At 58.2% G+C, this 57,671-nt stretch carries 47 protein-coding genes and 3 pseudogenes; 22 read left to right on the top strand and 28 right to left on the bottom strand.

What is annotated here, in order from left to right; translation table 11 throughout:
* Positions 1-104 precede the first annotated feature (104 nt).
* Complete coding sequence (locus ACR2TX_RS23185; RefSeq protein WP_434130777.1) at positions 105-812, top strand: zf-HC2 domain-containing protein; 708 nt, start codon at positions 105-107, stop codon at positions 810-812.
* The gene (locus ACR2TX_RS23180) at positions 809-2,116 is read left to right on the top strand and encodes a S8 family peptidase (RefSeq protein WP_434130776.1); all 1,308 of its coding nucleotides are present in this window, start codon (positions 809-811) and stop codon (positions 2,114-2,116) included. The genes ACR2TX_RS23185 and ACR2TX_RS23180 overlap by 4 nt, the downstream gene beginning before the upstream one ends.
* A gap of 71 nt (positions 2,117-2,187) precedes the next feature.
* On the opposite strand, the gene ACR2TX_RS23175 is transcribed toward ACR2TX_RS23180, so the two are convergent.
* Entirely contained in the window at positions 2,188-2,817 is a 630-nt protein-coding gene (locus tag ACR2TX_RS23175) for an RNA polymerase sigma factor (protein WP_086134541.1), read from the bottom strand.
* Between the two features lie 693 nt (positions 2,818-3,510).
* The gene (locus ACR2TX_RS23170; RefSeq protein WP_086134540.1) at positions 3,511-4,560 is read right to left on the bottom strand and encodes a hypothetical protein; all 1,050 of its coding nucleotides are present in this window, start codon (positions 4,558-4,560) and stop codon (positions 3,511-3,513) included.
* A 392-nt stretch (positions 4,561-4,952) separates the two neighbouring features.
* Here ACR2TX_RS23170 and ACR2TX_RS23165 point away from each other — a divergent pair.
* Positions 4,953-5,298: pseudogene (locus tag ACR2TX_RS23165) on the top strand (hypothetical protein); the annotation flags it as partial.
* A gap of 421 nt (positions 5,299-5,719) precedes the next feature.
* Here ACR2TX_RS23165 and ACR2TX_RS23160 read toward each other — a convergent pair.
* Positions 5,720-6,619, bottom strand: a complete 900-nt coding sequence (locus tag ACR2TX_RS23160) for a LysR family transcriptional regulator (RefSeq protein WP_434130775.1) — start codon at positions 6,617-6,619, stop codon at positions 5,720-5,722.
* A gap of 136 nt (positions 6,620-6,755) precedes the next feature.
* On the opposite strand from ACR2TX_RS23160, the gene ACR2TX_RS23155 reads away from it, so the two are divergent.
* The 4 genes from ACR2TX_RS23155 (at position 6,756) to ACR2TX_RS23140 (ending at position 9,857) form a co-directional block, all read left to right on the top strand.
* Positions 6,756-7,301, top strand: coding sequence for a carboxymuconolactone decarboxylase family protein (locus ACR2TX_RS23155; RefSeq protein ID WP_086134538.1), 546 nt, complete (start codon positions 6,756-6,758; stop codon positions 7,299-7,301).
* 148 nt (positions 7,302-7,449) lie between these two features.
* Positions 7,450-8,733, top strand: a complete 1,284-nt coding sequence (locus ACR2TX_RS23150) for a pyridoxamine 5'-phosphate oxidase family protein (protein ID WP_156880436.1) — start codon at positions 7,450-7,452, stop codon at positions 8,731-8,733.
* Positions 8,734-8,746: 13 nt separating this feature from the next.
* Entirely contained in the window at positions 8,747-9,352 is a 606-nt protein-coding gene (locus ACR2TX_RS23145; RefSeq protein ID WP_086134536.1) for a glutathione S-transferase N-terminal domain-containing protein, read from the top strand.
* 31 nt (positions 9,353-9,383) lie between these two features.
* Positions 9,384-9,857: a DUF1348 family protein gene (locus tag ACR2TX_RS23140; RefSeq protein WP_086134535.1), complete on the top strand. Its 474-nt coding sequence runs from the start codon at positions 9,384-9,386 to the stop codon at positions 9,855-9,857.
* 669 nt (positions 9,858-10,526) lie between these two features.
* Here the strand turns inward: ACR2TX_RS23140 and ACR2TX_RS23135 are convergent.
* Positions 10,527-10,997, bottom strand: coding sequence for a hypothetical protein (locus ACR2TX_RS23135; RefSeq protein ID WP_434130604.1), 471 nt, complete (start codon positions 10,995-10,997; stop codon positions 10,527-10,529).
* A gap of 947 nt (positions 10,998-11,944) precedes the next feature.
* Here ACR2TX_RS23135 and ACR2TX_RS23130 point away from each other — a divergent pair.
* The 7 genes and pseudogenes from ACR2TX_RS23130 (at position 11,945) to ACR2TX_RS23100 (ending at position 21,163) form a co-directional block, all read left to right on the top strand.
* On the top strand, positions 11,945-13,702 hold the full coding sequence (locus ACR2TX_RS23130; RefSeq protein ID WP_434130774.1) for a hypothetical protein: 1,758 nt from the start codon (positions 11,945-11,947) through the stop codon (positions 13,700-13,702).
* Positions 13,703-13,732: 30 nt separating this feature from the next.
* On the top strand, positions 13,733-15,142 hold the full coding sequence (locus ACR2TX_RS23125; RefSeq protein ID WP_434130773.1) for an APC family permease: 1,410 nt from the start codon (positions 13,733-13,735) through the stop codon (positions 15,140-15,142).
* Between the two features lie 522 nt (positions 15,143-15,664).
* The gene (locus ACR2TX_RS23120) at positions 15,665-16,546 is read left to right on the top strand and encodes a PEP-CTERM sorting domain-containing protein (RefSeq protein ID WP_434130772.1); all 882 of its coding nucleotides are present in this window, start codon (positions 15,665-15,667) and stop codon (positions 16,544-16,546) included.
* Between the two features lie 82 nt (positions 16,547-16,628).
* Positions 16,629-17,243 (top strand): annotated as a pseudogene (locus tag ACR2TX_RS23115) (phage tail protein).
* A gap of 6 nt (positions 17,244-17,249) precedes the next feature.
* Positions 17,250-18,260, top strand: coding sequence for a tetratricopeptide repeat protein (locus ACR2TX_RS23110; protein WP_086133409.1), 1,011 nt, complete (start codon positions 17,250-17,252; stop codon positions 18,258-18,260).
* A 1,047-nt stretch (positions 18,261-19,307) separates the two neighbouring features.
* Complete coding sequence (locus ACR2TX_RS23105; protein WP_156880446.1) at positions 19,308-19,901, top strand: TetR/AcrR family transcriptional regulator; 594 nt, start codon at positions 19,308-19,310, stop codon at positions 19,899-19,901.
* A gap of 71 nt (positions 19,902-19,972) precedes the next feature.
* On the top strand, positions 19,973-21,163 hold the full coding sequence (locus tag ACR2TX_RS23100; protein ID WP_434130771.1) for a YncE family protein: 1,191 nt from the start codon (positions 19,973-19,975) through the stop codon (positions 21,161-21,163).
* Positions 21,164-21,423: 260 nt separating this feature from the next.
* Here the strand turns inward: ACR2TX_RS23100 and ACR2TX_RS23095 are convergent, their stop codons facing one another.
* On the bottom strand, positions 21,424-22,149 hold the full coding sequence (locus ACR2TX_RS23095) for a S1 family peptidase (protein ID WP_156880448.1): 726 nt from the start codon (positions 22,147-22,149) through the stop codon (positions 21,424-21,426).
* Between the two features lie 899 nt (positions 22,150-23,048).
* Between ACR2TX_RS23095 and ACR2TX_RS23090 the strand changes: the two genes are divergently transcribed.
* From ACR2TX_RS23090 to ACR2TX_RS23065, 6 genes are all read left to right on the top strand, one after another.
* Entirely contained in the window at positions 23,049-23,291 is a 243-nt protein-coding gene (locus ACR2TX_RS23090; protein ID WP_143735077.1) for a hypothetical protein, read from the top strand.
* 135 nt (positions 23,292-23,426) lie between these two features.
* Complete coding sequence (locus ACR2TX_RS23085) at positions 23,427-23,624, top strand: hypothetical protein (RefSeq protein ID WP_434130770.1); 198 nt, start codon at positions 23,427-23,429, stop codon at positions 23,622-23,624.
* An 11-nt stretch (positions 23,625-23,635) separates the two neighbouring features.
* The gene (locus tag ACR2TX_RS23080) at positions 23,636-24,508 is read left to right on the top strand and encodes an EcsC family protein (protein ID WP_077728908.1); all 873 of its coding nucleotides are present in this window, start codon (positions 23,636-23,638) and stop codon (positions 24,506-24,508) included.
* A 632-nt stretch (positions 24,509-25,140) separates the two neighbouring features.
* Positions 25,141-25,758, top strand: coding sequence for an ATP-binding cassette domain-containing protein (locus ACR2TX_RS23075; RefSeq protein WP_210023880.1), 618 nt, complete (start codon positions 25,141-25,143; stop codon positions 25,756-25,758).
* Positions 25,759-25,769: 11 nt separating this feature from the next.
* Positions 25,770-27,008: a hypothetical protein gene (locus ACR2TX_RS23070; protein WP_210023881.1), complete on the top strand. Its 1,239-nt coding sequence runs from the start codon at positions 25,770-25,772 to the stop codon at positions 27,006-27,008.
* A 776-nt stretch (positions 27,009-27,784) separates the two neighbouring features.
* Positions 27,785-28,318, top strand: coding sequence for a hypothetical protein (locus ACR2TX_RS23065; RefSeq protein ID WP_077728911.1), 534 nt, complete (start codon positions 27,785-27,787; stop codon positions 28,316-28,318).
* Between the two features lie 908 nt (positions 28,319-29,226).
* Here ACR2TX_RS23065 and ACR2TX_RS23060 read toward each other — a convergent pair.
* Positions 29,227-30,039: a hypothetical protein gene (locus tag ACR2TX_RS23060; protein ID WP_133719237.1), complete on the bottom strand. Its 813-nt coding sequence runs from the start codon at positions 30,037-30,039 to the stop codon at positions 29,227-29,229.
* Positions 30,040-30,488: 449 nt separating this feature from the next.
* Between ACR2TX_RS23060 and ACR2TX_RS23055 the strand changes: the two genes are divergently transcribed.
* Positions 30,489-31,469: a fascin domain-containing protein gene (locus ACR2TX_RS23055; RefSeq protein WP_210023882.1), complete on the top strand. Its 981-nt coding sequence runs from the start codon at positions 30,489-30,491 to the stop codon at positions 31,467-31,469.
* A 777-nt stretch (positions 31,470-32,246) separates the two neighbouring features.
* Here the strand turns inward: ACR2TX_RS23055 and ACR2TX_RS23050 are convergent.
* A pseudogene (locus tag ACR2TX_RS23050) lies at positions 32,247-32,807 on the bottom strand (isochorismatase family protein); the annotation flags it as partial.
* Here ACR2TX_RS23050 and ACR2TX_RS23045 point away from each other — a divergent pair.
* Positions 32,807-32,929 (top strand): ferritin family protein, encoded by a 123-nt coding sequence (locus tag ACR2TX_RS23045; protein WP_276205341.1) that lies wholly within the window; start codon positions 32,807-32,809, stop codon positions 32,927-32,929. The pseudogene ACR2TX_RS23050 and the gene ACR2TX_RS23045 overlap by 1 nt on opposite strands.
* Before the next feature lie 132 nt (positions 32,930-33,061).
* Here the strand turns inward: ACR2TX_RS23045 and epsL are convergent, their stop codons facing one another.
* The 21 genes from epsL to zapD all read right to left on the bottom strand — a co-directional run bounded on the left by epsL (position 33,062) and on the right by zapD (position 57,608).
* On the bottom strand, positions 33,062-34,276 hold the full coding sequence (epsL, locus tag ACR2TX_RS23040) for an XrtB/PEP-CTERM-associated polysaccharide biosynthesis outer membrane protein EpsL (RefSeq protein ID WP_434130769.1): 1,215 nt from the start codon (positions 34,274-34,276) through the stop codon (positions 33,062-33,064).
* A 148-nt stretch (positions 34,277-34,424) separates the two neighbouring features.
* Entirely contained in the window at positions 34,425-35,630 is a 1,206-nt protein-coding gene (locus ACR2TX_RS23035) for a glycosyltransferase (protein ID WP_086134089.1), read from the bottom strand.
* Between the two features lie 10 nt (positions 35,631-35,640).
* Positions 35,641-37,650, bottom strand: a complete 2,010-nt coding sequence (locus ACR2TX_RS23030; RefSeq protein ID WP_434130768.1) for a heparinase II/III domain-containing protein — start codon at positions 37,648-37,650, stop codon at positions 35,641-35,643.
* A 16-nt stretch (positions 37,651-37,666) separates the two neighbouring features.
* The gene (locus ACR2TX_RS23025) at positions 37,667-39,049 is read right to left on the bottom strand and encodes a polysaccharide pyruvyl transferase family protein (RefSeq protein WP_347257487.1); all 1,383 of its coding nucleotides are present in this window, start codon (positions 39,047-39,049) and stop codon (positions 37,667-37,669) included.
* Entirely contained in the window at positions 39,046-40,509 is a 1,464-nt protein-coding gene (locus ACR2TX_RS23020; protein ID WP_347257486.1) for a lipopolysaccharide biosynthesis protein, read from the bottom strand. The genes ACR2TX_RS23025 and ACR2TX_RS23020 overlap by 4 nt, the downstream gene beginning before the upstream one ends.
* Before the next feature lie 9 nt (positions 40,510-40,518).
* Complete coding sequence (locus ACR2TX_RS23015; RefSeq protein WP_434130767.1) at positions 40,519-41,775, bottom strand: glycosyltransferase; 1,257 nt, start codon at positions 41,773-41,775, stop codon at positions 40,519-40,521.
* A complete protein-coding gene (locus ACR2TX_RS23010) occupies positions 41,772-42,914 on the bottom strand; it encodes an esterase-like activity of phytase family protein (RefSeq protein WP_168175422.1) in 1,143 nt (380 codons plus the stop codon). Before ACR2TX_RS23010 ends, ACR2TX_RS23015 begins: the two co-directional genes overlap by 4 nt.
* A gap of 8 nt (positions 42,915-42,922) precedes the next feature.
* Complete coding sequence (locus tag ACR2TX_RS23005) at positions 42,923-43,825, bottom strand: glycosyltransferase family 2 protein (protein WP_434130766.1); 903 nt, start codon at positions 43,823-43,825, stop codon at positions 42,923-42,925.
* Positions 43,822-45,051: a glycosyltransferase family 4 protein gene (locus tag ACR2TX_RS23000; protein ID WP_077730535.1), complete on the bottom strand. Its 1,230-nt coding sequence runs from the start codon at positions 45,049-45,051 to the stop codon at positions 43,822-43,824. Before ACR2TX_RS23000 ends, ACR2TX_RS23005 begins: the two co-directional genes overlap by 4 nt.
* A gap of 62 nt (positions 45,052-45,113) precedes the next feature.
* The gene (locus ACR2TX_RS22995) at positions 45,114-45,584 is read right to left on the bottom strand and encodes an acyltransferase (RefSeq protein WP_077730536.1); all 471 of its coding nucleotides are present in this window, start codon (positions 45,582-45,584) and stop codon (positions 45,114-45,116) included.
* A 59-nt stretch (positions 45,585-45,643) separates the two neighbouring features.
* Positions 45,644-46,837: an O-antigen ligase family protein gene (locus tag ACR2TX_RS22990; RefSeq protein WP_156879757.1), complete on the bottom strand. Its 1,194-nt coding sequence runs from the start codon at positions 46,835-46,837 to the stop codon at positions 45,644-45,646.
* Between the two features lie 41 nt (positions 46,838-46,878).
* The gene (epsG, locus tag ACR2TX_RS22985; protein ID WP_156879758.1) at positions 46,879-47,754 is read right to left on the bottom strand and encodes a chain length determinant protein tyrosine kinase EpsG; all 876 of its coding nucleotides are present in this window, start codon (positions 47,752-47,754) and stop codon (positions 46,879-46,881) included.
* A 114-nt stretch (positions 47,755-47,868) separates the two neighbouring features.
* A complete protein-coding gene (gene epsF, locus ACR2TX_RS22980) occupies positions 47,869-49,275 on the bottom strand; it encodes a chain length determinant protein EpsF (RefSeq protein WP_156879759.1) in 1,407 nt (468 codons plus the stop codon).
* A 67-nt stretch (positions 49,276-49,342) separates the two neighbouring features.
* Positions 49,343-50,140, bottom strand: a complete 798-nt coding sequence (epsE, locus tag ACR2TX_RS22975; protein ID WP_077730539.1) for a polysaccharide export protein EpsE — start codon at positions 50,138-50,140, stop codon at positions 49,343-49,345.
* Between the two features lie 84 nt (positions 50,141-50,224).
* The gene (locus ACR2TX_RS22970; protein WP_156879760.1) at positions 50,225-51,604 is read right to left on the bottom strand and encodes an undecaprenyl-phosphate glucose phosphotransferase; all 1,380 of its coding nucleotides are present in this window, start codon (positions 51,602-51,604) and stop codon (positions 50,225-50,227) included.
* Between the two features lie 50 nt (positions 51,605-51,654).
* Positions 51,655-52,191, bottom strand: coding sequence for a hypothetical protein (locus tag ACR2TX_RS22965; protein ID WP_143735168.1), 537 nt, complete (start codon positions 52,189-52,191; stop codon positions 51,655-51,657).
* Between the two features lie 111 nt (positions 52,192-52,302).
* A complete protein-coding gene (locus ACR2TX_RS22960) occupies positions 52,303-53,238 on the bottom strand; it encodes an EpsD family peptidyl-prolyl cis-trans isomerase (protein WP_434130765.1) in 936 nt (311 codons plus the stop codon).
* 1,019 nt (positions 53,239-54,257) lie between these two features.
* A complete protein-coding gene (gene aspS / locus ACR2TX_RS22955) occupies positions 54,258-56,051 on the bottom strand; it encodes an aspartate--tRNA ligase (protein WP_434130764.1) in 1,794 nt (597 codons plus the stop codon).
* A gap of 66 nt (positions 56,052-56,117) precedes the next feature.
* Positions 56,118-56,405, bottom strand: coding sequence for an FmdB family zinc ribbon protein (locus tag ACR2TX_RS22950; RefSeq protein WP_077730544.1), 288 nt, complete (start codon positions 56,403-56,405; stop codon positions 56,118-56,120).
* 165 nt (positions 56,406-56,570) lie between these two features.
* A complete protein-coding gene (locus ACR2TX_RS22945) occupies positions 56,571-56,804 on the bottom strand; it encodes a DNA gyrase inhibitor YacG (RefSeq protein ID WP_077730545.1) in 234 nt (77 codons plus the stop codon).
* Positions 56,805-56,813: 9 nt separating this feature from the next.
* Complete coding sequence (gene zapD / locus ACR2TX_RS22940; RefSeq protein WP_347257479.1) at positions 56,814-57,608, bottom strand: cell division protein ZapD; 795 nt, start codon at positions 57,606-57,608, stop codon at positions 56,814-56,816.
* Positions 57,609-57,671 lie beyond the last annotated feature (63 nt).

The raw sequence follows: 57,671 nt of genomic DNA, 5'->3' as shown, positions 1-57,671 counted from the left end.
CGTTCGAGAAGCGCTGAACGTATGTCTCACATTTGCAAATAGCTCGAGCTCTTCTTGGATGATGGGATGCCTAAGTTGGATGCTCTTATTGTTGGAGAAGCGCGATGAATCTGAGTAAGCCATGCCCGCCGGACCGTGAGCACGATGATGTGTTTTCACTGTTGCCCTGGCATATAACCGGAACCCTACAGAGCGAAGAGCAGGCGCGGGTGGAGGCGCATTTGAGCCGTTGCCTGATTTGCCGACGTGAACGGGTGAAGCTTTACGCGCTTTCGGAGCGAATCTCTCACACGCCTTGTCCGAATCTGGATCCGCAGGCCGGATACTCTCGCCTGCTCGCCACCATTCGGCAGCGTGAACGATCCGAATCGGCGGCGTTGCACTTCGATCGATTTGGCCAACTTCGAACCTGGCTCCGGCATTTTCCGGTCATCATAAGCAAGCCACTGACCCGCGTGGCTCTGGCGGTGGTGCTTTTGCTGCTGATCGTCCCCTTGAGCTGGCGCCAGTGGGATCAACTAACGGAGCCCCGGTTTCGAACTTTGGCCGACCCCGCTTCGACCGCAGCCTCGAATCAGGGGGATCTGCGCCTGGTGGTCGAACCGAGTCTTGGCGCCGAAAATGTTGATGCGCTCTTGAAAGCAGTCGACGGGAGCCGAGTCGACATGCCCGGTTCGGCGGACGTTTATACGGTCCGACTGGCCAACGGCAGAGACAAGCATGCGAGGATCGAAGCGGCCTTGGCCTACCTTCGGCGCCAACCGGGTGTATTGCTGGCAGAGCCGACAACCGGGCCTTCTTCGGTGCCATGACGTTCAGCTTGATCGCTTTAGTCTTGGCGCTCCTGTTGCAACTGACCGGATGCGTGACGGACCGTGATTTTCCAAGCATCGGTCCTGAGGCCGATTCATCGATTGAAGAGCGGCGCATCCTGGTGACTTTCACCGATTCGAGCATCGGACGCAAGGTGCCGGACAATATTCTGGATCGTTATCGCGCACATGGCCGTTACATGAGTTCTGCCTGGAGCACCCGCGTCGCGGTAGATTTGGCGGAGCAGTACGGGCTGAAGCTGATGGCGGAATGGCCGGTTACCGTTTTGAGAGTAGTGTGCGTGGTGTACGAAATTCCTGTCGGTCAAATCCCTGCCGATACGATCAAGTCCATCGCGCAGGATCGCCGGGTCGAATCCGTACAGATCATGCGGACCTTCCGGGCTTTAGTAAATAATGCGTCGGCTTCCTTCGGCAGTGATCCTTATTTTCGACTGCAAAAGAACTTACAGCGCATGCACATCGAGGAAGCCCATCGTCTGGCGACTGGACGGGGCGTTCGCATCGCGCTGGTCGATACCGGTGTGGATGATACCCATCCCGACCTCAGGGGCCAAATCGCTGTCTCTAAAAATCTGGCATCATCGAATCACGATAAACCGACCGATGATATCCACGGGACGGCTGTCGCCGGCATAGTCGCCGCTCACCGTGGAAATGGGATTGGCATTGCCGGAGTTGCGCCCGATGCCAAAATCTACGCGCTCAAGGCGTGTTGGCCGGAGCGCTTCGGTTCCGTCGCTGCAGTGTGCAACAGCTTTACGCTCTTGGCGGCGCTCAATGAAGCCGTGCGTCTTGGCACCCATATCATCAATCTGAGCCTGACCGGGCCTGATGATCCGCTGGTCGGACGGCTTCTTCGGGCGGCGATCGATCAGGGTATCCTCGTGGTCGGCGCGGACGCCCGTGAAAACGGATCGATCGCGGGCTTTCCCGCCAATCAGACCGGAGTCATTGCGGTCCGAGCCGCCCAGGTGGATCGCAAGCCGGAAGCGGCCGCCAACGATGGGATCCATGCCCCCGGTACCGATATTCTTACGACACTGCCGCACGGGAGGTACGACTTCGTGTCCGGTAGTTCCTTCGCCGCTCCCCATGTCACGGGCCTGTTGGCCCTGATGCGGCAACTCAAGCCCAGCTTGACCTCGCCTGAGGCTATAGAACTCCTACACGCGTCGGCGGCGACCTCCGCACAAGCTCCGAATCCATTGGACCGGATCGTCGATGCTTGCCTTGCACTCGCGCGATTGCTCGGTATCCCTGATTGCGGAAAGCCTTCGTAGCCGATCTTCACGTTCCCGAACCGCCGCTTCATGACTAGGTGGAGAGCTTTCTATCGCGCGAGCAGCCGGCGTCATGACATATCCTCTTCGGAAGGATCCATGAGCTCCGGTGTCAGCTCGTTAAATAAGGTCTGAAGCCTCTTGCGTGCATGAAACATCCGTGTTTTCACCGTATTTTCCGGACAGTCGAGGATGGCTGCGATCTCCTGATAACGAAGTCCATGGCCAAAGGTCAACTCGATAACGGCGCGTTGCTCCTGCGGGAGCGAGTCCAAAGCAACGGAGAGCAGATCCTCGCCTTCCACCTGCCGTGCCGGTGACGCTCTGTTATCCGCCAATTCCTCTCCGAACTCGTCAATAGGCACGGCATGGGCGGATCTGGCCTGCTTCGCCGAGGCCTTAAGCGCCTTTCGATAAGCAATACCGAAAATCCAAGTTGATACCTTACATGTGTAATCAAAGGTCTCGGGCTTTTCCCACACGACTAGCATCGTTTCATTGATCACATCCTCCACCATATCCGGCTGTCGCGTCGCCTGAAAAATAAACCGGGACAAGCGATGGTAGAAGGCCGAATACAACATCTCGAAAGCACTCACATCGCGCGCCTGGATACCGGTCATCAGTTCCCGATCCCGATGTTCATCGATGCATGAGGCGGTTTGTCTATCAGGCAGGATTAGCGTGGGATCGACGGTCATAGGCAATGAATCGGTACCATGGTTGGTTTTTCCGAAGCAGGAATAATCCGAGTCTAATCTGTAGATTTCGGGAAATTCCGAAAAGGTTCATCGCCGTCAGGATTTTTTGCCGCGGGATGTCGCGGCAGTCTGAAAAGGGGGCCCCTGCCCGATAAGGAGCCGGTCGCCCCCGATTTCTGGGTGACAACTCACTACCCTTACTTAGGCGGACAACCGCCTCATAGAAAAGATTCGGGCGCTGATACTACAGCAGACTCTTTAGCGGGCTAGAGCATTTTCATACCGACTGTACGGGCACTCACGAGTAGGTCGGGAATCCTTTCCCGACGCCACGTCTCGGCCGCGCATCTTCGTCGGAAGGGTCGCGACTAAAGCGACCGTTTGCGATTGGGAAAGGATTGCCGACCTACGAATGCTTGAATCCATTCACCCGAGCCGAAGGCGCCAACGACTCCTGCCAAGCCGGTTTTGCCGTACGAGCGAGATGAAAACGCTCTACGTACATTCAGGGAAGTCTTGCGGCATAGGCAACCTGCAGGACAACCCCGCCAATCAAGCCAATCAGTCGAGATTCCGCAAATATTTGCGGAATGTACTTAGTAGTAGCTCCTTCGAACATTTGAGGGACGTCGCTCCACGCGACGCCCCTCCCGATCGGCGAGTGTGCGATTGGGTTGGCACACTCGTGGGTTACTAGAGCTGGCCGATATTTGTATACAGCCAATGGTCGGTGCCTCTAACGCCGCACAATACCTGAGTGCTACCAACCAAAGTGCAACTGGGGTCGCCGTAAATATTCAAAAATGTTGTACGTTGATACCCGGTCCAGTTACTGCCGTTAAAGGTGTTGACGAACAGATTACTATCCGTGCCCTTAACAGCGCAGAGCGCCCTTGGGGTTGCTGACAGCACGTTGTAAGGCGTGCAACTTGGACTCGAAGTCAGAATGCCTCCGAGGTTTTCAAACGCGCTCCACGCGGAGCTATCGAAGCGAGTGACGTAAAGGGCGCTGTTCGTGGCTCTGACCCCACAGATAAACTGGTTCTCATCGACAAAAGTACAGCTTGGATCGGCTGTGATGGAGCCATCGGCGCTTAGGATCGTTTCCGTGCCCCAGCTCGTGCCATCAAAGCGTAATACCCGGAGCTCGCCCGTCGTGGTAACCGCACCACAGAGGGCTCCGCCTATAAAATCGTCGGTGCAAGTCGGATTGAATATGTGCGCTCCACCGAGGCTTACAAACCCGGTCCAATTGGTGCCATCGAAGCGATTCGCCATAAGGGTACCGTCCGCGTCGATGATGGCGCAAATAGCCTGATTCGTCCCAAAAATCCCCGTACAAACCGGGTTGGAAATGCTGACACCGCCTAACTGTTGGAAACCGCTCCACGAGGCACCGTTATAGCGATTGACGAAAACGGTGCTATCCGTGCCGATCGTGGCGCATAACGCCTGATTATTGCCCACATACGTGCAACTGGGTTTTCCTATGATTATCCCGTCCAGTTCCGTAAATCCGCTCCAGCTGCTGCCATTAAAGATGTTGACGATCAGCGTTCCTGCGCTGCTCACCGTTCCACAGATAGCCTTGCCATCTAACATCAAGCTGCAACTGGGATCTGAAACCACGACTCCACCCTGATTCTGGAATCCGCTCCATTGCGCTTGCACGGCTGTCGGTGGGCAAAGCAGTGAGAATGTGATCGCTGTCGCGCTGATCAATGTTCTGATTGAATTTGTCATGTCAAAACTCCTTTTCGATGTCGGGGGAGCTCCAGATATTAACCAGGCCCGTAAATACCCTCCTGGTAATTCGGGCCGCCGCCCAGGCCGGTACACGCCCGGCCTGGGCTCACGCGGCTTGTCGCCGCGCCGGGGCATCCCTGCCCCGGATTAACCCGGCCTATATTTATAGGCCGGGTTAATAAGTTCTCTCCTTTGGGGCCAAATACGCCGGGAGCGAATCTGGCCTAGCGGAACTCACCCGGGGATGTCGGACAGGAAAGCCCGATGACATTGGGTGAGGGTCTTTTAGCTGAGACAGTTACCCACATCATTTAATCCGAACACGGAGATGTTCGAGTAATCACACTTGATCGCGTGTTCAAGCGTGTATTCACAAACCAGCATTCCCTTCGCCGCACCTATCGACTCGGCAATATGCACGGACGTGGAAAGGTGGGTTCAGTCGATGACGGGCCCGGACCACGCGCGATATGGAACCCATTCGATGTGGCGAACCAAGGCAACCTTGGTGTATCGGCGCACCGGGAATCTTCGGGCGGTGCGATTATTGCTTGGCCACAGCGACCGGAATGCACGGTTCGTTATCTCGGAATCGAAGTGGACGATGCCTTGGAAATTTCCGAACAAAACGGAAGTCTGATCGGACTCGATGACGTTTGCCTGAACGGTCGCTTAGGTCGGGCGTTCGGGCACTTTGTGGAGTACGAACGACCCAACTCAGCCGCCGGCCCCTGAAATATCATCTGGGGGCTTGCTGATTTCTTAGGAGTAGTCCCTTCGCGCTGCTCGAAAAGACAGAGTTTGGCCGATCGATTCGAAAACGACGAATGGGTACTATTCGGCCATACCGGCCATCCAACATTCTCGACACCAGTCATTCCTGAACGGCAGCTTCCTCGAAAATCGAGCGAGTTGTTCGTGCCCACTTCTGCAGATAGGCCAGACAGCCGATCGCGAGCTTTAGTAGCTGAGTCACCGGCAAACGATCGGGAGGGCTGAGCGATGACCCTGGCTGCCGGCGGCAAGGCCCATCTCGCGATAGTGTCGCTGGAGGTGAAGGCGGATAAATGTGCAGCGAGGCAATGGATGGAACTCAACGACTCAGCTCAGCCAGCGCCCGGCGCCGCGGCAGAAGCACCCGGCAGGCGCCAATCGATCAATTCAGTGACAACTCCGTCCGCAAACGCTCTGCCGTCATATCGACGAACGAACGGACTTTCGCCGACGAATGGCGACCTTCGCGGTGCAGGATATGGACCGGAACCGGTGGGCTTTCGAATTCGCTGAGAACGATTTTCAGCTTGCCAGTCTGTAGCGGCTCGGCAATTTGGTAGGACAGCAAGCGGGTAATCCCTAAGCCGGCCATCGCCGCACTGGCCGCCGAGTCGTTGTCGCTGACGCTCAAGATCGGTTGTAACTTGAGCGTCCGCGGCAGCCCGTCGCGCAGGAAGCGCATTTCATTATTCGGATTTAGGCCGCGCGCCAGGATGATTTGGTGCTTGAGCAAATCGTCCGGCGTGTGCGGAACGCCGTGCGTTGCCAGGTAGTCCGGCGATGCACACAGTACCTGTCTTACCGAGCCGACTCGCAGTGCCCGGTACGATGAATCGGGCAATTCGGCAATCCGGATCGCCACGTCCACGCCTTCCTCCAGCATGTTGACAACCCGGTCGACGAACAGCGCATTGACTTCCACCGCCGGATAGCGGCGCAAATACTCGACGATGCCCGGCATCACATACAAGCGGCCGAACAAAACCGAGGCGGTAACGGTCAGTTGGCCGCGCGGTTCGGCGTTGATGCCCAGCGCCGCGTTGTCGGCTTCATCGGCCAAGGCGATGATAAGTTTGGCGTCCTCGTAGTATTTCTGGCCGGCCTCGGTCATCCGCACGTAGCGGGTGGTGCGGTTCAGCAATTTAACGCCTAATCGCTCTTCCAATGCCGCCACCGCACGCGTCACGGCCGGTGGCGACATGTGAAGCTTGCGGGCACCGCCGGCAAAACTTTCCGCTTCGACCACCGCGACATACACGGTCATTAAATGGAGACGATCCATTAATAATTCCAGTAATCGAAAGATTTAATTGATATTTTTGATGATTCTTTAATTTGGCGCAACAAGACAGACTATACCCGCCTGCCGAATTTCACGCGGGCGTATGACAAACCCTTTCATTATCTGGAGAACCAACATGAGCCGTATCACCACCGTCAGCAACGAAAGCGCCAACACCGAACAACGTAGCCTGTTGGATGCGATCCAAAGCCAGTTGGGCATGGTGCCTAATTTCCTGCGGGTGTTCGCAAACTCGCCGGACGCCCTAAAAGCCTTCCTTGGCCTGCATCACATCGCCAACCACGGTTCACTGGACGCCGCCACACGCGAGCGCATCGCGCTGGCGCTGGCGCAGCAGAACGAATGCGAATACTGCCTGTCCGCGCACACTGCCATTGGCCGCAAAGCCGGTTTGAACGGGGCGGAAATCGAAGCCAACCGGGCCGGTTCCAGTCAGGATGCAAAGGCGGCAGTGGCGGTTCGATTCGCCCGCGCCCTGGCCGAGCACAAGGGCGAGGTCACCAACGCGGAACTGCAGGCCATGCGCGACGCCGGATTTAGCGAGGCGGACATCGTCGAGGTGATCACCCATGTTGGCATGAACGTGCTGACCAATATCCTGGGTAAAGCCAGTCGGGTTGAAATCGACTTCCCGAAAGTGGCCTTAAAACAGGCGGCCTAGTATTGACCCGGGCCAAGTGCAAGGACGGACTTGTGCCCGGACTCTTGCGCTAAATGGAATAAAGTCTTGCAGATTACGGCTATTCAATACAGTTGGCGGCTGTGTCACGGTAAACGCCAATGTTTCCAACCCAATCAGGAGCAAGCTCATGGCCCGCGCTTTTGCCAAAATCAGTTTCACACCCGACGTGCAGGCAGTACAAACCGAAATGGGCAGCCGCACGGCCTATCGGGCGGCCGAGCCCGGCGAGGCCGAAGAGGTTGTACTGGGCGGCGCCGAGCAAACCTTTATTGCCGAGCGCGACAGCTTTTATCAAGCCACGGTGAGCCAAACCGGCTGGCCCTATGTGCAGCATCGCGGCGGGCCGGTGGGATTCTTGAAAGTGTTGGATGACCGTACCCTTGGTTACGCCGATTTCAGCGGCAACCGCCAATACATTTCGGTAGGCAATTTACGCGGCGACGACCGGGTTAGTTTGTTGCTGATGGACTATCCGCAGCGGCGGCGCTTGAAAATCTGGGGTCGGGCACGAGCGGTGGACGAACGCACCGAGCCGGCATTGCTGGCGAAACTGGAATCGCCCGACTTTCGCGCCCCCGTCGAGCGCGGCATCGTTATCCGGGTCGAAGCCTTCGACTGGAATTGCCCCAAGTACATCACACCACGCTACAGCCAACGCGAAGTCGAAGCGCTGATCGAACAAGCCCGCCGCCAACCCGTAGCGGTGGATAAACCAGTCCCTCGCTCATTGGGCACTGGCGCATTGCCCTTGACCATTACCGGGATTCGGCAACTGACGCCGCGCATTCGCGCCTATGAATTGCGCCATGCCGATGGCGAGCCCCTGCCTGGCTATCGGGCCGGGGCGCATATCCGCGTGCCGATTGAGCTGACCAACGGCGACATCACCAGCCGCGCTTATTCGCTGACCGACGCGCCGGACGATCCGGACTGCTACCGCATCGCCGTGCTAAGAGTGGACGCAGGAGAAGGCGGCTCGTCGGCATTGCACGCCGGCTGGCAACTGGGAACCCGCCTCAACCTCGATCCGCCGGACAACTATTTTCCACTGCACGACGACGACCGCCCGGCATTGTTGATCGCCGGCGGCATCGGTATCACCCCGTTAAAAGCGATGGCCGAGGCATTGGCCGCACGGGGTGCGGATTTTCAACTGCATTACACCGGCCGTGCGCCGCAGGAAATCGCCTTTGTCAAAGACTTGCGACGGCAGTTTCCCAATCGATGCCGGTTTTATTTCAGCCAGGTGCAAAACCCGACTCGGCTGGACGTGTCGGCCCTGCTCGCTAACGTCTCGGCCGATGCCGTCATTTACGTCTGCGGCCCAACCCGCCTGATCGACGCCGTGCGCCAAACCGCCCGCCAACTCGGCATCGCCGAACAGCGAGTGCAATTCGAAAGTTTCACTTAGCCAGGAGAGCATCATGATGACCCTGTATGACGTGCCGCTATCGGGCAATTGCCACAAGGTTCGATTGTTGTTGAGTTTTCTGTCGCTACCGTACCGAACCCAGGCGGTCAATCTAGTCGGCGGCGAACAACGCAGCCCGGATTATTTGCAACTCAATCCGTTCGGCCAAGTGCCGGTATTAGATGACGACGGCTTGACCATCCGTGACAGCCAAGCCATTTTGGTCTATTTGGCCAAACGCTACGGCGGCGAACAATGGTGGTCGGACGATGCCTTCCGCTTGGCGCAAATCGCCGCTTGGCTATTGACCGCCGCCAATGAAATCTTCCACGGGCCGGCCATGCTGCGCGTACACCACAAATTCGGCCGCGCCATCGATACGGCAAAAGCCCAGCAAACTGCCGAAAAAGTACTGGGTATTATCGACCGCCACCTGGAAAGCCGCGATTGGCTAGCCAGCGACACAGTATCCATCGCCGACGTTGCCGCCTATCCCTACGTGGCGCTGGCGCCGGAAGGCGGCATCGACATCGGCGCTTACCCGAAGATCGTCGCCTGGTTTCAGCGCCTTCGAGCCTTGCCCGGTTATGTTCCGATGCCGGGAATGTGGCAGGCTTAACTCACTCACCCTTCAGTGACGGAGAATAATCATGTCCGAGGAAATCAAACCGCCCGTTCCGCCATTTACCGCTGAAACCGCGGCGCAGAAAGTTCGCATGGCCGAAGACGCCTGGAACTCGCGCGATCCGGACCGCGTCGCACTGGTCTATACCGAAGACACACTCTGGCGCAACCGCGTCGAATTTCCGCGCGGCCGCGAGCAGGTGCGGCAATTTTTGCAACGCAAATGGGCCAAGGAACTGGACTATCGCTTAATCAAGGAATTATGGGCGTTTACCGACAACCGCATCGGCGTGCGCTTTGCTTACGAATGGCATGACGATTCCGGGCTATGGTTCCGCAGTTACGGCAACGAAAATTGGGAATTTAACCGACAAGGCTTCATGGAACGGCGCTTCGCCAGCATCAACGATCTGCCAATCAAGCCAGAACAACGGTTGTTCCACTGGCCTCTGGGCCCTCGTCCCGAGGATCACGCCAGTTTGAGCGATTTGGGGTTATGAATAGCGGCTTGGCGGATAACCGTCCGGCGCTGGACGGTTACGTAAAAATAGACTGTAGACGTAGACTGCTTCGGCCGCTCTGGCTTGCTGACAGAGGTTCTGGAACCGGCGTTAATGACTTAGGGGCCCCAGCACACGCGCGATAGGAAAAATATCGGCTTTCACGCCAGAAAATGGTCAAGCGCTCTGGGTCGATCACACTAAGCGGCCATTCGGGCAAATCAAGAAATGGCCACCACCGTCAGCAAAGACCGAAAACCACCCACTCGAAAACAAACTTCCGGAGCTCGTTCTTGGCCGTCATTCAATATTGAAACAGCAAAGCGTCGAGGTAAAGGATTGGAAAAACACCGGCGAGTCCAAGACGGACCAGGCTGCCGCCGAACGTTCGGGTTCCGGACGGACTTCGGTGCTCGCGGATTCACGGGCAGCCCCAAACGAGGCGCTGCCCGTGACGTTTTTGCCGAATGGCGGCGAGGCGTCATCCGGTTTATCCAGTCGGATCATCGACCGGTGCCGCCACTTTACAGCGCGCGATTTCGGGCCTGAATCTCGATTGTCTCGCCGAACCGCGGATGGCCTCGGGTCGAGACTCAGCGGCTCGAACGCGGCCTCCGACAACAACCGCTCGATGCCGGAACGCCTATCGCCGCTCGGACGCAAGCCAGCCTAAAAATAAACCATCGAAGCCGTGCAGGCGAGATCGATGTATTTGGAAGGATTGACCACCCCCTCAAAGGGCGTGGGGATGAACGGCGTGTTCACCGTGGTCAGGACAAGCTGGCTCTTGAAGGTGACCGGCGACTCTCCCAACGAGACGGATGGAATCACCACGGACGCATGTTTAATGTGGAGGTCCGGTATGTGTTCCAACACCACCTCCCAAAGATCGCCAATCAGGGTTGACTCGGTGACGATGTCCGATTCCTGAAAGCGATAGCTTTTTTCGCCCAATTGCAGATTGAGGGTCGTTTGCGGTGGGAGAATGCCAACTTCCGCCTGGCTGCCCACCACCAGGGTAAGGCTGACGTGCCGGCCGGTGCACTCGTAGAAGTTGGGCGTTTGCGCGGCGTCTGCGACGGTCTGCAGCCCCAGTCCGAGCCCAATGGCTCCCAATAGGGACTTGTTCAGGTGCTTCATGCGAATATCCTCCTAAGTTGATGAGAGAGGGCGGTTTGAGCCGCCGACCGTAAATGTCACCGGCCAAACCGTAAGATCTGCCTCAAATCGAGGCGGTTGCTATGATGAGGCGATAAGTCCATTCAGGCTGTTAATTAATTCACACGCTGGACACGGCCAGCGCTCTTCAAGATTTCGGTCCTTCAACCGTTCAGCGGTGATTCGCCGGTCGTCGGCCATTCCAGTCATCCGTCCTGACCGATACCGGCCGTTAACTTAAGACAGCATTCTGAGAATCTAGGGCGTTTTTCATCCCGGTGTACGGCTTCATGTCGGGCGGGAACAATGTAGGTCGGCAATCCCTTGCCGACGTATCGGCTAAAGCGACCGTTTGCGATTGGGAAGGGATTGCCGACCTACCTATCGGGCGCTCTGACTCCGAATCGGAAAATGCTCTAGGGAATGAATATTACCGGCTTGAATTTGCCGGTGAGCGACAAACTCTCGAACCCGCTTAGGGCGATGCGATAGTGACATAATGAGCTCTCAGCGTTATAGATCATCCAGCGGGCTGGGTACTCCGTGCCCGCCTCGGTTAAGGATGCTGGTTCGGCATCGTGCTCGATGCAGCGGCGAACGACAGGGCCTCGTGTGGCCTTTCGGAAATTGGACAGCCGGCGAGTCCGGTACGTGTCCTCGGGGATCTCCACCGACGAGGAATGCCAGATCGCCCGGGAAACCGTGGCCATCGTGCACGGCAGATCGGGTGCGGCCGGGCGTTAGGCGATACGATAGACAATGTTCTTATGCATATGGGTGCAGCATACCTAGACCCGAGTAAGGCGGCAGCAGTCTCCGGCGATGGCGGCGGAAGTGCCGGATGCGCTTTGCTTAATCCGGCCTACGCGTCCGCAGGGATATTTTTTCCGGGAAATCTCCTAAGGGGTATATTGCTTCTCGCCATCGGCATGGCAACGATGTTGCCGGCACTCTGCCGGGCACTGGACGGAGCAGATGCCGAGCCGTGCCCGGAGGGCGGGGCCGCGTCCGTTTGGACATCGCCGGAAAAGCCGGTGATCGGCGAGCCGCTCAAGCTCATGGTCGTGGCGACTGACGGGCCGGTGAGCGAACTGAGAGCCTTCGCGCCGGATGGCGCTGAACTACCCTTGGCCGTCACCTGGCGGGGCGGACCTCCGTGGAGCGCGGCCTCCTTCATCGATCACGCCGTCCCTGGAGCCTACCGCATCGAAGCGCAGAGACGGGGCGAGATGGTCGCATGCCGCCGCCTGATCGTCGGCAACGACGCCGAGGCCGGATCGGAGCGCACCGGAGCCGAATGGGACCGGCGGCACGAGGCGCTATATTCCGCCTGGATCGAACGCCTTTTCGATGCGCCGATCGAGGAAAACTACACACTGCCCTCTCTCGAACCGATCCTCAGGAACCCGGAGCGGAACTTCCTTCACGATCACTTCGGCCAGGGCGAGGACGAGAGGCTTCCCGCCACGCCGGACTGCGCGGACCTCCCGTATTTCCTCCGCGCCTACTTCGCCTGGAAGATCGGATTGCCGGTGGCGTTTCGCGCCTGCGACCGAGGGACTTCGCTCAGGCCGCCGCGCTGCGGACCGGCCATCATCGACCAGCGCTTTTCGGCGAAATCGGCACCTGCTTCGGTCTTCAGAGATCTGTCCCGGCGGCTGATGGATACGGTTCACTCGGGGAATGCCCGAACGGCACTCGAAGACGACGGCACGGACTTCTACCCGGTCGAGCTCAAACGCGAAAACCTGTGGCCCGGCACGGTCTACGCCGATCCCTATGGGCATATCCTGGTCATTGTGAAATGGGTCCCGCAAACGGGCGATCAGGCCGGATTGCTCCTCGCCGTCGACGCGCAGCCGGACAACTCGGTCGGCCGCAAACGCTTCTGGGAAGGCACATTTCTTTTTGTCGATGACGTGAAGAGCGCGGGTCCGGGCTTCAAATCCTTTCGGCCGCTCGGGAGAGAGGGGCAGGGGCCTCTGCGCCTCCAGAGCAACGCGGATTTGGCGGAGCATCCCTTCATCGCACCCTATTCGGCGGAGCAGGCCGAGCTTCCGGCGGAGGATTTCTACGCGCGCATGATGCGGCTCATTGATCCTGAGGGGCTGGACGCCGAAAAAGCCTACGAATCCGTGCTCGACGCCTTGGTCGAACAATTGGAGACACGAGTTCACGCCGTCGAGAACGGCGAGAATTTTCAGAGGCATCATCCAGGGGCCATCATCCCGATGCCGACGGGGCCTTCGATCTTCGAGACCGTCGGACCCTGGGAAGACTATTCGACGCCCTCCCGGGACATGCGCCTCCTGATCGCCATGGACGTGCTGACACGTTTCCCGGAGCGCATCGTCCGTTATCCCGAGCTTTTCGTGCTCGGCGGACGGGTGCCGGAAATCGTCAGGGAAGAGATCGAGCAACGGCATCGGAAGCTGATACAAGAGCGGCAGGTTGCCTATACCCGGAGCGACGGTTCGACCTGGCGATTGACGGTCGCCGATATCCTGGCGCGACGGCCGGCGTTCGAGACGGCTTACAATCCCAACGACTGTCCGGAATTCCGCTGGGGCGCCGAATCGGGAACGGCCGAATACGCCACCTGCGTGCGGCGTGCGCCGGCCGATCAGCGCAACCGCATGGAACAGTACCGTCACTGGTTCCATGAAATGCGCAGACCTCCACGTTAAGGTTCCACATGGCGTTGGATACGGAAATCCATGAACCTCCCCGCTAGGCGCCCCGAACTGGAGCGGGGGATCGGATGGTTTGGCACGGGGGCGATCCTGGCGGGCACCGTGATCGGCACCGGCATATTCCTGGTGCCTTCGACCATAGCCCGCGAGGCGGGCACGGTCTGGGCGGTGTTCCTGGTCTGGCTGGCCGGAGGGCTCCTTTCGCTCGCCGGGGCGCTCAGTTATGCGGAGCTCGGCGCCACCTTCCCGGAAGCCGGTGGGGAATATGTCTTCCTGCGGCGTGCCTATGGCCCCTTATGGGGATTCCTCTTCGGCTGGCAACAGGTGGTCATCGGCAAGACCGGATCGATCGCCAGCGTCGCCACGGCGTTCGCCATCTTTCTCGGTTTCTTCATCCATGATCTCGATCAACCGGTTTGGGGGTCTTCCGTCGCCGGCCTGGATTTCACGCTCACCGGCGTCCAGCTCGCGGCACTCGCCAGTATCCTGGTCTTCACCCTCTTGAATTACGGCGGCGTCGTCCTGGGAAGCGAGGTACAGACCGTCCTGACGCTGCTGAAGGTTGGCGCCATCGTGGCCTTGGCGGCCCTGGGCCTCGCGAGCGGCGAAGGCTCGTGGGAACACTTTTCCGGTCCTGCCACGGCTTCGGCCCGGAACGGCATCGAATTCTATGGCGCCGCGCTGGCGGCCGCATTGTGGGCTTACGATGGCTGGAACAACGTGACCATGATCGGGGCGGAGATCCGGAATCCTCAGCGCACGATCCCGCGCGTCCTGATCTTCGGCATCATCGGCGTGATGGCCGTCTACCTCTTGATCAACCTGGCCTATTTCTATGTCCTGCCGCTAGCTGCGGTTCAGCAATCCGGGCGCTTGGCCCAGGACATGGCGTCCTCCGCCCTGGGGGAGTGGGGCGGCAGGGCGATCACGGCGGCGGCGATCGTGTCGACCCTGGCTACCCTGAACGGCGCCATCCTGAGTGGCGCTCGGGTGTCTTACGCGATGGCCCGCGACGGGCTGTTTTTTCGGCACATGGGGGACATCGATCCCGTGCATCGGACGCCGGCCAAGGCCTTGATCGTGCAGGGCCTCGCGGCGGGCGGCTTGATCCTGGTATTCGGTCGAGACGAGCGGGCCTTCGAGCACCTGTTCAATTACGCGATCTTCGGCATGTGGGCGTTTTACGGCATCACCGCACTCGCCGTGATCGTGCTGCGCCACCGTCAGCCGGCACTGTTAAGACCCTATCGGACCTTGGGCTATCCCTGGGTGCCCTTGGCGTTCTTTCTCGTGGCGGGTGCATTCTGCACCAGCCTGGCGATGCATAATCCGCGGGAGACCGGGCTGGGCTTGGCGCTCCTGGCTGGCGGATTGCCTTTTTATGCCTATTGGCGGTTCAGAATGAACGCCGGTTCGGGCGCGGGTCTTGAGTGACGCCGGCGAGCCCGCTCATCCATACCAATGCGATGAACGAACATCATGAACGGATGATTGAAGACCCGGCCGATCTGCTGGGGCCTGGATCTCGTCTTGAGTCGACGGCCCATTCGAGCGCCGACATTTCCTTAATCCAGGAAATAGCCGCCGAAAGGTTCGGGTATGCGGCCCGAGGGCGGGTCAGTGTCAGATTTTCTTACACCTGATTGGGGGTACCAACGCAATAACGGTAATAATCGAGTTTTCTCTCAACTTTCTGCTTCTGTGGTCCCTAGGGATTAGGCGAAACGGAGCGCTGGGAGGGGAATGTCATAGTAACAGTGTCAGGAATTTTTACGGTTTCATCCCCGTTGGCGTGGGCGGGCGTAGGATTAGCGAGGACGGAATGAACGTAACTAATTGGTTGTGAAGATAATTCTTCCTGATGGACGTGCTCTTGAGATGATCGGCGCGAATATTGCTGCGCTCGAAGGTCGGCCATTCCGGTTGTTCTTTACCAATCCAGAGGAGAATAAGGACATGTTCCAGCATTCCGTCATGCGATTCCCGGCGGCAACCTTGCCCAGATTTATCGTGCTGGCTTGCTCCGTCGCGCTGTTCCTGAGCGGGGAGGTGTCGGCCGTACCGTTCGATCCCAATATTTCCATCACGGCCACGGTCGACTTGGATGGTCTCAGTTCTTCCGCGCCGGCGGGATCCACCCAAACCGGGACTTTTTCCCAGGTGATCGGAGGCTCCCTGACGACCTCGACCGTGGACGGCGGTCTCAATCTCACCGGAACCCTGCCCTTGGGCGGCGCCCTGACCGATATCAATGACAGCGTCGGCATCAGCTTCACCGGCACCGGCAACTCCGCTGGCGGCTCCGGATCCTCAGACTTTTTCGGAAATTACGGCGTTACCCTGAGCAATGCCTCGGCGACCGATACCTTCCAGATCACCCTCGGCCTCCAATTTACCAATCAGGTCGATGCCAATGGAGACGACGTGGGCATCGAAGGGGACATCTTTCTGAATGATGGCGTGACGGAAATCTTCTTCAGCGATCTGATTTCCGACACTTTTTTCGGCGACTCAGCCGGCGGCTCGAACGACGGGACCACAGTGGATACACCTTTCGGGCCATTGGGCACCGTCGGTGCGTCCTTGTCGGACAGCGGCACCGTATTGCTCGATTTCCTTCTCAGCCCGGGCGCCATAATAAATCTGACTGGAGAGAACAATATGTTTCTGGCTCTGTTCGATGGCACTTATAGCGCCACCGTCGAGAGCCGGCTCTTTGTCAGCAGCGTGGTGAACCAAACCACGCCGCCGGCCGTTCCCGAACCCGCCACGTTCTGGCTGATCGGAGCAGGCTTAATGGGACTGCGGGCGACACGCCGATCCATCAAAGCAGATTAGACACTCAATCCTGCGAGAACCAACGATGAACATTCTGCACAACAGAATTCGCTCGGTATTGAGAGTCATCCTGTTCGGCGGCATGCTGTCGACCGCCATTTCGGCTTCGGCGGCAGGATCCGAGGACTATCTCGGCTCCATCGACTTTGTCGGTTTCAACTACGCGCCACGGGGTTGGGCCACTTGCGATGGACAACTCCTGTCCATCGCCCAGAATTCAGCGTTGTTTGCGCTGTTGGGCACCACTTACGGCGGCAACGGCCAGACCACTTTCGCCCTTCCCGATTTGCGGGGGCGAGTTCCCATGCATATGGGCCAGGGGCCAGGACTATCCAACCGCATTCTCGGTGAAAATGGAGGTTCGGAAGCGGTGACTCTAAACGTCGGCCAGATGCCTGCGCACAGCCACCCCGCAACAACGACAGTTGATACGTCCGGGTTGAAAATCCGGGCAAACACCGGCTAGGCCGCCACCCCCAACCCGGCAGGGAATGCTCTGTCGTCGACCGGCCGTAATAACACCTACAACACGGCCGCGCCGGATGTCGACATGGCGTCGAATTCCGTCGGGGGTACGGCATCCGCGACAACTACCATCGGCACAAGCGGCGGAAGCCAGCCGGTCCAGATCATGCCGCCCTATCTGGTGCTCAACTGCATCGTTGCCCTTGAAGGTCTTTTTCCTTCGCGCAACTGACGTCCGATGGACAGGCGATTCGTTTTCAAGGTGCTTGCAAAAACCCCGGTTCGCCGGGGTCTTTGCTTTGTGGCCGGGTGGTTGGCCGTTTCGACATCCGTTTCTCTCGCGGCGGCCGAAGACTGGTCGGCCCAACTGAAAAAGGCCCAGGAATTGTTGGCCCGGCAGGATTATTCAAGGGCATATGCGGAATATCGGCGACACGCCGAAAAGAAAAACAACCCCCTGGCTCAGTTCACCCTAGCGCTGTTTTACGATCTTGGCTGGGGCCGCCCCAAGGACGCCGCAGAGGCGTGCCGCTGGTATGAGCGCGCGGCCAAGGCCAGGCTGCCAACCGCCCAGCATTTCCTGGGCGACTGCTTGGTGAAAGGCGTTAACGGTCCGACCGACCCGGCCCGCGCGGCCGTCCTCTACGAGGATGCTGCCCAGGGCGGGCACTGGATTTCCCACTGCGCGTTGGCAGAGCTATACCTCCGCGGGACAGGTGTGCCCAAGGACCCGGCCAAGGGCGTCGCGTTGTGCGAACAAGTCGCGGCTCGAGGTATCGTCAAGGCGATGTACGCGACCGCCTTGCTTTACCTGGAGAGCGACCCGGCCGTGCAAGATTCCGCCAAGGGAAGGGCCTGGCTTGAGCAGGCGGCGCAACGGGGCTATGGGGAAGCTCAATATCGGCTCGGAATGATCGAACTCGCCGGCGGCCAGCAGCCAAAAAGTCCGGAGAAAGCCCGCTACTGGTTCGAATCGGCGGCCTCACACGGTTACGGCCCGGCTTACTTCCCAACCGCAGAATTGTATTTCACGGCGCCTCGCGACCCCGCCACCGGCAATTTGGCTCCCGAATTTCTCGCCAAGACGTATATGTGGCTTTCCGCCACCCTCCGGCGGGCGCCTGGTCCTGAAGAAGTGCGACGCGCTTCCGAGATGCTGGAGCAAGTGAACGCCGTTATGCCGGAGACATGGAAGCCCGAACTTGACGAGAGATTAGCCCGCCACTTTGCCGCCTTTCCTCCCCCGTGAGGATCGCTCTTTTTGTCTATATCCTCCTTGAGTCGCCCGAGGGTAAAGCAGTCGTTCAGAAATGGCCGGTATCGGCGAAGGCGAATGACCGTTCAGGCCGGAGGCTGTGTGAAAACGCAAAAATTGAAAATCGGGTGGAGAGGTTCCGCCGAGTTTTGCCTAACGTTCCTGCCGACGTGGAGTTATCGATTCAGAATTTGCTTGTTAGTGACGGATGAATGGAGTGAATTCCATCTCGAGTCGGTTCGCTCGTGAGTTTTCACACAGCCTCGCCGAATTCCTGCCGTTGATCTGTACGAAGTGCGTGGCGGAAAGTGCGGCTCATTGCTGGTGGAATCAGTCAATCCGAGCGGGAAGCGCCCACAACGAGAATTCCGCGCGCCAAGTGCACGTCCTGAGCACGCTCTCGCCTTTGTTAACCATAACGCGTTGCTAGTCGTTTTCCGGTTACAGCCATTGCCAGGCGAATTTTGGGCTAAGTACATTCCGCAAATATTTGCGGAATCTCGACAGATTGGCTTGATTGGCGGGGTTGTCCTGCAGGTTGCCTATGCCGCAAGGCTCCCCTGAATGTACTTAGAGCATTTTCATACCTATTGTACGGGCACTCGCGCGTAGGTCGGGAATCCCTTCCCAATCGCAAACGGGCCTTTAATCGGCCCCTTCCAATCGCAAACGGCGTCTTCGGGAAGGGCGTGGCCGGCGCTCCCGGCCAGGCCGTTTGCGATTGGAGCTCCGAAGCCGCCCTTCCCGACGCCACGTCCCGGCCGAGCGTCTTCGTCGGAAGGGTCGCGACTAAAGCGACCGTTTGCGATTGGGAAAGGATTGCTGACCTACGAATGCTTGAATCCATTTACCCGAGCCGAAGGCGCCAACGACTTTCGCCAAGCCTGTTTTGCCGTACGAGCGCGATGAAAACGCTCTAATGCTGCCGCTTGCTTCTGATCATCGTAAGCAAATCAAGCCTGCAAACTTGCCGACAGACGACAAAATTCCTCAAGAAGCCCCATTGACAAATAAGACGACCGGTCATATTGTTCATGCCCCATGAGAAAACGAGATTCCGCCGAAGTCCGAGAAAAGCTGCTCGACCATGGCGTCATGCTTCTTATGGAGCAGGGCTACCATGGCACGGGAATCCAGGAAATCGTCGAAAGCGTCGGCATGCCGAAGGGGTCTTTCTACAACCACTTTGCCAGCAAGGAAGCCTTCAGTGCAGAGGTGGTCCAGCACTACATCGAGCCGTTCATCAAGCAACTCGACGGACACCTCAATCGCAGGAATGTCAGTGCGGAGGCGGCGCTGAAAGCCTATTTCAAAGAACTCATGGAGGAGACCGAGCGCAGAGACTTCAAAGGCGGGTGTCTGCTCGGCAACCTCATCGGAGAGATAGGCGAAACGAGCGATCTTTGTTCTACCTCGCTGCGCGACGCCGTCCACCGTTATCGCGACAAACTGAAAGAAGGTATCGCTCGCGGGCAAGCGGAAGGAAGCTTCCGAAAGGACCTGACAGCCACGTTCATGGCCGACCTGGTGCTCAATCTCTGGCAGGGCGCTTTGCTTCGCATGAAAATCGAACGTTCGGTTCAGCCCCTCAGTCAGGTCTTCGAGTTTCTCCTCGACGATTACTTCAAAGCCTGATTTTTTTGCCTGTTAATAAAACGACCGGTCATCTTGTTATTGTGTCCAAACTGAAAGAAAGGAGAACCGAGATGCTTAAAAGCATGAAATGCCATCGCTTCACCCGCGCCTCTTTACGAGTATTGAGTTTGAGCGCCCTGAGCGTCTTGGTACCGGCCACGGCAAGCGCTGAACTGCTCGCCATGCTCAACTATGAAAGCAAGGTTGGGCAGCCGAATCGCAGAGAGGGTATTGCGGTCATCGATGTGGACCCGAACTCGCCCACATTCAACCAGATTGTCAAAGATACGCCCTTGCCCCCGGATTTCGTGGCACATCACATCTATTACAACAAAGACGTGACCAAGGCATATGTCACGTCCCTCGGGCATACCGAGCTCTATGTTTACGACCTCTCGAAATTCCCCGAAGAAAAGACCGTCGTAGCCGTCCCGGATTGCAAGGTGGGAGAGGACATAACGTTCTCGGACGATCGCAAGCACTGGTATCTCAGCTGCATGGGGTCCAACAACGTCATCGTTGGCGACGCCCGGTCGGATAAGCCGATTGCAACGATCGGGAACGACGGAGCTAGCGACAAGTTCATAAAGTATCCCCACGGCGTGATGCTCAATGACGAGCTCGACCGCATCTTCGTGACAAGCACGGTCAACCCCAATGATCTGAACGATGCCGGCGAGACGGTCTCCGTCATACAAGCGTCTACCCGGAAAATTCTTTCGACCCACAAGCTTTCGTATAAACCCTCGCCTTCCGGGGAAGCGCCGGTCGAAATTGCCTTCATCCCCCATCGCAAGCCCCAGATAGCCTACATAAACAATATGAATGGCGGAGCCTTGTGGACTGCGACCTGGCGTTCGGAGACCGAGGACTTCAGATTTCAGAGGGTATTTGACTTCGCGGAAACCGGCCAAAGTATCCCGCTGGAAATGGGCTTCAACGAGGAAGTCGACCGCCTCTATATCACTACAGCCAAGCCCGGCGCTTTCAACATTTTCGACATCGCCGATCCTTATAAGCCAAAACTGCTGTCGACGATCCCGACTGCCGGCGGCGCGCACCACTTCGTGCTCTCGCCCGATCATCGCTACGCCATCGTTCAGAACAGCTTCATCAATTTGCCGGAGATGGACGACGGTTCGGTGAGCGTTATCGACTTGCACCAGAACAAGGTGGTCGCGACGGTCGATGTCCTCAAGAAGGCTGGCCTAACGCCGAACTGCATCATCGCGATGCCCAATTGGTATAAGAGCGATCACTGAGACGAATACGACGCAACTCTATGCGGATGCCCTATTCCGGGGAATATGACCGCTAAGCAGACGCGGACATCCGAATGAGGTTTAACCGGGGAGAGCCGTGGGTTCTCCCCGTTCCATACGGGTAGGCGAGGAGAGGAGGGACATCGGGGAGCAGTCCTCGCGCGCCGACACATGCCGGAATTCGAGAACTGCCCCCATTCACCTGCGGAGGAAGAGATTGACCGTCAAGGCCGCAAACCATGGGCGCGCCTGATTCGCCTTCAGCGGGATTGCGGAGGCGAGCTCGGCGCAGCGGACCGGTCGCCGTTTCTTTTCAGAAAATCCGGGAGCGCGGAGGTGTCTTCCCAAAACAGCGAACCGGACAAGGGCCTGATCGGCTGGGGGTCTGAGGCCATGAGACCCGGAATCCAGTCCGCGGGAATGGCATAGTGTCCGGTCTTGCCGCCCGCGGAGAAGAATGTGGCGAGACCGACCAGGCGGCCGTCCTGGTCGAATATCCCGCTGCCGCTCGCGCCCTGGACGAAACCCGCGGTGGTTTCGATGACCAAGCTGCCGTCATAGGGATGCAAGCGTTCGACACGGCCCTCGGCGAAAGCGATGCCGATAGCTCGGGGATAGCCGTACATATAGATCGTTTCGCCGACGGAAAGTACCGATGTGGTGCCCAGACTCGCAACCGGTAGCGACATTCCCGGCGCTTCAAGAATGCACAGATCGTGTTTCAAATCGGCGCGCTGGCTGGCTGCGCGATAGCGTAAAGCGCCTTTCCCGACGACGATCGAATCGGCGTGCCGCGTGACATGGCAGTTGGTCGCCACGCGATCGTAATCGACGACGACACCGGAGCCGACAAAAGCCCTGCCGTCCCTTGGATAGGCCTGGACCTGAACGACGCTGAGCGCAAGCGTGTGATTCACTTCTGCCGCCCAGGCGATGTTTAACATCCAAGGTCCGAGCACGGTAACGATTAATGTGATCTGGCGCATGGGTTTCTTCCTGTTTCCCAGTACTCCGAAGGGAGCCTTTCTGTTTCGAACGTTCGAGCGTACCGGAAGTTTATACGGTTTCCTTTGCCTTTATATCGCCAACGGTTCCCGTGACGGCGACGCGGAAATCGCGTGATTTGGCTCCGAACAGGGGACGATCGTGGCTGCGCTGTTCCGGCGTTGCGTTTCACTGAATGTGGGCTGCGACATCGTTACGCGCTTCGGCATATGCCGGCAAGCTGCCACTCCCTCGCCGGAGGCGCACCAGCAAGTAGCCCGGATGAAACGCAGTGGAATCCGGGAGACTCGAGGCACCGATCGTCCCGGATTCCGCAAAGCTCCATCCGGGCTATGCCGGCTTCACCAAAAGACGGGAAGCGGGGGTGACGAAGGAATGCTTGACCAAATAATGAGAATCATTATCATTCGTATCATGGAGGATGCGTCATCATGGGTTCCATAACTCCCCCGTTGAACGAGAAAGACAGCGTCATGCTTCGAATCAGCGTCGACAAGCTCTCTGAGCTCATTGAAACAGGGAGCCTTTGTGCGACCGATTTTTCCTGTCTCGATCACCAATCCAAAACCACGATACAGGGCTTATTCCTGCGGTTCTGTCTGCATGGATGTCACGCCCATCGAAACGTGCGGGTTGGCCGACCGCCACCCATGACCGATTCGCCCAGTTGAGTGCCGGTCCCGGCAGACCTCGGAAACCGTTCGACCGACGTGTTCCGAGCGAAGGTGAGGGCTTGGGGGAATGGTCGAGCGTGATCGCCCGCAAATGTCCGGGACACGACCAACTTTGGCCAAAGCCGGGGCCATTGCGATAGAGATCGAGATTTGCGCCCGCTTTTACACATGAACGCCCGTGCGTTCCATAACTTAAGGAGAGACCCGTGCAACGAAAAGCTTGTAATACCGAAACCTTGGCCCGGAGCGAAGTCTGCTCGGTCGAGTACTGCCGGAGCTGCGCCGTGTTCCATGTCAATGTCGGCCCCGTCACGGTGCATTTCCGGCCGTCCACTTTCCGAATGTTGTGCACTACGCTGAACGCAGCACTCGCCCGATTTCGACACGTTCGTCCGGTATTGTCGTCCCGTACTGCAAATCAAGACGAGATCATCGACCGTAGTCCGTGAGGAGCAAGCAAACAATCAATACGAAGTAGCAAGGGCGGCGAGAGGAGCGCCATGGACGAAACGATGAGCGGAGTAGGGGCGACTTGGGCGGACGCATCCGTGCTGGAAGGCGTTCGGCGGTAGAGAGCCGAGCCAATGCAGCAGACCGGCACGGACTTCGGCGCCGCCGTCATACACCACGTTCAGCGAACAAGTCCGGCGATTGGTCCGGATCTCCCGCACCCCGTCCATATCCGAGACACGGGCTTCGAACTCATCGACGGCGAAACAAGGATGCGCAAGCCGGGCGAGCCGCAGCCGAAACCGCCGGTAGGTATTTTCAAGAACTTCTAGGTGACACGACAATGAAGCTTGAACACGACTCATCTTCGCCCGGAGCGGGCGTCATCGAACTGGCGGATGAGGACCGTCGCCGACTGCGAGACGCTTTCCGCCAGCTCGAATATCCCAGCTTTGCCGCCCATCTGGCCCACGCCGTCGGCACTCCCGTCGACAAGGGGCTCAAGCTGATACCGCCGCGCTGGCATCGTCGCTTCTCCGGACACTTGCAGGCGGGCATCGGCCGGCTTCTGGAAGCCGCGGTCACCCGCCTCGGGCAGGGGCAGCCTCGCAGCGAACGCTTCTACCGTCGCATGGCGCGGAGCACGGGCGCGATTGGCGGATTGTTCGGCGGTTCCGCATTGCTGGTGGAACTGCCGCTCACCACGTTGATCATGCTCGCGGCCATCGCCGAAATCGCCCGCAGCGAAGGCGAGGATTTGAACCGGCCGGAAACCCGTCTGGCCTGTCTCGAAGTTTTCGCTCTGGGGGGACGCTCGAAGGCCGATGATGCCGCCGATACCGGTTATTACGGTTTGCGCCTGGCTCTCGAAGCCGCCGTCAAACAGGCGTCACGCCACATCGCCGAACAGGGCTTGAGCCGGAACGGAGCGCCGGCCATCAGCCGCATGATAGTCATCGTATCCGAGCGTTTCGGACTGATACTGTCGGAGAAAGCCGCCGCGGAAATGCTGCCCTTCGCCGGCGCGGTCGGCGGCGCCTTCATCAACGACTTGTTCGTCCGGCATTTTCAGAGCATGGCCCGCAGCCATTTCGTCATGCGCCGGCTGGAACGCCGCTACGGGCGGCATTACATCGAGGCCGAGTATCGGAAGCTGAAATCGGTTCGGCATGAGCGCCGGGCAGACCCGCCGGCCATGATGGCGCGGTCCGCATGATGCTAATGAGGACGATTCTCGGAAAATGGTCAAGCATTCCTTCTCGCGCCCGCTTTCCGGTCTTTTGGCAGAGCCTATCCCGGTAAGCCGTTCGCGCTGAGCCCCGTCGAAGGGCCTGTCCTGAGCGGAGTCGAAGGGTTTTGGGACCTACTGAATTCGTTCTACCGGGACCACGTTAGGTGCACCTGAACAGGGTCAAATCGCAAGCCCGCCTGCGGTATCCGATCCGGCGATCAAGGTAACGGCAACCGTTTTTTCGCCGAGTATCATCGGAACCTGTCGATCTTCCGTTGTATGCCCGTTTGGGTTATTCACTCTCGGTGCTCACGAGGACCAGTTTTCGGCCGTTCCGGTCATCCGGTCTGACCAAAATCCGCCGTTCAGGAATGCTGCTTTCTTCAGAGGCGGGGGAGTAGTCCGTGACCGAAGCGGACTGTCGCAAGCAAGTCAAGTTATCGACCGCCGCCACACTGTTACATACCTGTCCATGCCTCAATTTAGTCTGTGCTATCTGGGCTTCATTGCGCACTGAATTCCGCATCTTTTATCCTTTCGCCAGCATACTACCGGCGACATCGCCTCCGGTCGCTGCGAAATAGGTGGTGCCACTTGCTCACAGGATATACGACAACGTGCTGACAGCAGTCGAACTCTCCAAGCGATACTCCGGTCGGCCGGTCATAGACGGCTGGTCGTACGAATGGCCCAAGCCGGGCGTCCATCTGATCGCGGGTGCGAACGGCGTGGGTAAATCGACTCTCCTCGGCATGCTCGCGGGCGCCCTGGTTCCCGATGCCGGTGAAGTTTGGATCCGCGGCGTGAGCCTTAAGGCCCGACCGGCCCGCGCCCTCCGTTGCTTGGCTTATTGCCCGGCGGATTGTCCGGTCTTCCCCTTTCTGACTGGTGAGGAGTGGCTGGCCTTCGTCGGTTCTGTTCGGGGCGGCTGGGATACCGAGACCTTGGATCAGCTGACCGAATCGTTTCGGCTACACGCGTATTTGAAGACGAACTTCGGCCACATGTCGTTGGGTACGGCAAGGAAGTTTCTGTTGCTTGGCACTGTCGCCGCGGAGGCGGATGTCCTCATCTTGGACGAGCCGAGCAACGCGCTCGACGCCGCCTCGCTTGCGGCCTTGCAGGCGACGCTCCGGCGCCTGGCCAAGACGCGGCTGATCCTGATGTCTTGCCACGAGACCTCGCGGCATGCGGCCTTCGGCATACGGCCTGAAAACACCGTGACATTGACTTGAGAGGCTGTCACGTGTCTCGCCATCCACCGTTGGAAGTGTCCCGATCGCGCCTGTTTTTCCGCCTGCTCGGCTGGCGCTTGCGCCATTACGCCGACGCGACCCTGAAGCTTTTGCTCCGCCGCTGGCAATCTGTGCTCTTCGCACTTTTAGTCGTTTCGCCAGCCGCCACGCCACTTGCCGCACAAATCGACGCCGTCGGGATGCCGGTACGCAAGATTGTGGAAGGCGGCAGTCCGGCTTACGCGCTGACCGCCTGGCTGACCCTGTCACTGCTGGCCATCGCCTGGGCGGCCGTGCAAGCCGATGCCTTGCGAGGAGGCGCGCCCTGGCGATATCTGCGCACGCTGCCTGGGCTGTCTCGCTTCGAGACCGGGCTCGACCTGACGCTGCTGCTAATTGCCGATCTCCCCCTGCTATTGCCCTTCGTCGCCTACGGGATCACTCTGCTCGGACCCGCCCGCAGTGGCGGTCTGGAGCATGGACTGCTGGCCTTGGCCCTCGGTACCCAATGGCCCATCGTGCAGCAACTCGTACTGCGTGGATCGTGGGCCGCATTGCTAGTCGCTGCAAGTGCGCTGATCGCCATGCTGGCTTTGTGCGTCGACGGGGCACGCGAATTTGCCTTTGTCCTGCTCACGGGGGGACCGATCGCGGCCTTCCGCTTGCGCAGGCGCCTGACGGGAGTGATGAAGACCGGATCTTGGCGGATCGGAAGCAGAATCGGCCAGCATCTACACCCTGTGGTAAACCTTGCGGCCATGGACGCGCTGGCATTGATGCAATGGAGCCAGTTGCCGGCGCGAGTGGCGCTGCTGGCTTATGCGGGTATTCTTGGCTGGTTCGGGACCGGCTGGGAGGCTGTCGGATTTCAACCGCAGGTGGCGGTAGGCCTGCTGCTGGCGGGATTCGTTCCGCTGATATTCCAGGTGGCTGGACTGGCGTTGACCCTGCGTGCCGAGCGCGCGCCCATGCGCCCCCTGCTGGCATCGTTGGGGATAGGAACAGCCGCCACGTTCGTGGCCGACCTGCTGGTATTGGTAGCGGCGTTCTGTCTGCTCGCGTTCCTGCCTGTCGCCAAGCTTTACCCGCTCGCAGGTTCCTACGCCTTCCTGATACTACCCTTGGGAAGCACGGCAGTCGCCGTGACGCTCGCTCTTTACTCGACTATCGACGCAACGCGGTTCTGGCCCAAGTTGGTCACCGCAGCGGCGTTTTGGCTGGCGGCATGGCGGGTGGTCATGTTTCATTAGGAGCATCGGTTCGGGACCTGATACGGGCTGGAAGACCTTCATATCGAGATTCTCGAAGACCGCACGGTCCTCTACGGTCTTACCGCAAAGGCAGTCGACCGGATCGATCGCCAGTTCGAAGACACTCCATAAAGCAGCCGTTCGAACGATATTGTTGAATAACGACGAACGGCGGGTATGGCCGAATACTGAACAGATATCGGGATCAGCCTAACAGGCTCCAATTGGCCGGCTACTGCCAGTGGTGCGGTCTGTCAGCTGGCATTCGGGTATATGTTGGCTTTCAGTTTCGCCGAAAGGCCATTCCGTACCCGATGGGGACTGTGGCACCGTGTATCCAAGGTCTGCATACGATAGTGGAGCGGAGGGGGCCAGCAGAGAAATGACTACGTGACCGACCCTCCAATGGCCTACGAACCCTATGATCTCCACGATTTAAGAAAACATGGAGGCTGAATTTATTCGTGCCGCTATCGTCGAATTAAACGGGTGATGTGTGAAAGCCCGCAGTGAGCGATTCAGAAGGAGAGTAATTCATATGGGCGGCTACTGCTCGGTGAGCCGCAGTTGTTCAGTTATTAATCAGGCCCGTAAATACCCTCCTGGTATTTACGGGCCGCCGCCCAGGCCGGTACACGCCCGGCCTGGGCTCACGCGGCTTGTCGCCGCGCCGGAGCATCCCTGCCCCGGATTAACCCGGCCTATATTTATAGGCCGGGTTAATAATGCTCGGTCTCGGTACATGGTAGTCCCTTTAGAAACTCATGGAGTTCCTTATGAAAAACCTACTCACCGCAACTTCACTATCCATTCTTGCTGTACTGTCGAGTCAGGTTGAAGCGCGAACTATCGTTTCAGCCGACACTCGCTGCTTTCAAATCGGCGATGTCATACCCGGTGGTTGGGATAGAACGCTGAAAATCAAAATGCAACAGGCGCTCAGTGATAAACCCGGTCAAATTGTCCATGTCGATGCGCTGGAGCTGGGGTTCAAGGCCACCAACCCCCCGATTCAGTATGCCAACCAATTGACGGGCTCGGCCACGATTGCCCCGCCCAACGATCAGCTACCTGGCGGCGACCAACTTCAGATCAGCTTGGTGGGGACCAGCTATGGCAACAGGGAGGATATCAGCAAAAATGGCGTGTTCAGTTTTGATTATGCGCTCAGGCTTGACCCCAAAACCCTTGCTGGGCCAATAACCGGTTATCAGATATTCACCCCCTTCAGTAACGGGCAAATTGATGCGCCTATCTCTCAGGCTCCGCTGGATACGCAACTGCAACCCATATCGTGCGAGGGCCGATAGCTGAATTCGGTATGCTGGTCTTGCATTGACGGCCGCCCGACGAGCAACCCTCAAAATCGATAACGATTACGCATGGGCCGCTCGCACTCGGGGGAAGGGGCGAGATTCACAAGGGCAAGAAAGCGGAATCGAGCAGGGTGGCCACGGCAGCCGGTTTTCGGCCTGAGCGGCCATTCGACCTAACGAATGTCTGCCGTTCTCGAATGGCTGCTTGAGTCAGATCCGATAGATCTTCGACAGGATTTTCATGGGGTTAAGGCTTAACGTGGAGGTAACCGGCGCGGAGTCGCATCGCGGCGGAGGGTCCGGTTGACCGACGTGTTATGCGGGTTCATAGCTTTCGCGCCTCCTCCCACAAACGTTCCTTCCCCACCTTCTGATACCAACCCTCAAACTCGGCCCGATGTTGCTGCCAGGGTTCCGAAAGCGGCCGGCGTGGATCTTTGCTGAGGGAGTACGCCATGCCTTCGATGAACCATTCCGGGCCAAGCCATAGTGTGAGAGCACCAAGCTGCTCTGCCTGAAGGTGGTGGACCATCTCATGGCGCACGTAATATGGTGTCCAACCTCTCGGACTGATGACTATTCCAAAGTTCCCGACGGTGCTTGCGGAAGCCTTTATGAACCCAAAAGACCGGAAGCAATCCTCCGTAGAACAGAATACAACGCGTGGATTGTGTTGAAATGGACCAACAGCCGAGGCGACGAAACGTAGAGCTCCCTCGTACAATTCGGATGCTTCCCGATACCGCAATGCATTATCGATACAGATCCTGGAGCTGACACAAGAGATATCGCCGGCCCATTCGGGCGCCAAGACCCGTATCGGCTTGAACATCGCCCATGCGATAGCAGGACTTGCTAGCAAACAGACGATCAGCGATGGTTTCAAGATCTGTCGCGGCACTCTATTTTTTCTCCTCGATAATTGCCCTCAGTGCGGCATTGAGTTCAGTTCCGGCCCACTCAGCGGGCCTGAGATTGAAAGGCCCTCCGGTAGATCGTTTAACGCGCATATCCGCAAGTACAGATCCCGATTGTACAGAGAGAGTCCTGATGCGAAAGTCCGCTTCGCTCGAACCAGCCCACAAGAACGGAAGTGAGTACGTAACAAATATCCGCGGGGTCAACTCTTCGATGCGCACCAAAATGACGGTATCAACGCCTTCCTCGGAAAACTTCGACAACAACTCCGACTCCGGCCTGCCGGACCAGTCTGAAACCTGCCTGATGCCGCCAGGAGCTGCAATACTTCCACAGGGAATTTCCCGGAACGCCCTCTCAATCTCTTCCAATGCCATTTGTTCACGTTTCTCAGGCTCCTTTTGATCATTCCGCCATGCCATTTCCGGCAAAATGGCAACGTGGCCGAGCGAGACTCCCCGTTTACCGCAAACTGCTTTGTCCCCGCCTGCGTGATAGGTTTGCATGGTCGTGCTGGCGCAACCAGAAATCATGAGCCCGACGAAAAAGCTGAACAGAATGCCGTTACGTTTCATGTTGCCTCTTGTGAACTGCGATGCATAACGCCGCTCATAACCGGCAGCAAAAAGTGGCGCAACGAAGGAGCGGCGCTTTTTACCGTCCGAGTTGATGGGATTGTCGTGCGTCGTCTTTTGGCTTTGGGTTATCGATTTTGACGCCAAAATTCGCAACCCTCCGGGCGTTAAATTCGCTCCCTTTGGCAATTCGTTGCAGGGCTTCTGTGGCTTTGCCTGCAATTTGTTTATCCCGCTCCGATGCATTACCAAGTAGCCCGGATGGAGCGCAGTGGAATCCGGGAGACTCGATGCACCACTCGTCCCGGATTCCGTAAAGCTCCATCCGGGCTACGCTGGCTTTCATCCTCGGCATCTAAATATATCAATGATTCGTCCGCAGCACCTGCGTTAGTCTGTCACTACAGCAAGCCCGATTCTTACATCAAATTCGCAATGGCGAAGCCGCTTCCTGAATGTCCTGTTCTTTAGGGGAGCAATCTGAGAGGTGTAGCATGCGAACACATCGATTGCCATCACTCTGGCCCATCGCTTGTTTTCTCATGAGCCTGGCGGGCCACGCCGCGGATGCGTCAGCATCGCCATCCGATCCTCTAACGTCGTCTAGCGTTGTCGAACAGGGTCAAGGCCAGCCGGCCTCTGGTGAAGTCCAGGAGGGCGGGATTGCCCCAATGCAGAGTCTCACTGCCTTATTGCCGTGGCCGGGCGAATTCGCGCTGCGGACTTACAAAGGCTTTTATGTGACCGCGCTCGATGGGGGAGGAAGAATAGCCGAACCTGTCCTCCTGACGACCCCGACGACAGCCGGGCCCTGGGAAAAGTTCACGTTTGCCGTGACTTACCCCGACACGCCTCATGACAAGAGCATTCAGACGTCCCGCGGCTATTATTTGACTGCGCTGAACGGAGGGGGCTTGACGGGTGGCGCTTTTCATACCGACGCGACGCAAGCCCTAGACTGGGAGCGGTTTCGGCTGCTCGACCTGAGCGTCGGCAACTTCGCGCCGAGTTATTATGCGATCAATACGATAAAGGGGTTTTATGTCACGGCAGTCGGGGCCGGCGGCAAATCCGCAGATGCCTTTCATACCGATGCGACGCAGATCCAAAATTGGGAAAAATTTCGGATCGTCAAGTGCGGCGACGTGGGATCGGGATTCGAGTATGGCATTCTGACCGCGGACGGCACATTTCTGTCCGCCGAGTTGCCAGGAGGCCGGTCATCGCAAGGGGACATAATAATAGTCGGACGGGCAGAACCGGAGTCGAGATTTAAATTCATCCGACAAAGCGACGGCTCTCATGCTCTGCAGACTTCCAATGGCGTGACCTTCGTTACCGCCCTCGGTGGTGGGGGACTCGTGCAAAAATATATCGACTGCGACCCGGGCTTTCCAGGCGCATGCATCAGTACCACATCGACCATCTTCCACACCGATGCGACACAAGTCCTAGCCTGGGAGAAATTCCGGATCATCGATCAGGGCAACTGCACCTATGCGCTTCAAACCTCGAGCGGGTTCAATGTGGGAATCTACCGAGACTCAGCTGGACACACCTTGCTCACCACCCGCCGCGACGGCGTATCGACATCGAACGAATTGTTCCAGCTAATAGTGTACGGCTTGGCTTCACCAGTGGTCCTGCAATGAGAGGGCTACACGCCCGCATAAGTACTATTACCCCGGCCTATAAACAAACATGAGCCGGGTTAATTCGGGGTGGGGATGCCCCACTCGGCGACAAGCCGCGTCAGTCAAGGCCGGCCGTGTACCGGCCTTGGCCTCGGCCCGAAGTGCCAGGAAGGGATCGACGGGCCTGATTCACAATTAACAACATCTATCGGCAGATAGGCGCGCCCAAGATTTTCCGCGACTGCAGACAGCCGCTTCCCCCGTATCCGGAGTCGAGCGCCGTTTAGCGAGTTGGGCGGGAGTAGGCCGGCGTCGATGTTGCCGATGCCAAGCCCATTAAGGGTGGGAATCCATTCCCGACGATGCAACTGGAGCAACGGGTTGCCGACTTACGACCGTAGCATCCTGTAGGTCGGGAATCCTTTCCCGACGCCATGTCCCGGCCGCGCGTTTTCGTCGGCAAAGGATTGCCGACCTACAAATGGCTACAAATGGCTGAAGCAATTCACTCGAACCGAAGGCGCTAACGATGTTCGCCAAGCCTTTTTTGTAAAGCCCAGAATTCAAGCTGCCAAGTCGACGACCGGCGCCCTGGGTCGGTCCAGTGCCCGCGCGAGGAAGGCGGCGATTCGCTGCCAGTGGACCCGAAGGGTCACGTCGTCGTAGTTTTCCGGTCGGCCGTGGAGGTCGAGGACGATCGCATCGCCGCGGGCCATGAAGCCCGCCGCCAGGTCTTCCACCGGCCCGGCCGCGAGAGTCCGGGTGTTTGCGCGGCAAGGGCCGAACCGGCTCGGCGGCTCGAAGGGCGTCGTTGGTTCCGCAAACCCGCGCGCAACGGCCAGCGGCGTAGCGTAGCGCCTGCTCGTGATCCTCGCGCGAGAAATCGGCGAGTGCGTCGCCGATCAGAAAAGGCTGGATGTCGAGCATGAAGGCTTCCGCCGCGGTCATCAGGCAGCCGATGTGGGCGTACACTCCGTAGATCAGCAACTGGTCGCGGCCCGTTCCGCGCAGCCGCGCTTCCAGGTCGGAGCGCTTGAACGCGCTGTAGCGCCATTTGGTCGGCACGGTGTCGCCGGGCTGGGGCGCGACCGCGTCCACAACGCGCGTCGATTCGGGCCGGTCGGGAATGCCGTCGCCCCAGAAATCGTTCAGCAAGGCACGGTCCTCTGGCGCCTGCCCGCCGGGCTGCGCGGTGTAGAACACCGGAATGCCGGCCTTTCGGGCCGCAGCGATCAGGCGGGCGCAGCGGTCCAGAAGCTCCTGAATGGGCGGCTGTGCGGGATCGTAGAAATCCAGGAAATACCCACATCGGATTTGTCGAACGAAACCCTGGATATGCACGGGCCATCGAATCATTGAAGGAAGAACTGGAAGCCGTCGACTGGTACAACCAGCGGGTCGATGCCTGCAAGGACCCCACCTTTTCCAAGGAGCTCCGCGATTACTTGTTCACGGATAAGCCTTTGGCGCACGAATAACGGTCATCGAGCGATTTCTCGATGGCAATCGGGTCGGGGTCGCGGGACATCGTCCGTTACCCTCGACCGAATCGCCGGACGACGTGGTGTTCGGACAGGGCCAGCTCCGTTGCCGGTATTTGGCGCGGACGATCAAAACTTCAGAATGGCGTTTGCAAAGACCGTGTTGTATTCGTAGTCGGCAAACACCCGGCTGGAGCTACGGTGTCCTTTCTCGTAGACGATATTCAGCTGGCCGTGATCGGCAAAGTCGTAGGAAACCGATAATCGGCCGGTTAGGATCGTGTCTTCGTCAGTCTTCGCATCGATGCGTAATTTCGGGTCGCCGGCGTACTGCCACTCTTCCCAGCTAAATTTCGCTTGCAAGTCGATCTTTGGCGTTACCGACCACGTGGGGCTGACGCTCACGCCTTTAGTGACGACATAGCTGGCCGCGATATCCGAGGTTCTGTTCAACAAATCTCCCCAACCCGACAAGGTAATCACGGTTTTTCCTGTCGGTGTCCATTGATAATTGAGCCGCCATGCCTCGCCTTGATAATCCCGTTGTGAAAATTGCTTATGATTGCGGATGCGATAGCCGATGCGTCCCTCTACCAGCGATTTTCCGGTAATCTGCCATTTGTAGAGTGCACTGAATTCATGTTCCTGGTAGCGGTTATCGATCAGCGCGGACAAAACCCGCTCCCGATTCGGCAGGCTGGCATCCGTGTGTGTGTACTGAATGCCGATCGTATTCTCGTCGGGAGATTTATAGTGCAGCCCGATGATGCCGGTATCGCTGGTCAGATCCAGAAACCTACGCTGCGGCGCCTCATGCTCGCTGTTCAGCCACCGGTATTGTCCGTTCAATCTCCATCGTGGATTGAACTTGTAATTGACATCGACCAAGGCCGTATTGTCCGTGATGAGATCCCTTCCGAAAAACCCCGTGTTGGTAAAACCTCCCAAATACTGCCTGTAGCCATAGCCGAGTATTCCGCCGAAGGAAGTTCCCGCTTGCCATTTCCATGTCCCTTTTGCCAGGGACGATACATGGTTAAGCTCATCGTGGTTGGCGTAACGATTGTCGTCGACCTTTCCCTCGAGCTGAAACTCCTGCCGGCTCACCGGAATATAGGTTCTGAGCCCCGCGGAAAGCCGGTTGATCAAGTCCCAGCGTTCCGATTCGTTTATCGGTGCGTTCGGATTGGTCTTGCTCGGGCGACGGAAAAGATTGTCATCGTAGGTCAGCGTCTCCGATAAATAAGGCTGAAAAGTGTCAGTAGGATCGGCGACGCCGAAAGAGGCTTCCGTCCACACCAAAAACGCGAGGGAAATAATAGTTTCCGCTTTGGGCTTATACATGAACCGCTGATGCTTGCGTCTTGAACGTAGCGCTTTCAAATGCTTGCGCAAACCTTTTGTATCAGCCTATGCGGCGAGACTTTCCGTACCGCCGAATTCCGATAGCGACTAGCCCGATCGTGTTATGGCTATACACAACGGCACGCCTTTAGCGAAAGAGGACCGGCAAAATGTCATCGATCCGCTTTGCACGAAAATAAGACCGCGCCGCCGCGCGGCTCTCCGAGTCTGCGATACGGCCTGCGGCCGCAGAGCTCAGGCCGTCGAGGATCGCGGACGCGAATCCGGATTCATCTTTGCTGACTCGGAAGCAATTCTTGACCTCATCAGGAAGTCCAGCCAAGCCCTGAGGCGTACTGATCAATTCGGCGGGGGAAAAAAGCATTTCGACGGACTTGATATTGACTCCGCTACCCGCAAAGACAGGGTTGATCAAGATCTGCGCGTCGCGCAATATCGAGACGGCGTCTGGCGGATTTTCGATCAGTGTGACTTCGGGGCGCGCAGCGAGCGCCGCTCGTATCTGATCCGAAGGCTGGCTGCCGGCGATGAACAGGCGCAGGCCGGGCCGTGCATCGAGAAGCCGCGGCGCCACCTTCTCCAGAAACCAAACCAAGCCCTGGACGTTATTGGGCATGAACAGGTTTCCGAGATAGCCGACGTCGAATCGGGGGGGACCTTCCCGCGGCGCACTGAGGCGTCCCGCAAAAGATTCGTCCACCAGCGGCGGCAGCCAATATCCGGACGTAAACCCGAGCTTCTCCCAATATCTAAGGTCATCGACGGAGATATCGAAGAACGCGGAACTCTCCCTGAGAATTCCGTGCTCGTAACGGCGCAGGTTGAACAGGCTGAGTGTCCACTGAAACCGTTCTCGCGCCGTTCGGGCGATTCTGGCCTGATGTAGTGTGTACCGATGTTCGATGTTGTGAGAGCGGTAGAACAACGGCAGTTTCAGCTCGTGCGCCAGACGGCGCGCCACCTCGCCACCATAGACGGCGTCCAGCCAGATTGCCTGGCTGTCGAATGCGCGCTGCGCCTCCAGCAGGGAACGAAACTCGGCGGGCCTCAAGCTACGGGAGGCCACTCGCCAAGGCAGCCGCCACAGGTGGACAGTTCGCTTGATGCGCGAACGCCAGGTTCGTTCAAACGGAAAGACGTACAGATCCTCCACGACCTCCCGCACCTTGTCGAGATGTTCCGGTCGCAGCGCGCCGGCGGCTCCGCCGCCCCAGCAGACGAGTTGGACGCGGACGCCCGCCGATTTCATGGCGCAGAGCCGGCGCCACACGTCGACCAGACCACCATGTCCGGGAGGGAAAGGCAGCTCGTTACAGATCATCGTGATGCGCATCGGTTGGTCCTTATCTTGCTCTGCGCGCTTTGTGTACGGATGCCTGTGGCGAAGCTAGCGGGTGGAACACCAGCTTGAATTTCGTCTCCGTTGCCATGGCTTCGAGGTAGATGCCCCGGCGGGTGTACGGCGCGGCGGAATCGGGGACGGTGCCCACAAACACCCGCTGCAGCTCGGCGCCGGCGATCGCCAGGGCAAACCGGCGGCCGGCGCAGTCGAGCGTGCCGCTCCAAGTGCCCGCCGCCGCATAGGCGGTCCAGTCCTTCCAGTAACCGAAGGCCGTCGCATTCGGCAGCGATGCCCCTTCCGCGACAGACGGCCGGTCGGCGGTCACGGCACAGGGTGTGTTCAGGACCACACCGATCGCGTGCGGCGTGTCCGAGCCGGTGGTCACCCCCACCTGATCGATAAAGTCGCCGGCGCCGATGGCGAGCCGCCGGGTTGCGGTCACGCCCGGACGATAGCTCGGATGGGACACCGCCGCGAACGAGCCGTCCGGCGCGACCTCATCGAGCTGTCCCTCGGACGGCCAGGGATTTTGCCCGTCGCCGTCGACCAGCGGCACGTTGTGCGCCGGTGCCCGGCTGAAATAGCCCTTGTGCAGCGGCGAGCCGTAGCCGACCGTGCCGGCGTCTTTGAGAAGCCAGGTGTCGCCGTATTGCAGTTCATAAGTGAGGGCTTCCTGCTGGGCATGAAACCGGGCTTTCTGGCCATAGCGCAACAGGGCATGCCAGCCGTTCTTCACGAGCTGAACCGCATCGAGACCCGGCACCGGTCCCGACGCCAGGTCGGGCAGTACCGGCATCGAATCGACCGGCTTGGGCGGATCGAGCAGGGTGTCCCAGCTCAGCTGGCCCTTCGCTTCGTCCAGCCCGAGCCAGGTCGGCAACACCCGGCGGGAGGCCGCCCACAACTTGCGGTTCGGCGCCTTGCGATTAGGCGGCGAATCGTTGAGGGTCGGGGCGTCTTCATTGGCAAAGCGCACGGTCACCGGAGAAATCATCAGGTTCTGCGCGATCCAGAGTTCCCGGGCGAACTCGGCCAGCCGCCCGCGCAACGAGGCGCCGACCAGCAGCTCCACCAAGGCCTGAACCGTATACTCCTGATAGGACAGGGAGTGCTCGTACCAGAACCAGTCCGGCGAGACGCCGGTCGCCAGGAGCGACGGAAGACCTAAGGCCGAATGCTTGCCGAAGCCGATCAACTCGGGTTGTTCGAACTCGAGTCCGATCAGCGTCACGGCCGCGGCATGCCAGACGGCGATGTTGTGGACCTCGCGCGACGACGCCATCACATTGGCCGCCAACGGCAGGAACAGCCCCTCGCGCCAGTGGTCGGCGCGGGCCGCCGGGACATGGGGTTTCAGCAGCCGGACCGCTTCGATCAACACCAGGGCGCGGGTCGCTTCGTCCAGACTCTGATTCATCAGCTGGGCTCGGCCGTTCCAGGTCTGCAACGGGAAGCCGCGGTAGGCGTCGGCGTAGAAATCGAGCTGCGAAGCCGCCCAATCCAAGTAGCGCGTATCGCCGGTCAGGCGGAACAGTCGGGCGGCGTCCAGCACGCGATCGATGTTGTAGATTCGATTATGGGCGATCCAGGCGGCGCGCAGCTTTTCGTGGCCGGGCTGGTCGGGCGGTATCGGCTGATCGGGGGTCCAGTGGAGAAAGGCGCCCGTCTTTAAATTCACGTAATTGTGCAGCCAGCCCGCGGCCCATTCCGGGTGATCGCGGGGTGTGGCCATCCACTTCGTGACCCGACTGGTTCGCTCCTGCAACCAAGCCGTCCAGCGAGGATCCTGTGCCACGCGCTGGCGGGCCGCGTCCCAGTACTCACGGGCGGCACGGGCCGGTGCATAGTCGTCTTCACCCGCTTTCAAGGCGGTAAAGGCGGCTTTGATGGTGTCGTTGCCGGGCAGGGCTGGGGCCTTGGACGCCGGTTCAGTTTTGCCGGCGGCTATAGGTTCGAGGACTGCTCCTGCCAGCATCAACGCCACCCCGCTCCATAATCGCAGATCTCTCATCGTTGTCCCCTTATCGTCATGGATTAGAAAACACGGCATCGGATGACGCGTTGGGAGCTACTTCCTTCGCCAGGAAGGGCTCGATATTGAGCAAGGCACGTTGTTCAACCCCGGGCCAAGAATCCGCAACCCGGGAGGCGAGGGCTTCGCGAGATGAAATCAGTTCGTCGATCAGCGGTGCCAGGCGGGAAGGATCAAGAATCGACTCGGGCGACACCGCCAGATGTCCGGGAAGTTCGAAATGTCGAAAGAGTCCTTCGAATTTGCCTTGATAAGTGACGGCGACGATGGGCACACCCTGGCCGAGCGCCGCGACCGCCAAATGCATCCGTCCGGTAAAAACGGCGTCCGTTAGGCCGGCGATCGCCTTTAGCTCCTTTGCGGAGAAATGATTCTTCCAGTAGCGAATTCGCTCGCCCAACTCGTCCTGAAGACCTTCGAAAATCGGTCCGAGCATGGCTTCATCGCCTAGCGGGCCACCACGAAAATCGTGCGAGATGAACAGATAACTCACATCATTCCGCGCCGCGACGTCGCGCAGTGCTGCTACCGAGGCACTGATCATCGCCGAGCGTAGGGATTGATCGCCTTCCTTGATCAGCATCGGGTGGAGATTGAAACCCACCACGGTACGGCCCTTCGCCCGCTGCGAATCGGCCCAAAGACGAACAACCTCCACTCGGTCGCTGAACGAGGGCCGTAACAGAAAGGCCGCATCGGCGACTAGCCTCGAATTAGCCTGGGAGACTCCTTTAAAGCGTTCGAGAGAAACTTCGTCCCGGACGGAAACGACGAAACGCTGATCGAGGGAGCCAAGGCAGCGCCGCAAACGCGAGGACGGTTTCTCGTTGAACGAAAATCCCAGAGTCGCGCTTCGTTTTCCGAGCCGCGCAGCCATATCGCCGACCACCCACAGGCGCAGAGCGGTCAGCGGAGTGTAGTATCCGTCCATCACATCGCCACCGACGATCACCAGTCCTTCATAGCGGGACATGGTCTGGATCAGCCGGCGCAGCGACCACTTGGGATTTGCCCAGACCGGTTCGAGGCGTACGCCGAGATCTGCCAGTGTCTCGGGAACTTGGTCATGGTAAGTCAGCAGCCCGAATTGGCAGACGGGATTGAATGCGCGGATCCGCTCAACGAACGCCGTGATCATGGCCTCGTCACCCTTGGAGCCGGCAACCGTATCCGGATCGCAGGGAGCGATCAGAATCGAGTTACAGGCTTCGAGCAGATCCGGATAGGACGGATTGACCAATTGCCCCTTTTCGCGCCGCCATTCCCGATACAGCATCGGCACCCGCAAGAACTCTCTCAGGCGGCCTCGAACCCCCTTCGCTCGAACGTTCTTGATCTCAATCGGCTTTTGGGGCTTATCGGAACCTTGTTCAGTCATCCACGCCTCATTGATTTGATGGTTTGTATTGATTCGATCAGATGGCGGCGGCCGAGAAGCGCAATTCCCATGGCGTAGACCGTTATTCCGGCGGCAAGCTTCACGGCGAGGTCCGACAGCTGATTCAGGCCGAAATCGGAGAGTGCCGGGCCGATCGCTCCGACGGCGAAAAACATCATCGCCGCCGAAAGGGCGAACGGAATAACGCACCGCAGGATTCTGCGAACGGATACGCCCAGGTACCTTCTTCCGAGATAAAAGCTCACGGGCGTCGCGACGAGTTGCGCCAGCACGTAAATCTTGACGGTTATGTCCAGGCCTTGCCCTTTGGTCGCCACCAGGGCGGCGCCGGTAGCCGCCGCCTTGACGATGGCGATCGCTAGCGCTGTAGCGGACCGGCCGATGGCGTTCAGTCCTGATGCGTTGTAGTACTGGAGCGTCTGAACGGCCCCGAGGAGGGCGAGCGGAGCCAGAATGTCCGCGGTGTCGGCCCATTTGGCGCCGAATACCGTCATGCAAAGCTCCGAGGCGACCGCGGAGACGAGCACGAAGCACGGCATCGCCAGGGCGGCGGTCGCGGTCATGGCGCGGTAATAGGCCTGGGCCAGTCGTTCTCGCTCCCCGGCGATCCGCGAGAAGCCCGAATGGGCCACGTCCATGACCACCGAACTGAGGAGCTGCATCATGATGGTGTAGATGCGGGAACCGACGGCATAAAACCCGAGCGTGGCGGCGCCGAGCCACGCGCCTATGGCGAGCTCGATGGCGCGGGTATTGGCGAAATCCAGCAGGCGCATGCCGAGGACATTGCTTCCGTAGCGGAGGAGTTGACCGAACCCGACGAAACTGAACTTCAGTCCGGGCTTCCAGACCGGCTTGAGCCAGAGCAATATCAGATTGACCGAGGTACTGGTCAGAAACTGTCCGACCAGACTCCACACGCCGAAGCCGGCGAGCGCCAGCCCGACACCCACCGCGCCGCTAACGACGGTCGCGGCTACGGTTCTGAGGGCCAGCCAGCGGTACTGGAAATTTCGCCGGAACAGGGCCTGCTGGCAGAACCCGAGTGAACTGATCAGTATTCCGAGGCACGACACTCGCAAAATTTCGGTCAGGCGCTCGATGCCCATTACCGAGGCGATGAGCGGTGCCCCCAGCCAGGTCGCCGTAACCAAAAGAGCTGCCACGAGAAAATTGGCCACGAAAACCGTATTCAACTCTCGCGGCCCTATCGTGGGACGTTGCACGACCGCGTCGGCGAGGCCCTGTTCCGCAATGATCTCGATAAAGGCGAGCACCGCGATGGCGGCGGCGAATACGCCGAATTCATCCGGCGACAGAATTCGAGCAAGCAGGAAAAATACGGCGATGGTCGCCAGTCGTCCGCCCCAGTTACGGACGGCCGACCAGATCAATCCGGACAGAACCTTATTGCCCAGCGAAGGCGTGGTGCTGCTCATGCTTTACGCCTACCGGTCCAAAGCGGTGTCTAAGCGCGCAAAAAAAGCGTCTATCGAAAAGCGCTCCACGTACCGACGGGCGTTTTTGCGAAGATGCTCGCGCAGTGCCTGATCGCCACCCCATTGCAGAACGGCCGCCGCGAAATCGACAGCGTCGTCGCAAATTTCGAGGGGGCTGTCGTCGGTCGGGGGAAAACCTGCGGCTCCCACGCTGGTCGTAATGCAGGGCAGACCGAACGCGAAATAATCCAGCATCTTGATCTTCATGCCGCTCCCGGCGCGCACCGGATTGATGGCGAAAAGCGCGGTTGCGGCGAGTTCCGAGAGGTCTTGAACGCGGCCGTGCAGAACCACGCCCGGAATGCCGGGCGTGAAGGCGAGACACGCCTCGCCCGCCACGTCCAGGATGAAATCGTTCCGCACCTCGCGCACTCGCGGCCAGACGTTCTCCAAAAACCAGCGGAGTCCGTCCACGTTGTGCGGCGCATGGCTGCCGAGATACAGAATGCGGGACTCCGAGGCGCCCCGAGGCTTTATCGGCCTCGCGTCAACTGGCGCCGGAAGAGCGACGATCTTCGCTATCGGCATCAGATTGCCGAGGTCGAGGGCGTCTTCGTCGCTGATCGCGAGCAGCACGTCAAAGCCTCCGAGCATGGCCTGCTCCTGTTCCGGGGTCACCGGGGGAACGGCGGTTATGCCGCGAGCCTCCAGGGACTGGCAGCGCTTGTAAAAGACGTCGTGGGCGATCAACAGCGTGCGGGTGCGGTTCGGCAACCAGTTCACGATCCGCGCCCGGAAAATGGTATCGACGAAGACATAGTGGGGAGCTAGTCGGGCGAACAGCGGCGCCAATCGGCGCAGATCCGGTTCGCTCAGGCAGCGGCCGATAAAGACGGCTTTGCTCTGCGATGCGCCGCGCCAGTTCGCCAGCCGTCGGGCCCATGCGCCGCCCACGCTATCGAGCAGCCAGCGGTAAACGGACCGAATCAGGGCCCGTGGGTGTGTGACAAGGCGCCACTCCCCCAGCCGAACCGTTCCGGGCACGTGAATCTGGAGTCTTGTGCAACCCAATCGGCGCCGGGGGCGGAATATCGGCGCCGGCAGGCGCGGTCCGCTGATCACCAGATGCGCCTCGAACTCCCGTGACTCCAGGTATTTCACGAAAGCGTGGTTGTAGGTGGAATACCCGTTCAGGCCCGGAACCGGCAAATCCTCGCACAGAAAAACCGCGACCGGACGCAGACGTTCGGTTTTAGGCGCGCTCATTTCAATTCCCACTGCAGCAGAAGCTTGCGTTGGACCGGCAGGAAATTGTCGTCGGACACCGCCGTGACGACGGTGATTCCGTTTTCGTCGCGATGGGCGGCGATACCTTCCATGTTGTCGATCTCGTGAAATAGCCGATTGGCTTCCAGAACGGGGGAGCCGTCCGAAACCGCTCCGGGCCGTATGTCGGTTGCCGGGATGCGGCGAAGACGCATCTTGAAACCGCCGAGCAGCGATAGCCGCCGCTCGAGCAAGAGCAAATCACCTTCCGGGAGAAAGACGGCGTCGCTGATGTCGTAGCCGTCGGTCAAGCGGACCTTGAGTTCCAGCGCCGTCCCTTCCTTCAGAATCCAGGCCGGAGCCATGTCGCGACCGGTTCGGTCCCGCTCGGCAATGGCGAGGAGCGCACCGCCGAAATCATGTCCGGCGGGAATCGCGACCAGAGCTTCCAAGCCGCGACCTTTCGGCAGTGCCACAATGTCCGGAGGAACCGGCAGGAGCCGACCGTGGCGCCGGAGCAAGTCGGATGTCGGCTGGAAAACGGCTATCCCGTTGCGGTGCCCTTCGAATCCCAGGTAAGCGGCCTCGGCGGTCAGCTCGAGAGACTCGATGTCGCCCTTGCCGTTTTCTCGGAGTGGTTTTCCTTCGGGCCCAAGAACCGACGCCATCACCACATCGGCGACGCCGCTCGGACGGCCCCGGTCGTACAAGAGACGGCCTTGTACCCAATAGCCGGCATCGGTGACTGCCGCAAACCCATGGCCGCGGTCCGTCATCCGCAGGCCGGAAATTCCGCCGAAATGCGGGGCGCCGGATTCGAGCACCAAGCCGCCCCGAAAGACCAGCGGCGACGCTGCGGTTTCCGCGATCTCGATTTTTGAAAACTCGGCGATCGGGTGCGCCTCGACCGGGATAGGCGTAAGACCCGGCAAGGCTACCGTGGGTTTAAATCTCAGAAAGCCGGCCCAGGCGATCGCGGCGGCCAACACTGAGGCCGCCGCGGCCGTTACCCACCATCGCCACCGCCGTGCGACGCCGTATCCGGTTCGTGGAGAAGCTTGCGTCGGACGGCGCGTATCGCGAAGCCGGTCGCCGCTGGGCACGATTTCCGTTACAGCCGCTTCGAACCGTTTTCTCATGGGCTTCGTCACGAGCGCGCCGGGTGGCTGCATCGGGCCGCCTGGGCGAGTCTCAGCGCCCGTGAAAAAGCGGGCCAGGCCAGTTCGCGGCGAAGCAGCAGATAGATGCCCACCAACACTTTTCGCACCGCCTGCAAGGCGACCGCCCGGCTCGAGGCCGCGCTTCGAGACAGCGCGTACAGGCTGCCGGCATAGTAATGTCCGATCAACCAACGATGAGGGTCGCGGTGCCCGACCAGAGAGGCGTCGAACCAGACGGCTTTTTCCCCGGCGGCGACATAGGCGCGCAGGGCGTAATCGAGGTCTTCTCCGCCGTTGATCGGCGCTCCGACCCCCAGGGACTCGTCGAAATACCCCGTTTGAGCGGCGCGAGAGGCGCGCATGAACAGCGTATTGGACGAGGCATTGGCAACGAATGCCCTGGCGCTCGCCGGCCGCGCGGCGCGCAGCTCCGAAGGCAGGGCGGAGAGCGTCGAAGGCGTGGAGGAATACCGGCAGATCGCGAGATCGAGCGAGGCGTCTCCCCCGAACAAAGCCAGCATGGCTTCCAGCGTGCCCTCCGGGTACCAGGCGTCGTCGTCGGGGAAAGCGACCATCAATGATCGCTCGAACATGCCGTCTTCGCGCGCCCAGCTCAGGAGGAGATTCCGCGCCTTGGAGAGCGAAACTCGATCGGGAATGGTCGTTACCCGGATATAGTCCGGCAGATCGGGCAGCGGCTGGCCGGGAGCGTGCCGCTGCAGCAACAGGTATTGAACGACCCGAAGGCCGGACGTCGCTATGGCGCGCTCTACGCTCCGGACCATGCGCTCCAGTTCGTCGTGGCGTCCGCCCGCACTATCGTTGGTGGTGAAGAGCAGGGCGTCCACCTCCGCGTAGCGTCCTTGCTCGGTCGCGGGAACGGCGTTCATGAGCGCTCGCTCCGGAGAGTGCGCGCTTCGCTGGGCGAAGTGCGCCGACCGGCGCGACGCATCAGCGCGCGATCGTAGGCGGCCAGAAGGCTGGAGACCTGGTCGGGCCAGCGAAAGTGCGTGCGGGCCCGCTCCAAGGCGCGCTCGGCATGGTTCCGGCGCAAGGACTCGTCTTTCAGGAGAGCCGCCAGGGCGGATGCCAGCCCCTCGGGCGTATGGTCGGGCGCGTAACGGGCCGCATCCCCGAGGAGGCGCTTGGTCTCCGCTAGTTCAAAGGCGACGATAGGCATCCCCAAGGTAGCGTATTCGAACACCTTGCACATGCTGATTTTGTCGTTGTATGTGTCGTAAGGATCGGGAATGACGCCGATGTCGAAGCTGGATAGGGCGGCCAACAGCGCTTCCCCGGACAGGAAACCCGTGAATTGGCAGACATCGGCTACGCCCAACGACTGGGCCAGTGCTTTCAGCGAGGCAAGCTCGGGGCCGGCGCCGACGAATCTGCAAGTGAATCGCGGCAGCCCGGATTCGTTGCGCAGCGCCGCAACGGCACGAATCAGGTTGTCCACCCCATCCTGAGCGCCCATGACCCCTACGTATCCGACCGTGATCGTGTCTTCCACGTCGGTTTTCGGCACCCGTTTGAACTTAGTAAGGTCCGGCACGCCGTACACGGTAAAAACATCGTCGGGATACTTGCCGCCCCGATTTATGGCCAGTTCCTTGAACGTTTCGTTGGCCGAGATGACCACGTCCGAAAACCGGAAGGTCAGTTTTTCGAAGAGTCGCAGCAGGGCGTGCATCGGGCCGCGTTTCTTGAACTTGGATTCGTAGAGCTCCGGACAGATGTCGTGATGATCGAAGATCAGCGGCCGGCCGAGCGCTTTATAGGGCAGGGCAACCAGGAACAAAAGATCGGGCGGATTGGCGATGTGGATGACGTCGAAACCGTGGCGTCGAAACACTTTGAAGGCCAAACGCGTTTCGTGGAACAGCGCCGCGCCGTATTCCAATAAGAAGCCCAATGCGCCGCTGGCTTCCAGGGGCAGGGGATGGCGGTAGACCCGGATGCCGTCGATCACGATTTCCCGTTCCGGGTGCCTTTCGGTGGCCGGGCAGATCACCGTAACCTCCCAACCGGCGTCGCGCAGTGCGGTCGCCTCCTGCCACGACCGCCGGTCCAGCGGCAGCGGAAGGTTTTCGACAATCATTAGACAACTTGGCATTTAAACCCCCGGTGAATGGTCATTTTTTCGCTCCTCTCGAATGCGATCTTCGTTTGCGGTCGTTAAGCGAAATCGTTTTCCGCCATCATGCGACCTTGCCTTTCGTCGGCCCCTTCCAGGCGACCGAAGGGACCTGCCACCACGATGTCGGTTTTGATGACGCGGGCCGGATTGCCTGCTACGACCGTCCGGGGCGGCACGTCGCGCGTGACCACCGAGCCCGCTCCTACGATGCTTTCGTCCCCGATCGTGATCCCAGGCAGAATGATGCTTCTCGCTCCCACGAAACACCGGCGTCCGATCCGGGTGTGAGTATGAAAGCCGCGGGTCAGGTCGTGCGCGAGAATGGCGACGTCGAAAGCGATGTAGGACTCCTCGCCCACGTGGATCCCCTTGGGATTGGTCAGATCGAATTTGGTCGACAGCGAAAACTGGCTGGATGGATGGATATCCATGCGAAAGACCTTCACCAGCCAAAGGCGCTTGAATTTGACCAGGTACAATCGGACCCATCTGAGTTTGCCGAGATTCATCTTTGACGTTTCTCCTGGATACTTGCTTTTTTGAGGTGAAACTTTGGCGATGTCCTGGGTCAGACCCTGTGCGGCGGGTCGAGGGCGGGCTCGGCCGTCCGAAACGGTTGAGGACTGTACGATTCGGGAGATGGCGGAACCGGTTCGCGGCGGTCGCAGGAACCGAAGAAGGCAACCACCAGCGCCATGAAGATTTGAGGCACGCTGAATGTGTTGTCGGTTGACGAATAAACGAAGAAAGCCGCAGCGACCATCAGAAAAGCCCACTTTTTCGTCACAAGAGGATCGCGCAGCAGGTTCACCAGCATGGCTATGAAGGCGCAGCCCATGAGCAATGAGCCGACATAGCCGACCTCCACGGTGAACCGAAGATATTCGTTGTGCGCGGCGACCGTGTGCGTCGTGGTGGACGTTCTAGCGGACAGGATATCCATCTGGTGTCCCAAGCCGACGCCGAAATAGGGAAAGCGGTGTACGTAGGCTTTCAGTTCGTTCCAAATGATGTCGCGGCCGCTCATCGCCTCGGACGACACGCGGGTCATCAGTTGGTCTCCCATGAGGTAGAAAAGTCCGGCTACCACGACGCAGCCGTAAAGAACCATCAAGATTCTGAACACCGCGGACCGGCTTTCCATGAACAGCATCGCGCCGGTAACGCCGAGCGCGAGCGCCGACGGCATACGGGAAGCCGTGAGCATGGTGATTCCGGCATTGACGAGGGCAAGCAGGAGATAACGCGAACGCTGCTGCAGGGCGAGGTAACTGGCCGCCACGGCGCCGGTAACGCCGGCTCCCCCGAGAAATGCCGGTCCCATGTTGCCGGCGAGCCGGCGGGTGCCGAGATAATCCGTCATCCATAGATAACTGATGCCCATTGCCTCGTAAATCGTTCCGAGCAACACCGAGACCGGCGGAATGAGGGCTGCGATCAGCAATATGAACTCCCGGTCTCGCTGTTCCGGAAAAGCCGTAAAAAAAAGCAGAAAAGCGATGAGACTCACCAGGCTTCGCGCGTATCGGTTCCAGGAAAAGGCGTCGAACTCGCTGAGAAGACCGCAGACGAAGCTGACGAGGATGATGAAGCCCATCAACACGAGGTTGGCCGGAATGCGCTTGCGGGTGAGCGTGAAAACCAGTCCCGCCAGGATTAAAAACAGTTTCTCGACGGGATTGGCGTTGGCCAGGCCGAGCAAATGTCCCATATTGAGGACCAACACCAGTTGCGCGAGAAGAAACATGCGTCTAAACGCCATGTTCGGCTCCCCTCCCGTCCGGCGTTCGGCGCAATCGATCTTCAAAACTCATTGAGTACCGCGCCCACGATCCGGCAGCCGACGGCGGTCAGCATTTGCCGGAGAAAATCGGTTTCGGAGAAGGGGGTTACATGCTTTCTCACGATCAGCAGGGATGCGCCGGCGCGCGCGGCGACCGTTTGGGCGTCGCTGCTGGCAATTCCGCCGGGCGTATCCAGAAGAACGATGTCGTATGCCGCCGAGAAGTCCCTCAGAAGCGCATCGAATGCGCCGCGGCTGAGCAATTCCAACGGATTGGGCGGAAGTGTGCCGGCCGGAAGCACCGATAGATCGGCGAATTCATCGATGCGGCGGATGCATTCGCCGCCGCCGCGACCCACCAGCAGATCGGACAAGCCCATGCCGTTGCGGCCCAAAGCGAAAATGTCGTGCTGGCTCGGGTTGCGCAGATCGGCATCTACGAGCAGCGTTCGCTGTCCCAGTTGCGAAAATACGACGGCAAGGTTCGACACGGCATAACTGCGCCCCTCTCCGCGACGAGGACTGGTTACGGCCAGGGTTTTGCTCCCATTACCGTGCCAGCGCAGCATCAGCTGACTGCGTATGGCGCGGAACACCTCCATCTGGGGGCTGAACGGCTGATACGCGGCAATCAGTCGAGTGCTGAAATTTCCCTGTCCCGGCTTCAAATAGCGGTAATCGAACTGTTCCGAAATCGCTCGGTTGATGTCTTCTTCGGAAATCAATCCAAGCCGCAGTGCGGCCTCGCCGAAACGCAGCCCGGTTTCTCTCTGGAGATGCAGCACCCGTTCCGCATCGAGCGGCGAGAGCCTGCCCGATTCCCGCAGGATTTGTCCGATCCGGCGTTCGGCGCCGATAGGTTCCGGGTTAATCTTGAGCGCCGGGGTTTGTGTCATAAAAAGATCTCGTTGGGCAATGAGAGATGGGCGTTTCGTCCCTGCCATCGGGGCGACGGCTGGAAGATTTGCGTGCGGCCTTGGCAATCGAAGCCTACCGGTTTCATGGCGGCTTCAGACCGGAGTTTTGGAGAAAGCCAAACGCCATTTCGGATGGCGTAATTTCGCATCGGTCAAAACCCCTAGCACGGGGAGTCCGAGTGTGATGCTCAAGTCTTCCGGGGAGCGCACGCGGCGATCGAGCAATTCCAGCAGCAAAGCGAAGCTGACCGCCAGAATGACGCCTAGAAAAGCCGCTACCGCGACGTTCAGCAGCACTTTCGGCCGCGACGGCCGCAACGGCGGTTTGGCGGGATTCAAGACGGCGACATTGGTTTGGTTGGCCTCGCTTTCGAGGCGCGTCTGATTGAACCGTTGCAAAGCGGCTGTGTAAGACTGCCGGGCATGTTCGACTTCATGGGTCAGTACCGCGAGTTCGTCCCGCTGCTTGTTGAGTTCCAGTACTCGTGCCTTTTGCGCGCCGAGCGCCGTTCTGAGCTCGTTTTCGCGCATGCGCGCGATGTCCACCGCGGTATTCAGGCTGTGAAGGATGGTTTTTGTCTCGGCTGCCAACTTGCGTTTGAGGCTGCCGGCTTCGGCCACGGCTTGCTGATGGATGGGATGGTTGATGTCGTATTTCTCTCCGATTTCGGCAAGTCTGGTCTCGGCTAGCGCCAGTTTCGCCTTCAGATCCTGAACCACGGAATTGGCAAGCACATCCGGTAAGGTTTCCGGCAAGAAGGCGCTGCCTGCCGCTTCCAATTGATTGCGGCGGGAGATCAGATCGTAGGTGTGCGACTGAGCGGCCACCAGCTGCTTGGAGAGCTCTTCCAGCCGGCTGTTTTCTACGTCCCAGTGTTGGTCGAGAGCGACGATGCCCTTTTCCTGCTGGTATTCGGACAGACTGGCCTGGGCTTTCTCCAGGTTTTCCCGCAAACCCTTGATTTGCTGCTCGAACCAAGCGGCATTCTGGCGCGCCGGCTCGGTCTTGAGTTCCAGGTTGGTCGCGATGTAATTTTCCGCGAATGCGTTGGACAGCGTGGCGGCGAGTTGCGGGTCGGTATCCGAGAAACCGACCTGAATCACGCTGCTATCACGGGATGGCTGGACCTCGAGGTTTTTCAACAACTTGTCAGCCAGCCAGTCGCGAATGTCGCCCGTTCCCTTTGCTTCTTGCTCGAACCGTTCCTTCGATTCCGGCAGATCGGCCAGCTTGAGTCGATCGACGACCTTGAGCGCCACGTTATGGCTGCCGATGATGTTGACTTGGGTGGCCATGTAACCCGGCATCAGCTGCGCCGGCACCGCGATGCCGGTAATGGGGTCCACGCCCTTGTAATCGACGACGAGGGTCGACGTGGCGGTATACGCCTTCGGCAGTATCAGGCTTATCGCGAGGACCGTCAGGGCAGCCGCCAGCGGCGTAAGAACGAGCACCCACAGCCGTGCCCATAGAATCTGCAGGAACTGATTCAAATTCATATCTGGTTACCAATCCATGAAATCCATGCCGAGGACGAAGGCATGCCTTTGCTTCCGGGAAGATTCGCTAAAACCATCGTTCGTCCACATAGATCACATCGTCCTTTTCGATCAGTTCATCCAACTCCGCATCGAGCGTCGTCAACTGATCTTCCGAGGATCTCCGCTTGATCGTGATGCTGCGCAGGCTGCCGCGAGGAGTCACGCCTCCGCCCAATGAAATCGCTTGAGCGACGGACATGTTCCGCTCCAAACGGTATGCGCCGGGGCGCTGCACTTCGCCGTGGATGTAAAAAACCGGGGCACGCGGCACGAATATGACGTCTCCGTCTTCGGCGAAAATGTCTTCCGACGCTTTTCCTTCCTCGAGCAGTTCTTTGAGATTCAGCTCTTCGCGGTAGGTTTGCCCATTCCGAGTTCGGGTCACGATGGTCCGATCGTCTCCTTGCGGATTCACGCCTCCCGCCAGCGCGATCAACTGAGTGACCGTGCTCGCGGTATCCAGGGCGAAACGTCCGGGTTTGTTCACGAATCCCAATACGGCCACTTCGTGACTGCGGTATTCCTGCACCGTGATGTTTACCTGGGGATTGCGTACGTAACCTCGTTCTGAAAGAAGGGTTTCGACGCGAGCTTCCGCTTCTCCGACGGATAAACCGCCCAATTCGATTTCCCCGAGGAGCGGAAACGTGATTTTTCCGCTATCCGAGACACGGGTTTCGGTGGCGAGATCCTCGTTGCCGTAAACCGCAATGCGTACGACATCGTTGGGGCCGAGCAAATAATCGGCCTGCGAAGTCGATAGGATCAGCAAACCGATCAAGCCGATAAAAAAATGCGGGCAAATACCGAAGGGTCTGAACATGTTTTAGTGAATAAAGTTCGAAAATAAGGCTGAATCCAAAAGTCCAAATAATGAGAATCTACGCGCGCCCTTATATTCTTCCGATCAGTAAGCGGTGTCCTGTTTGAGAAAGACACCGGCGGTTCTCAAAATAATCCACAGGTCCAGAGACAGCGACCAGTTCCGCAAATAATCGAGATCGAACTCGATTCGGGCTTTCATTTTCTGCAACGTGTCGGTTTCTCCCCGGAAACCATTGACCTGCGCCCATCCGGTAATACCCGGTTTTACCTTGTGACGGATCATGTAACCTTTGATTTGAGTGCGGTACAGTTCGTTATGAGCCACGGCATGCGGACGAGGCCCGACTATACTCATACGCCCCTGCAATACATTGATAAATTGCGGCAATTCGTCCAGAGATGTCTTACGCAGAAATCGGCCGAAACGGGTAATTCGATTATCGGTTTTACTCGCCTGTCGAACGTTATGACCGTCCTCGCAGACCGTCATCGTTCGGAATTTGTAGACTTTGATTTCCTCGCCGTCGAGGCCGTAACGACGCTGCTTGAAAATGACGGGACCGGGCGAACTCAGCTTGACCCCGATGGCTATCGCAAGCATCAATGGGGAAATCAAAATCAGAATGATCGATGCAAAAAGGATATCGACGATACGCTTCATGACCCGGTTGACACCATAAAACGGTGATTCGCAGACAGCCACTACCGGAATGCCGTTTATATTCCCAAATCGTGCTTGAATGAGATCGAAGACAAAAATATCGGGAACGAAGTAAATGGATGCCGTGGTATCTCTGAGTTTATCGAGAAGATCGAAAATCCGCGGCTGAGCCATCATCGGTAACGCGATATAGATGAGGTGAATGGATTTAGTTCGGACGAACTCCGCCACCTCGTTCATCTTTCCCAATAGATTGATGTGGCTCACGCCTAGACGCTCCGGACTCCTGTCGTCGAAGAAACCGGCGAAGCTGATTCCCAAATAAGGCGCGGACTCGAACTGTCTCGCTAATTTAAGGCCGAGCTCGTTTACCCCGACAATGATTGCTCTGCGTTGGGCATCGCCCTGCGAGACCGCCGATTGCAATGCACGACGAGCCAATAGTTGTACCGCAATGAGCACCAACGGCGTGGCGACAAACCAAGTCAACAGAAGCTTTCTCGAAAAGTCGTCCGACATTTTTGCGGCAAAACCCAATATCGCCAGGAAACCGAATAAAAAGGTCCAACGAGCGAAAATATTGCCGAACGAACGCAAGAGACTCGATTTGAAGTCTAGTTCCAGGTCTATTTCGTCAAAAATTAGCGAGGCGATCAAAAATGTTATTACTAATAGCAAAAAGTAATGCTTTTCGATCTTTAATCCATAAAAGTGGATCGTCAAGATAAAACACCCGACGATCACAATTGGATTTAGAAGACTCTTGACTAATAGAACTGAAGGTCGGTCGATTGCCTGCAAGCCTTTTTCTCCTAAGATCAGCGAAATAGGGTAGCTGTCGTAGGGTGACGTTAATGCAGAGAAGAATAAATGGGTTCGGCTTTCTTGTTGCCGCGTATAACCTGCAATCCGATCAAGGTAATTCCGACCAATATCATGAGCCAGGTTTCTGTGTCGGGTGCGGGCGAGGCATAACCAGCGTACATGTCCTCTTTTCGATTTTTCTTGTAGCGGTCGACGGCCATGGCATCAAGAGAAAGCTCTTGCATTCCTTGGAATGTTATTTCAGATTCATTCCAGCCGTTCTTGGATTTTCGGCCCGGTATGTCAAGGGCAAAGCGGATGGCGTTTACGTTGACAGAAGATAGGAGGCGATAGGAGCTTTTGGCTATGCCGAAGAAGGAGGTTTCAGCAAAGCCTGCTTTACCGGAAGGTGGTATATGAGCGCTAGACTTATCGATAGCGTGGTTCCTTTCTTTGTCATGATAAGGCGTGCCGAAAGTTGAAGGATAATCACTGAAGTTCTCCGCAGATGCTCCTTTAAACCAGATGAACAACAGGCAAAAAATTATTCTGTAAGAGACGTTTAGAATCTGTCTTAAGCTCATATAAAACCCCCATGTGATGCGTCTAAAGAAAACAGAACTGGATGCTCGTATTCTTATGAAATCCAATATCGATCAGCTAGGCGAAGCGTAAGTTGGCTTATTATCAGTCCATTATTGGGTTTTAAATGGAGGAATGTTATTCGATATAAATTCAGCGCCGCTGTCGGTGGGCGATAGGGTATTGCCGGAAGGTTCCATGCCGCCAAAATACTCTACGGTTGCAGTCTCCCGGAGCCGGCTCAATTCACGGTTTATCTGCGTTATCCGCCGCTGGTTTGTGAGGAAGGACTCGATCAGGGGAGTGGCCTTATCGTGATCGAGGGGAGCTTCTTTGACCGTCAACAATTGCAACACGAGAAACTCATCTCCCGCCTTGAACGAAACGGCATCTCCTTTGTTGAGGCGATCAAATTCGTCTAGTTTCTCCAAGGGTAGATGTTCGGCAGGACGTATTACCGTTTGTAAGGTATGGGGAATATTTTGCTCGTGCAGCCATTTTGACAGGGCGTTGAACCGCACGGGCTGCTTTAGGCGCGAGTCAATAAGCTTGTTGTTTTCAGGCGTTAGGGGGATAGATATTTGCTGGAGTTCGTAGATCTTGCGCTTTTCGAACAGTTGAGGATGGGATTTGTAAAAAGCGCTGATTTCAGCGGGGTCCGGTTTGGCAACCGCTTGAGCAACATGATCGAGGTAGGCCTGTGCGAGAACCTGACGCTCAGCCATCGCTGTAGCAAGCGTGACACGGGGATCACGGTCAAGATGCTTTTCGATCGCTTGTTTTGAAAGAAGTTGTTGGTTTATCAGGCTGTCGATGCTCTTCTCCCAAATGCTTCCGACTTCACTATCGGGGCGCGTGGCCGAACCAGAGAGGAGAACATCGAGCTGACCGACGGAAATGTCATCTCCGTTAACACGGGCCACGATTTGGGTCGTTTTGTCGGACGCGGACTGACTGTCGCATGCACTCAACAACGCCAAAATCGCGTGCGCACTCAGCGGCAGCGATCTCAACCAAATCTTTCTATCCACAATTCTCCGTAAAATCATGAACTCCTAAACTCCTAATCCTGTTTCCAGCGGGGTCGAAATATTTACCGTGTACGAACCATGTAAAGCAAAACCTGGACCATCATCGTTTTTCGGTCCAGTCCTGCGAGGAATGCGGTCTTTGGACCTACGCGCAGAAAGGCCGTGATTACAGCGTATACCGCGGATACCGTCGCTTTGAGCTTCGGGGTTGGGAGTCTGGACACAGCTCTTGAATCGATGGGAAAGGGTTGCGAGGGTATGATGTTTTTGTTTGATTACGCTCAAAAAGAGGTCTTCCGGCAGCGGATTTGTTCCAGTTTCGCTCGTTTTGGAAAGCGTTGAGTCGCTGCAAGACGACATCGCTCGTGAGAGCAGGCTGCAACCGGTCGAATGCGCTTGAATCAACGCGTTTTTCTGTCTAGCGTGCGTCCGAACGCGTTTTCGTCGGGGCAATGGGAGAAATCGTGCCGTCCCTCAAGCGTAAAGGTCATCGGTAGTGTCACAGTTTTGCGACAAGATGGGGCTGTTAATTGGATGCGTATGGCTTCGGCCATCACTGTGAAGGGTTCATGCCTTCGGCGCGAGCGATGCGAGTGTATTTGCGGAAAGTTTTGGTGGGGGCTTGCGACAGAGTTAGCTCCAGGAGTAACCACGACGAACGGGTATTCGATGGAGCCGAGGGTTTAGGTGTTGCCGGACGGCGATAGGACAATGGATAAGTTGTACCTGGAAACGGCAGTTGGAGCTGCGGACCGTGCGTTAGGCCGGTTAGATGGCCTTGCCTGTCCTCAGCCCCGTCGAAGGGCCTGCCCTGAGCTCGGTCGAAGGGGCACGAAGACGGTGGGCGGCGCGGGCGGCTCAGCCGCGAACCGGCCGGCGAGCGTAAGAAAACAGGTCGCGACTGAAGCGACGTTTGCAATTGAAGGAGCAACGCCGCCTCGGTCGGCTTTTGCAAGCGAAACCCAGGGCGCGCTTCGGCGCGACAGCTCTGCCGCTATTCGGGGGTAATCCCGAACGCCTATCGCGCCTCCTTGTTATTAAGTCGTTTCGCCTTTTTCTCCCTCTTGCGGACGGCGAAGGCGTATACCGAGTTCGCGGAGCTGAGCGTCGGTGACCATGGCCGGAGCGTCGATCATCGGGCACCAGGCCGATTGAGTTTTGGGGAAGGCCATGACTTCGCGTATCGATGTCGCGCCGCTCATAAGCATAACCAGCCGGTCCAGACCGAAGGCCAAGCCGCCATGAGGCGGCGCTCCATACCGGAGCGCATTGAGCAGGAAACCGAATTTTTGTTGGGCCTCTTCATCTCCGATCCCGAGCAGCTCAAACGCGGCTTTCTGCATGTCGGTACGGTGGATACGTATGGAGCCACCGCCGATTTCAGTGCCGTTCAGCACCATGTCGTAGGCTCGGGAAAGGGCGCGGCCGGGATCGGACTGAAGCTCCTCGAGGCTGCATTTCGGAGCGGTAAACGGGTGGTGCAGTGCGAACCAACGGGCTTCCTTTTCATCCCATTCGAACATGGGAAAATCGACCACCCATAGCGGCTTCCAGCCTTTGTCCACGAGTCCGCGGTCTTGGCCTAGCTTCAGGCGCAGGGCGCCTATCGCTTCGTTGACGATTTTGGTTTTGTCGGCGCCGAAGAAAATGATGTCGCCGGTTTCCGCCTCGACTCGATCCAGGATGCCGCGCACGGCTTCCGCAGGAAGGAATTTGACGATCGGCGATTGCAAGCCTTCGACTCCGGCGCTGCGGTCGACGACCTTAATGTAGGCTAGGCCCTTGGCGCCGTATATGGCGACATACTGGGTCAGATCGTCGATCTCCTTGCGGGACAAATTGGCGCCGCCGGGGAGTTTAAGCGCCACGACTCTCCCATCTGGATCCTTGGCGGGACCGGCGAACACTTTGAATTCCGCTTGTGCGACCAAGTCCGCGATATCGACCAATTCGAGCGGGATGCGCAAATCCGGCTTGTCCGAACCGTAGCGTTGCATGGCTTCCGCATAAGTCAACCGGGGGAAGGGATTGGGCAACTCGACGTGCAAAACGTCGGTGAACAGCTGCCGAATCATGTCCTCCATGAGATACATGATCTGGCTTTCGTCCATGAAGGAGGTTTCGATGTCGAGCTGCGTGAACTCCGGCTGGCGATCGGCGCGAAGATCCTCATCCCGGAAGCAGCGTACCACCTGATAATAGCGATCCATGCCGGAAATCATCAGCAGCTGTTTGTACAACTGCGGAGACTGCGGCAGAGCGAAAAAATGATTCGGGTGAGTTCGGCTCGGGACCAGATAATCCCGCGCGCCCTCCGGGGTCGCTTTGGTCAGGAAAGGAGTTTCGATCTCGTAGAACCCGTGATGATCGAGAAATTGTCTGAGAAAGCGTACGACGTCGCGCCGCATCTTCATGCGCTGCTGCATCACCGGACGGCGCAAATCGATGTAGCGGAAACGCAGACGGGTTTCCTCGCTGACTTCGATTTCGCTTTCCAAGGGAAACGGGGGCGTTTCGGCTTTGTTGAGGATTTCCAACCGCGTAGCCAGAACCTCGATTTTGCCCGTCGGCAAATTCGGGTTTTCCGTGCCGGCGGGGCGGAGGCGAACCGTGCCGTGCACTTTAAGCACGTATTCGCTGCGAACCGTCTCTGCCAGCTTGAAGGCTTCCGCATAATCGGGATCGAATACGACCTGAACAAGGCCTTCTCGGTCGCGGAGATCGATAAATATCACGCCGCCGTGGTCGCGGCGGCGGTGAACCCAGCCACAGAGGTCCACGTCCTGATTCAAATGGCTTTCCGTCAATTCTCCACATCTGTGGCTACGCATTGCTATATCTCTAAATTCGAACGACAAAAACGAAAATATTACGGGTCTGGCTATCGATGTACAAGTTTACGAGGCCGCATCCGCAGTCGACTTTTGGGTTTCCTTCTTGGCCGTCGACGAATCCGATTTACCGTCGGAAGTGTCGCCGGCCAGGTTCTTTTTCTTGTCTTTTCCGCCCTTGAAGTCCGTTTCATACCAGCCACCCCCCTTCAGTCGGAAACCGGCGGCCGATACCAATTTATTCAATTCGAGATCGCCGCATGCGGGGCATTCTTTCAAAGGATCGTCGCTGATTTTCTGGATGGCTTCGAATTCGTGGCCGCACGATTTGCATTGGTATTCATAGATAGGCATGGAAAACTCCTCGTTTGATCTGAAACAGGCGCTTGTAATATGAGGGTTTAGGACGAGTTTTCAAGGACAATGTTCCATGATCCGGGAAACGGCATTTGACCGCTCAGGTGCCCCCAAAAGCCCGATGAATACGGCCGTTTCGCGGATGATAGGCTGTCCGCAAGATTATGGATCAGGCAGGTAACCCGAATAGTCGCTCGATAGCGGTGTTTCCGTGTCCGGCGAGTCGGGATCCGCCGGCTCACCCGCTATGGCATAGGACGCCGAGGCCCATTCGCCTAGATCGATCAATTTGCAGTACTCGCTGCAAAATGGCTTAAACCGATGGGTTTCGCTCCAGGCGACTGGCTTTCGACAACGAGGACATTTAACGATTTTATATGAAAGTGCGTCGGACAAACTCGCTCGTCACAATAAGCAGCAGGTTAACTGGAAAGTAATATCGTCTTGGCATTGGGTCGGCCGTTCAACCGTGTCGGGAATCATGAAGCGCACGGTGAACCGGTGCTTGCCTCCGCTGATTTCCGCAAAATAAGGTTGCGAACGCCTCACGCCTACGCGTAGCAGTTGAAACGGCAGGGTGTGGTCCAGGCTTTTCTGAAAGAAGCCGCCGCTAGCCTGTTCATCGGTCGGTGCGGCGCTGGTCCGTATGAAATTCAGCAAAATATCGATAGCCGAGCGTATGAGACGAAACGGCTCCAACCAACTTTCGAGATCGTGCCGGCGTGTGTGGTCGTCGAGTTTAAGCCAGTAATGAAAGGCCGGTAAATCGAAAGAACAAGTTCCGCCCGGAATGGTGCTGCGCTGAGAGATGCTCTTGAAAAGCTCGTTTTCCATCAGAGAGAGGCCGAGCTTGCCGGGAACCGCATAAAGCTCTTTGCTTAATTTATCGAGCTTCGTCAGGACCTTATCCAGCTTAGCGTGATCGATGTCTTGATTGTGCGCCATTCGCGTCAGCACCGCAGCATGGCGATCCAACTCCTTTAATGTTTCCGACTTCAGATCATTGCGGCTAAAGAGCGTTAGGACATCCAGCAGCGTTGAAATGACTGCCCGACTGTCCCAAATCGAATTGCCGGCCATGAAATGGTCAAGCTGCTGAAAGAGTTGCTCAAGCCTCATGAATACGCGTATGCGCTCATTTAGCGGGAACTCGTAAATAATGGAATCGCTCAAGGCGGGAATTTCGGCAATCGATAGCATAATAAACAATCCGATCCAGGATTTATGAAAGGGTGTCCGTTGGCGGACACCATTTTCGTTTAT

Source organism: Methylocaldum sp. GT1BB, assembly GCF_051027545.1.
Lineage (GTDB): Bacteria > Pseudomonadota > Gammaproteobacteria > Methylococcales > Methylococcaceae > Methylocaldum.
The sequence above is the reverse complement of the archived record's forward strand: the minus strand, read 5'-3'. Positions and strand labels throughout refer to the sequence as shown.

Bases quoted from the DNA above. Each gene is read 5' to 3' on its own strand.
- ACR2TX_RS23185 (WP_434130777.1), top strand. From the start codon at position 105: ATGAATCTGAGTAAGCCATGCCCGCCGGACCGTGAGCACGATGATGTG.
- ACR2TX_RS23180 (WP_434130776.1), top strand. From the start codon at position 809: ATGACGTTCAGCTTGATCGCTTTAGTCTTGGCGCTCCTGTTGCAACTG.
- ACR2TX_RS23175 (WP_086134541.1), bottom strand. From the start codon at position 2,817: ATGACCGTCGATCCCACGCTAATCCTGCCTGATAGACAAACCGCCTCA.
- ACR2TX_RS23170 (WP_086134540.1), bottom strand. From the start codon at position 4,560: ATGACAAATTCAATCAGAACATTGATCAGCGCGACAGCGATCACATTC.
- ACR2TX_RS23160 (WP_434130775.1), bottom strand. From the start codon at position 6,619: ATGGATCGTCTCCATTTAATGACCGTGTATGTCGCGGTGGTCGAAGCG.
- ACR2TX_RS23155 (WP_086134538.1), top strand. From the start codon at position 6,756: ATGAGCCGTATCACCACCGTCAGCAACGAAAGCGCCAACACCGAACAA.
- ACR2TX_RS23150 (WP_156880436.1), top strand. From the start codon at position 7,450: ATGGCCCGCGCTTTTGCCAAAATCAGTTTCACACCCGACGTGCAGGCA.
- ACR2TX_RS23145 (WP_086134536.1), top strand. From the start codon at position 8,747: ATGATGACCCTGTATGACGTGCCGCTATCGGGCAATTGCCACAAGGTT.
- ACR2TX_RS23140 (WP_086134535.1), top strand. From the start codon at position 9,384: ATGTCCGAGGAAATCAAACCGCCCGTTCCGCCATTTACCGCTGAAACC.
- ACR2TX_RS23135 (WP_434130604.1), bottom strand. From the start codon at position 10,997: ATGAAGCACCTGAACAAGTCCCTATTGGGAGCCATTGGGCTCGGACTG.
- ACR2TX_RS23130 (WP_434130774.1), top strand. From the start codon at position 11,945: ATGGCAACGATGTTGCCGGCACTCTGCCGGGCACTGGACGGAGCAGAT.
- ACR2TX_RS23125 (WP_434130773.1), top strand. From the start codon at position 13,733: ATGAACCTCCCCGCTAGGCGCCCCGAACTGGAGCGGGGGATCGGATGG.
- ACR2TX_RS23120 (WP_434130772.1), top strand. From the start codon at position 15,665: ATGTTCCAGCATTCCGTCATGCGATTCCCGGCGGCAACCTTGCCCAGA.
- ACR2TX_RS23110 (WP_086133409.1), top strand. From the start codon at position 17,250: ATGGACAGGCGATTCGTTTTCAAGGTGCTTGCAAAAACCCCGGTTCGC.
- ACR2TX_RS23105 (WP_156880446.1), top strand. From the start codon at position 19,308: ATGAGAAAACGAGATTCCGCCGAAGTCCGAGAAAAGCTGCTCGACCAT.
- ACR2TX_RS23100 (WP_434130771.1), top strand. From the start codon at position 19,973: ATGCTTAAAAGCATGAAATGCCATCGCTTCACCCGCGCCTCTTTACGA.
- ACR2TX_RS23095 (WP_156880448.1), bottom strand. From the start codon at position 22,149: ATGCGCCAGATCACATTAATCGTTACCGTGCTCGGACCTTGGATGTTA.
- ACR2TX_RS23085 (WP_434130770.1), top strand. From the start codon at position 23,427: ATGCAGCAGACCGGCACGGACTTCGGCGCCGCCGTCATACACCACGTT.
- ACR2TX_RS23080 (WP_077728908.1), top strand. From the start codon at position 23,636: ATGAAGCTTGAACACGACTCATCTTCGCCCGGAGCGGGCGTCATCGAA.
- ACR2TX_RS23065 (WP_077728911.1), top strand. From the start codon at position 27,785: ATGAAAAACCTACTCACCGCAACTTCACTATCCATTCTTGCTGTACTG.
- ACR2TX_RS23055 (WP_210023882.1), top strand. From the start codon at position 30,489: ATGCAGAGTCTCACTGCCTTATTGCCGTGGCCGGGCGAATTCGCGCTG.
- epsL (WP_434130769.1), bottom strand. From the start codon at position 34,276: ATGTATAAGCCCAAAGCGGAAACTATTATTTCCCTCGCGTTTTTGGTG.
- ACR2TX_RS23035 (WP_086134089.1), bottom strand. From the start codon at position 35,630: ATGCGCATCACGATGATCTGTAACGAGCTGCCTTTCCCTCCCGGACAT.
- ACR2TX_RS23030 (WP_434130768.1), bottom strand. From the start codon at position 37,650: ATGAGAGATCTGCGATTATGGAGCGGGGTGGCGTTGATGCTGGCAGGA.
- ACR2TX_RS23025 (WP_347257487.1), bottom strand. From the start codon at position 39,049: ATGACTGAACAAGGTTCCGATAAGCCCCAAAAGCCGATTGAGATCAAG.
- ACR2TX_RS23020 (WP_347257486.1), bottom strand. From the start codon at position 40,509: ATGAGCAGCACCACGCCTTCGCTGGGCAATAAGGTTCTGTCCGGATTG.
- ACR2TX_RS23015 (WP_434130767.1), bottom strand. From the start codon at position 41,775: ATGAGCGCGCCTAAAACCGAACGTCTGCGTCCGGTCGCGGTTTTTCTG.
- ACR2TX_RS23010 (WP_168175422.1), bottom strand. From the start codon at position 42,914: ATGAGAAAACGGTTCGAAGCGGCTGTAACGGAAATCGTGCCCAGCGGC.
- ACR2TX_RS23005 (WP_434130766.1), bottom strand. From the start codon at position 43,825: ATGAACGCCGTTCCCGCGACCGAGCAAGGACGCTACGCGGAGGTGGAC.
- ACR2TX_RS23000 (WP_077730535.1), bottom strand. From the start codon at position 45,051: ATGCCAAGTTGTCTAATGATTGTCGAAAACCTTCCGCTGCCGCTGGAC.
- ACR2TX_RS22995 (WP_077730536.1), bottom strand. From the start codon at position 45,584: ATGAATCTCGGCAAACTCAGATGGGTCCGATTGTACCTGGTCAAATTC.
- ACR2TX_RS22990 (WP_156879757.1), bottom strand. From the start codon at position 46,837: ATGGCGTTTAGACGCATGTTTCTTCTCGCGCAACTGGTGTTGGTCCTC.
- epsG (WP_156879758.1), bottom strand. From the start codon at position 47,754: ATGACACAAACCCCGGCGCTCAAGATTAACCCGGAACCTATCGGCGCC.
- epsF (WP_156879759.1), bottom strand. From the start codon at position 49,275: ATGAATTTGAATCAGTTCCTGCAGATTCTATGGGCACGGCTGTGGGTG.
- epsE (WP_077730539.1), bottom strand. From the start codon at position 50,140: ATGTTCAGACCCTTCGGTATTTGCCCGCATTTTTTTATCGGCTTGATC.
- ACR2TX_RS22965 (WP_143735168.1), bottom strand. From the start codon at position 52,191: ATGAGCTTAAGACAGATTCTAAACGTCTCTTACAGAATAATTTTTTGC.
- ACR2TX_RS22960 (WP_434130765.1), bottom strand. From the start codon at position 53,238: ATGATTTTACGGAGAATTGTGGATAGAAAGATTTGGTTGAGATCGCTG.
- aspS (WP_434130764.1), bottom strand. From the start codon at position 56,051: ATGCGTAGCCACAGATGTGGAGAATTGACGGAAAGCCATTTGAATCAG.
- ACR2TX_RS22950 (WP_077730544.1), bottom strand. From the start codon at position 56,405: ATGCCTATCTATGAATACCAATGCAAATCGTGCGGCCACGAATTCGAA.
- zapD (WP_347257479.1), bottom strand. From the start codon at position 57,608: ATGCTATCGATTGCCGAAATTCCCGCCTTGAGCGATTCCATTATTTAC.